This window comes from Paraburkholderia aspalathi (assembly GCF_905220735.1).
GTDB lineage: Bacteria > Pseudomonadota > Gammaproteobacteria > Burkholderiales > Burkholderiaceae > Paraburkholderia > Paraburkholderia aspalathi.
Genome location: NZ_CAJNBA010000019.1, coordinates 1 through 44,461, shown reverse-complemented (window position 1 = coordinate 44,461; position 44,461 = coordinate 1). Strand labels below are relative to the sequence as shown.

At 62.4% G+C, this 44,461-nt stretch carries 33 protein-coding genes and 1 pseudogene; 20 read left to right on the top strand and 14 right to left on the bottom strand.

Annotated features, from left to right (window positions below):
* Together KHO30_RS38585 and KHO30_RS38580 are read left to right on the top strand one after the other, a co-directional pair.
* Positions 1-277, top strand: a pseudogene (locus tag KHO30_RS38585) (hypothetical protein); the annotation flags it as partial.
* A 114-nt stretch (positions 278-391) separates the two neighbouring features.
* Positions 392-1,507 (top strand): porin, encoded by a 1,116-nt coding sequence (locus KHO30_RS38580; protein ID WP_425312944.1) that lies wholly within the window; start codon positions 392-394, stop codon positions 1,505-1,507.
* Between the two features lie 262 nt (positions 1,508-1,769).
* Here KHO30_RS38580 and KHO30_RS38575 read toward each other — a convergent pair whose 3' ends face one another.
* Positions 1,770-2,051, bottom strand: coding sequence for a DUF4148 domain-containing protein (locus KHO30_RS38575; protein ID WP_211704042.1), 282 nt, complete (start codon positions 2,049-2,051; stop codon positions 1,770-1,772).
* Positions 2,052-2,377: 326 nt separating this feature from the next.
* Between KHO30_RS38575 and KHO30_RS38570 the strand changes: the two genes are divergently transcribed.
* Entirely contained in the window at positions 2,378-3,556 is a 1,179-nt protein-coding gene (locus KHO30_RS38570; protein ID WP_211704041.1) for a porin, read from the top strand.
* A gap of 122 nt (positions 3,557-3,678) precedes the next feature.
* Here the strand turns inward: KHO30_RS38570 and KHO30_RS38565 are convergent, their stop codons facing one another.
* The 6 genes from KHO30_RS38565 to KHO30_RS38540 all read right to left on the bottom strand — a co-directional run bounded on the left by KHO30_RS38565 (position 3,679) and on the right by KHO30_RS38540 (position 12,243).
* The gene (locus KHO30_RS38565) at positions 3,679-5,163 is read right to left on the bottom strand and encodes an efflux transporter outer membrane subunit (protein WP_211704040.1); all 1,485 of its coding nucleotides are present in this window, start codon (positions 5,161-5,163) and stop codon (positions 3,679-3,681) included.
* On the bottom strand, positions 5,156-6,370 hold the full coding sequence (locus KHO30_RS38560) for an efflux RND transporter periplasmic adaptor subunit (RefSeq protein ID WP_211704039.1): 1,215 nt from the start codon (positions 6,368-6,370) through the stop codon (positions 5,156-5,158). The genes KHO30_RS38565 and KHO30_RS38560 overlap by 8 nt, the downstream gene beginning before the upstream one ends.
* The gene (locus KHO30_RS38555; RefSeq protein ID WP_211704038.1) at positions 6,360-9,641 is read right to left on the bottom strand and encodes an efflux RND transporter permease subunit; all 3,282 of its coding nucleotides are present in this window, start codon (positions 9,639-9,641) and stop codon (positions 6,360-6,362) included. Before KHO30_RS38555 ends, KHO30_RS38560 begins: the two co-directional genes overlap by 11 nt.
* Positions 9,642-9,889: 248 nt before the next feature.
* Complete coding sequence (locus tag KHO30_RS38550; protein WP_200653213.1) at positions 9,890-10,564, bottom strand: response regulator transcription factor; 675 nt, start codon at positions 10,562-10,564, stop codon at positions 9,890-9,892.
* 16 nt (positions 10,565-10,580) lie between these two features.
* A complete protein-coding gene (locus KHO30_RS38545) occupies positions 10,581-11,504 on the bottom strand; it encodes a LysR family transcriptional regulator (protein ID WP_093647019.1) in 924 nt (307 codons plus the stop codon).
* 364 nt (positions 11,505-11,868) lie between these two features.
* Positions 11,869-12,243 (bottom strand): hypothetical protein, encoded by a 375-nt coding sequence (locus tag KHO30_RS38540; RefSeq protein ID WP_093647021.1) that lies wholly within the window; start codon positions 12,241-12,243, stop codon positions 11,869-11,871.
* Positions 12,244-13,008: 765 nt separating this feature from the next.
* On the opposite strand from KHO30_RS38540, the gene KHO30_RS38535 reads away from it, so the two are divergent.
* Positions 13,009-14,004 (top strand): GlxA family transcriptional regulator, encoded by a 996-nt coding sequence (locus KHO30_RS38535; protein WP_093647069.1) that lies wholly within the window; start codon positions 13,009-13,011, stop codon positions 14,002-14,004.
* A gap of 163 nt (positions 14,005-14,167) precedes the next feature.
* Positions 14,168-14,719 carry a dTDP-4-dehydrorhamnose 3,5-epimerase gene (gene rfbC / locus KHO30_RS38530; protein ID WP_211704037.1) on the top strand — a complete coding sequence of 184 codons (552 nt, stop codon included), beginning with the start codon at positions 14,168-14,170 and terminating at the stop codon, positions 14,717-14,719.
* 55 nt (positions 14,720-14,774) lie between these two features.
* Here rfbC and KHO30_RS38525 read toward each other — a convergent pair whose 3' ends face one another.
* Positions 14,775-15,671 carry an EamA family transporter gene (locus KHO30_RS38525; RefSeq protein ID WP_211704036.1) on the bottom strand — a complete coding sequence of 299 codons (897 nt, stop codon included), beginning with the start codon at positions 15,669-15,671 and terminating at the stop codon, positions 14,775-14,777.
* Between the two features lie 102 nt (positions 15,672-15,773).
* On the opposite strand from KHO30_RS38525, the gene KHO30_RS38520 reads away from it, so the two are divergent.
* Both KHO30_RS38520 and KHO30_RS38515 read left to right on the top strand, forming a co-directional pair.
* Positions 15,774-16,676, top strand: coding sequence for a LysR substrate-binding domain-containing protein (locus KHO30_RS38520; protein WP_234487045.1), 903 nt, complete (start codon positions 15,774-15,776; stop codon positions 16,674-16,676).
* Between the two features lie 141 nt (positions 16,677-16,817).
* A complete protein-coding gene (locus tag KHO30_RS38515) occupies positions 16,818-17,447 on the top strand; it encodes a GNAT family N-acetyltransferase (RefSeq protein ID WP_093647072.1) in 630 nt (209 codons plus the stop codon).
* 130 nt (positions 17,448-17,577) lie between these two features.
* Here KHO30_RS38515 and KHO30_RS38510 read toward each other — a convergent pair whose 3' ends face one another.
* The gene (locus tag KHO30_RS38510) at positions 17,578-17,739 is read right to left on the bottom strand and encodes a DUF1328 domain-containing protein (protein ID WP_035551387.1); all 162 of its coding nucleotides are present in this window, start codon (positions 17,737-17,739) and stop codon (positions 17,578-17,580) included.
* Positions 17,740-18,732: 993 nt separating this feature from the next.
* Here KHO30_RS38510 and wecB point away from each other — a divergent pair.
* The 5 genes from wecB (at position 18,733) to KHO30_RS38485 (ending at position 28,185) form a co-directional block, all read left to right on the top strand.
* The gene (gene wecB / locus KHO30_RS38505) at positions 18,733-19,929 is read left to right on the top strand and encodes a non-hydrolyzing UDP-N-acetylglucosamine 2-epimerase (protein ID WP_211704035.1); all 1,197 of its coding nucleotides are present in this window, start codon (positions 18,733-18,735) and stop codon (positions 19,927-19,929) included.
* 101 nt (positions 19,930-20,030) lie between these two features.
* Positions 20,031-22,217 (top strand): cellulose biosynthesis cyclic di-GMP-binding regulatory protein BcsB, encoded by a 2,187-nt coding sequence (locus KHO30_RS38500; RefSeq protein ID WP_211704044.1) that lies wholly within the window; start codon positions 20,031-20,033, stop codon positions 22,215-22,217.
* Positions 22,214-24,433, top strand: coding sequence for a glycosyl transferase family protein (locus KHO30_RS38495; protein ID WP_093647032.1), 2,220 nt, complete (start codon positions 22,214-22,216; stop codon positions 24,431-24,433). Before KHO30_RS38500 ends, KHO30_RS38495 begins: the two co-directional genes overlap by 4 nt.
* A complete protein-coding gene (locus tag KHO30_RS38490; RefSeq protein WP_211704034.1) occupies positions 24,430-27,132 on the top strand; it encodes an NfrA family protein in 2,703 nt (900 codons plus the stop codon). Before KHO30_RS38495 ends, KHO30_RS38490 begins: the two co-directional genes overlap by 4 nt.
* A gap of 153 nt (positions 27,133-27,285) precedes the next feature.
* Positions 27,286-28,185 carry an alpha-amylase family protein gene (locus KHO30_RS38485; RefSeq protein ID WP_211704043.1) on the top strand — a complete coding sequence of 300 codons (900 nt, stop codon included), beginning with the start codon at positions 27,286-27,288 and terminating at the stop codon, positions 28,183-28,185.
* 15 nt (positions 28,186-28,200) lie between these two features.
* Here KHO30_RS38485 and KHO30_RS38480 read toward each other — a convergent pair whose 3' ends face one another.
* On the bottom strand, positions 28,201-28,827 hold the full coding sequence (locus KHO30_RS38480; protein ID WP_211704033.1) for a LysE/ArgO family amino acid transporter: 627 nt from the start codon (positions 28,825-28,827) through the stop codon (positions 28,201-28,203).
* A gap of 97 nt (positions 28,828-28,924) precedes the next feature.
* On the opposite strand from KHO30_RS38480, the gene KHO30_RS38475 reads away from it, so the two are divergent.
* On the top strand, positions 28,925-29,818 hold the full coding sequence (locus KHO30_RS38475) for a LysR family transcriptional regulator ArgP (RefSeq protein ID WP_093647042.1): 894 nt from the start codon (positions 28,925-28,927) through the stop codon (positions 29,816-29,818).
* Between the two features lie 65 nt (positions 29,819-29,883).
* Here the strand turns inward: KHO30_RS38475 and KHO30_RS38470 are convergent, their stop codons facing one another.
* On the bottom strand, positions 29,884-31,266 hold the full coding sequence (locus tag KHO30_RS38470) for an NAD(P)/FAD-dependent oxidoreductase (RefSeq protein ID WP_211704032.1): 1,383 nt from the start codon (positions 31,264-31,266) through the stop codon (positions 29,884-29,886).
* 155 nt (positions 31,267-31,421) lie between these two features.
* Between KHO30_RS38470 and KHO30_RS38465 the strand changes: the two genes are divergently transcribed.
* The 3 genes from KHO30_RS38465 to KHO30_RS38455 all read left to right on the top strand — a co-directional run bounded on the left by KHO30_RS38465 (position 31,422) and on the right by KHO30_RS38455 (position 35,825).
* A complete protein-coding gene (locus tag KHO30_RS38465; RefSeq protein ID WP_211704031.1) occupies positions 31,422-32,402 on the top strand; it encodes a LysR family transcriptional regulator in 981 nt (326 codons plus the stop codon).
* 267 nt (positions 32,403-32,669) lie between these two features.
* Positions 32,670-34,274, top strand: a complete 1,605-nt coding sequence (locus tag KHO30_RS38460; protein ID WP_244179596.1) for a purine-cytosine permease family protein — start codon at positions 32,670-32,672, stop codon at positions 34,272-34,274.
* Between the two features lie 159 nt (positions 34,275-34,433).
* Entirely contained in the window at positions 34,434-35,825 is a 1,392-nt protein-coding gene (locus tag KHO30_RS38455; RefSeq protein WP_093647050.1) for an NAD(P)/FAD-dependent oxidoreductase, read from the top strand.
* A gap of 116 nt (positions 35,826-35,941) precedes the next feature.
* On the opposite strand, the gene KHO30_RS38450 is transcribed toward KHO30_RS38455, so the two are convergent.
* Positions 35,942-36,313: a cupin domain-containing protein gene (locus tag KHO30_RS38450; protein ID WP_200621573.1), complete on the bottom strand. Its 372-nt coding sequence runs from the start codon at positions 36,311-36,313 to the stop codon at positions 35,942-35,944.
* A 206-nt stretch (positions 36,314-36,519) separates the two neighbouring features.
* Here KHO30_RS38450 and KHO30_RS38445 point away from each other — a divergent pair, with 206 nt between their 5' ends.
* Together KHO30_RS38445 and KHO30_RS38440 are read left to right on the top strand one after the other, a co-directional pair.
* The gene (locus tag KHO30_RS38445; RefSeq protein WP_211704030.1) at positions 36,520-37,956 is read left to right on the top strand and encodes an aldehyde dehydrogenase family protein; all 1,437 of its coding nucleotides are present in this window, start codon (positions 36,520-36,522) and stop codon (positions 37,954-37,956) included.
* Positions 37,957-38,085: 129 nt separating this feature from the next.
* Positions 38,086-38,544 (top strand): hypothetical protein, encoded by a 459-nt coding sequence (locus KHO30_RS38440; RefSeq protein WP_211704029.1) that lies wholly within the window; start codon positions 38,086-38,088, stop codon positions 38,542-38,544.
* Between the two features lie 23 nt (positions 38,545-38,567).
* Here KHO30_RS38440 and KHO30_RS38435 read toward each other — a convergent pair whose 3' ends face one another.
* Entirely contained in the window at positions 38,568-39,944 is a 1,377-nt protein-coding gene (locus tag KHO30_RS38435) for an ATP-binding protein (protein WP_211704028.1), read from the bottom strand.
* A 109-nt stretch (positions 39,945-40,053) separates the two neighbouring features.
* The gene (locus tag KHO30_RS38430) at positions 40,054-41,004 is read right to left on the bottom strand and encodes a LysR family transcriptional regulator (RefSeq protein ID WP_093647062.1); all 951 of its coding nucleotides are present in this window, start codon (positions 41,002-41,004) and stop codon (positions 40,054-40,056) included.
* 118 nt (positions 41,005-41,122) lie between these two features.
* On the opposite strand from KHO30_RS38430, the gene KHO30_RS38425 reads away from it, so the two are divergent.
* Together KHO30_RS38425 and KHO30_RS38420 are read left to right on the top strand one after the other, a co-directional pair.
* A complete protein-coding gene (locus KHO30_RS38425; protein WP_200621577.1) occupies positions 41,123-42,295 on the top strand; it encodes a M20 aminoacylase family protein in 1,173 nt (390 codons plus the stop codon).
* 164 nt (positions 42,296-42,459) lie between these two features.
* Positions 42,460-43,815 (top strand): MFS transporter, encoded by a 1,356-nt coding sequence (locus KHO30_RS38420; protein WP_211704027.1) that lies wholly within the window; start codon positions 42,460-42,462, stop codon positions 43,813-43,815.
* Positions 43,816-44,461: the final 646 nt, after the last annotated feature.

Sequence of the window (44,461 nt, the reverse complement as noted above, 5' to 3'; positions counted from 1 at the left end):
CTTATCTTTCTTTGCGGCGGCAAAGAAAGTAAGTGCCGCCCCGCACAGGGGCAACGCTAATAGACCACTAACAATGCAAGGAAAGGCACGAAAGCCAGAACAAGGAAAGGCACGAAAGCCAGAACAAGGAAAGGCCAAAGCCCTAAGAACACGGCCAAAAAGCGCCGCGCAGGCAAAAAAAACTCAAGCAAATCCCAACACCGTAGACAAACAGACAACACCCCGCTCCGCAAGTCAGGTCAACGACCCGCTCATGAAAACCCTACAAAAAAACTGAAAGTCTGCATTGCAGATGCAATGATTTCTGACCTCGATATATTCGTCCAGTGGTCACACAACATCGAAAGTCTCCACAGCTATCAGGCATCCTTAATTAAATGAAAGGTGATTCATGAATCAGAAGATGAAGCTGACCAACTTGGTCGGGGCACTACTGTGCGTCGGCGCAGTCTCCACCGCCCATGCGCAAAGCAGCGTCACCCTCTACGGGCTGCTCGACACGGGTATCGACTTCGCCAGCAACGTCAACGGCAACCATCTCTATCAAATGGCCAGCGGCGTCAGCGCTGGCAGCCGCTGGGGCCTCAGAGGCAAGGAAGATCTCGGTGCCGGGCTCTCCGCTGTGTTCGACCTGGAAAGCGGCTTCAATTCGACTAACGGCAACTTGGGAAGTGGTCTGGCTTTTTCCCGTAATGCGTACGTTGGCCTCGCCAGTCAGACGGCCGGTACGGTCACTCTCGGGCGGCAGTGGGATCCGATCGTCGATCTCATCGAGCCGTTCTCGCTCAACGATAGCTACGGCGGCTGGTATTTCTCCCACCCCAATGATATGGACAACCTCGATAACGGCTTCGCCATCAGCAATTCGGTCAAGTACACGAGCCCGACGATCGGGGGCTTTACGGGCGAAGCCCTTTATTCGTTCGGCGGCCAGGCCGGGCAGTTCTCGAATGACTCCGCCTATAGCGCGGCAGCGTCCTATACGAACGGACAGTTCTCGATGGGGGCGGGCTATCTGCGCGTCAACGATCCGGAGACGGCAATCCAGAGCTATCAGAACGGCTCGGGCTTTACCAACGCGGTGTACGGCAACTATCTGGCCAATGCCCGCAGTCAAGGCATCTTTGCCGCGGGTGCGTCCTATCAGATCGGCAAGTTCAAGGTGATGGGCAACTTCACGAACGTGAATTTCCAGCAGGGCGATGCAGGACAGGACGTCAAATTCCAGAACTATGAAATTGCCGGTACCTTCGCGGCAACTGGTCAGCTGAATCTCGCAGCAGGCTACACCTACACGGATGGCCGCGATCACGCGACCAATCAGGAACCGAAGTATCAGCAGCTCAACCTGAGCGCAGAGTACGAATTGTCGAAGCGCACGGCGGTCTATGCGCTCGCCGCACTACAGAAAGCCAGTGGCGGCGCCGTTGCGCAGATTGCCGGCTTCGATCCTTCGTCTGACGGCAAGCAGGTGGTGGGGCGCGTGGGCATTCGGCACTCGTTCTAAAGCAGCAGCATCAGGTCAAAAAGCGCGCTGCCCGAAGGGGTAGCGCGCTTTTTTGCTTCACGAGCCAAAATAGATATTGCAGTAACTCGGTGGACCGACACAGTTGTCGGCGCTGGTGGAGGGTGACGTTGTCGCGCATCCGGATAACAGGAGTCCGGCTGCAGCTGCGGCAACGGCAAACGAGGCAGTTCGTTTGATCGCGGTGCGAAGAGTCATTGATGTCAGGGCGAGAAATGCAGCGTGTTGCGTTTAACGGTAGATCTCAGTGTGCGTAGAGCGTCGAGTTCAGATAGGCGAGCTGTCCGTCCTTCTCCGCATGCACCAGCTCCTGATAAACCTGCGCACGCGTCTTCTCACCGGTCGCCTGACCGTAAGGCGGGACCCACGACCCTGCCGCGTTGACCGCGGCGGTGCTGGTCGCTGCTACCTGCATGGTCGGTGCGGCGTTCTGTTGCGCCGGCGAAGGCGCCGTGGTCGATTGAGCGAAAGCGGAGGCCGTTGCGGTTGCACCGATGAGAGCGATGGCGAGCGTCAGAGATTTCATGTTCGTAATCCTCACAAATAAAATTGGATGGAACCGATGCGCGAACCGCAATGCATTCGTGGATCGGTTGATAAGAAGGATAGTGACCTGGCGTTAGCGGATCGGCGGTGTGCGCATGAAAAGATATTTATCCGTTGGAGCGCCGGCGATCCGATGATTCTTGGGCTTGTCCGGTACATGTCATGAACATAAAAAACGTTTCATGAATCGACCGGTTTTGATCACGGGTATGTCACCACGCAAATCTACATTGCGGCTACCCGCACGGTGTGCGGGATCGGTCCGTCAATGCGCGGATCGGCGCCTTCTCTTACCCGGAATCAAACATGAACAAAGCATTGGCAACCACACTCGTCGCGCTGGCCGGCACCTTCGGCGCGGCGGCGCACGCACAAAGCAGCGTCACGCTCTACGGCACACTCGATACCGGCATCGACTACATCAGCAATCAGAAAACGGCTTCAGGCGGCAAAAGCAACTGGATGATGGAAAGCGGCAATATCAGCACCGACCGCTGGGGTCTGCGCGGTAACGAGGACCTGGGCGGGGGCTTAAGCGCGGTCTTCGATCTGGAGAACGGCTTTAATATCGACAGCGGCAAATTTTCCAACGGCGGCGATGAATTCGGCCGGCAGGCATGGGTCGGCATCGCGAGTAAGCAGTGGGGCACGGTGACCATGGGGCGGCAATACGACTTCCTGGTCGATTTCGTCGCGCCGCTTTCGGCCACAGGTTCGGGCTTCGGCGGCAATATCGCCGATCATCCGTTCGATAACGACAACCTCAACAACGATCTGCGCATGAACAACGCGCTGAAATTCCGCAGCGCGACTTATGACGGCTTCACAGTCGGCGGCGCTTATGCGTTCAGCAATGCGGCCGGTGGCTTCAGCAATAACAACGCCTATAGCCTCGGTGCGCAATGGGCGGGCGGTCCGTTCAATCTGGCGCTCGCGTACCTGCAGGTGAACCAGCCGGGCGGCGTCAATCAACCCGCCAACACCGGCGGCGCGGTGAGCAGCAGCGATGGCGACGCGACCTTCACCGGCGCGCGCCAGCGCATCCTCGGCGCGGCAGGGCGCTATACATTCGGCGCGGCGACCGTCGGTCTAGTTTTCACGCGGACCATGCTCGACGACCCGCATCAGATCACGCAGGGTGGCGCGTATGCCACGCTCAACGGCGATATGCTGACCTTCAATAACTACGAACTGAACGCGCGCTATGCCATCACCCCGGCATTCTCGCTGGGCGGCTCGTACACGTTCACAGACGGACATTTCAGCGACGACGGCAAGAGCGTCGCACCGAAGTGGAATCAGTTCATGCTGCAGGCAGATTACGCCCTGTCACGCCGAACCGATCTGTATCTGGAGGGCGTCTATCAACATGTGTCGGGGGCGGACGGTATTGCGGTGCTCGGTAATGCGTCGATCTATTCGCTAGCGGCTTCGTCGAGCGATCGGCAGGCGGTTGTGGCGGTGGGGATACGGCATAAATTCTGAGCACCGCACACGTACTGCAAAGAAATCGTAATCGCGCCTGGAAGGCAAACGTCGCTGGTGAAGAACCGGCGACGTTTTTTAACGGCATGGGTGGATTCAACTGACAGATCCAACCCGCAGTTTCAGTCAGCGGACGCGAGCACCTTCGGATGCACCGCTTGCGCACTTGCCGCCTGAACGGCAGGCGAGCCCGTAGCGCTGTCCGCCGACCAACCGCCGCCCAAGGCCTCAATCAAGCCCACCGAGGCCAGCAGACGCCGCGTATTGAGGTTCAGTGCGTCGATCTGGGTAGTGAGTTCGGTGGTCTGCGCGGTCACGACATCCAGATAGCTGACCACGCCGTCGCGATAGCGCGACATCGAAAGCGTCAACGTGCGTTGCGCGGCGACCAGCGCCTCGTTCTGCTGCGTGGCTTCGTCGCCGAGATGATGCAATTGCGCGAGGTTGTCTTCGACCTGCTGGAAGGCGAGCAATACCGCGGCCTTGTACTTCGCGCCGTTCTCGGCGAGTTTGGCGCGCGCCTGTTGCGTGATCGCCTCACGGCGGCCGCCGTCGAATAGCGTGAGCACGAGGCTCGGTCCGACCGACCAGATTTCGTTCGGCGCCATCAGCCACGGCGAAAGCGTGTCGCTCTGATAGCCACCGTCGAGGCCGAGCGAAATGTCCGGGAAGAAGGCGGCCTTGGCCACGCCGATTTGCGCATTGGCCTCGGCAACGCGCCGCTCGGCCGCCGCGATGTCGGGACGCCGTTGCAGCAGTGCTGCGGGTACGCCGGTTGGAATCGACGGCAGGTACGTCGTTTCGATCTCCGGCGCGAGTGTGAAATTCGACGCGGGCGCGCCGGTCAGGCTGGCGATCGCATGCTCGTACAGCGCGCGGCGTGCGGCGATGTCGTCGGCGGAAGCGCGCGCGGTGTCGAGTTGTGTCTGCGCGCGCGAGACGTCGAGGTCGGATGCAATGCCACCCGCGTGACGGCTTAACGTGAGTTTGAGCGCGTGCTGGTAGGTGTCGATCGTGTCGTTGAGCAGTTGCTGCTGTTCGTCCAGCCCGCGCAGATTGAAGTACGCGCTTGCCAGATTCGCCTGCAGGCTCAAACGTACCGATTGGAGATCGGCCTCGCTCGCCTGCAGCGCCGAGCGGCCCGCCGACACCTCGTTGCGGATCTTGCCCCACAGGTCGAGGTCATAGCCGATGCCGACGTCGACCGTATTCGCGCCGTACACCGCGGGCTGACCCACGCCACGCAGCGGACGGTTATCCGATTGCCTTTGGCGTTCGACTGACGCTTCGGCGCCGATGGTCGGAAACAAGCCCGAGCGAGCTTGCGACAGATAGGCGGTGGCCTCGTCGTGGCGCGCCATCGCCGCGGCCACGTCCGGGTTGGCGGCGGCCACCTGAACCTCGAGATGGTCGAGTACCGGATCGCGATACACCGTCCACCACGCGTCGCGCGGCACGCGGTCGGCGGGTCGGGCGAGCTGCCATGCGCCACCTTCCTTGAACGTCGTTGGGATGCTGGTGGCCGGCGCCTGGTAGGTCGGCGCGAACGAGCAGCCGCTCATCAGCGCCGCGGCCGCCAACGCGATGCAGATGCGGCGTTTATCCATGAGCGCTCTCCGCTGGCCGGCGTGCGGCGAGCGACGTGTCCGTCGTACTAGCCGGATTGCTTTCGAGTCGCACTTCATCGCCCGAGGCGAGCGAGTCAGGTGGATTGTCGATTACCCGGTCAGTTGAATTGAGACCTGAGGCGATCTCGACGTGCGTGCCGAGATCGGTGGCGATCGATACCGATTTGAGCACCGCGCGGTTGTCGTGGCCGACCACGGCGACCTGCAAACCGTTCTGCCGGAAGATGAGCGAGCTGGCCGGGATCGACAAGGCATGCGAGTTGGTCGGCAGCGCAAAATGCACCTCGGTGTATTCGCCGGGGATCAGCAGGCCGTTCTGATTGTCGACCGCGAGTTGCACCAGCAGCGTGCCGGAGGAGGGCGTGATCGCATCGTCGGTGTCGACGAGTTTGGCGTTGAACTTCACGCCGGGGCGTTCGGGCACGGTGAGCGTGGCGGTCATGCCGGGTTTGATGGCGGCCGCCTCGTCCTGCGGCACGCTCACGTAGACGCGCAATTGACGTGCGTCCGACACGGAAAACAGTTCGGGCCCATTGCCGCCGCCCGCATTGATGAGCGCGCCGATATCGGTGGTGCGCGCGGTGACGATGCCGTCGAATGGGGCAGTGATGCGCTTGAACGATTCGAGCGCTTCGAGACGCCGTACATTGGCTTCCGCCGCGGCTACCGTTGCCTGCTTGGCCACGAGATCGCTGGTCTTTTCGTCGGCGTCCTGTTGTGAGACTGAGTCCTGCTGCAGCATCTTTGTCCAGCGGCTTGCAGTGGAGGCGGCGAGTTTCTCGTTGGCCACCGAATTCTGTAAGTCGGCGCGTGCCTGCTGCAATTGCTGATCGAGGTCGGGCGTGTCGATCACCCCAAGCAACTGGCCGGCTTTGACGTGCGTGCCGATATCGGCGTACCACGCATGCAGATAACCCGACACGCGTGCGTAAATCGGCGCGTTGACGAAGGCGGACAGCCGTCCGGGCAACACCAGCGCCTGCGCATCGAGGTCGTGTTTGGGTGTGTATGCAACCACCGTCGGCACGGCTTGCTGGGCTGACCAGGTGGTGAGTTCCTGCTTCGCATGTACGCGGCTGGCAATGCCGCTCGTCACAATGCCCGCTGCCGCCAGCAGCGCGACGATGCCGATCAGCTTCAGATGACGCAGCCGCTTGGGCGAATTGATCTCGATCTCAGTGGACATGTTGGACTCCGGGTTCGGATGATGAGTGATCGTGCGAGGGGTCGTTGGATGAGTTGCGCGACGGGCCGTGCGATGGATCGTGACCCGCGGCATCGCGCCGATGCACGAGGCTGAACACGACCGGTACGAACAGCAGCGTGGCGAACGTCGCGCAAATCAGGCCGCCGATCACCGCGCGGCCGAGCGGCGCGTTCTGCTCGCCGCCGTCGCCGAGGCCGAGCGCCATCGGCGCCATGCCGATAATCATCGCGAGCGCTGTCATCAGCACCGGCCGAAAGCGTGTGAAGCCGGCCTCCATCGCGGCGACCAGCGCATTGCCGGTCACCGCCAGCCGTTCGCGGGCGAAGCTCACCACCAGAATGCTGTTGGCGGTCGCGACGCCCATGCAGAGAATCGCACCGGTCAGCGCGGGCACGGAGAGCGGTGTATGCGTGGTGAACAGCATCCACACGATGCCGGCTAACGCCGCGGGCAACGCCGTGACGATTACGAACGCGTCGCTCCACGAATGGAAATTCACGACAATCAGCAGATAGATCAGCAGAATCGCGCCGACTAGGCCTAGCGACAAACCGAGGAACGCGCTGTTCATCGTTTGCACCTGGCCGCGCAGCGTGACGATCGAGCCCTTCGGCACATCTTTCGCGGTTGCATGGACGATGTTCTGAATCTTCGCCGCGACGGCGCCGAGATCCTGACCTTGAGTGGTCGCGAACACGTCGTAGAGCGGTTCGATGTTGTAGTGCGACACCACCGCATTGCCGACGCCGCGCGAAATGGTCGCAATGCCGCCGAGAATCTGCGCCTGGCCGCTCTTGCCGGTCACGGGCAGGTTGTTGAGATTCGACAGGGACGTCATGCGGTATTGCGGGGTCTGCGCGACGATCGGATACGACACGCCGTTCTTCGGATTCAGCCAATACGTCGGCGATACCTGGCTCGTGCCGGAAAGACTCGCTACCACGGAGTTGGTCACGTCCTGTTCGGTAATGCCGAGTTGATCGGCGCGCGAGCGGTCTACCGACACGGTGAACTGCGGATACGTCGACGCCTGCTGGATGCGCGTATCGGCAATGCCGGGAATCATGCGCATGCGTCGCATCACTTCGCTGGCGTAGCGATGATTGGCCGCCTGGTTCGGCCCCGCCACCTGCAAATCGATTGGCGCGGGGGCACCGAAATTCAGAATCTGACTGACGATATCGGCCGGCAGGAACGCGAAGGTCGTTCCCGGGAATTGACGCGGCAGCGTTTCGCGCAGTGTGTGCACGAAGCCGGCGGTGGGGGCGTGGTTCTCGTTCAGCGAGATCAGAATGTCGCCGTCTTGCGGTCCGGTCGTGCCGCTGTTGTTATAGGTCAGGTTGATGCCGCTATTGGGCAGTCCGATGTTGTCGACGATACTGCGCAACTGGTCCGGCGGAATCGCGCGGCGCACGGCGTTCTCGATCAGATCGAATTGCGCGGCGGTATCTTCGATCCGCGTGCCGATCGGTGCGCGCACATGGATCGCAATTTCGCCGGAGTCGATATTGGGGAAGAAATTGCGTCCCAGCCACGGTGCGAGCAGGAACGACGCGCCCACGACGATCAGGAAGCCCGCGACGAAACGCTTGCGATGCGTGAGCGCAAGGCCGAGTACGATCCGGTACACGCTGCGCACGCACTCGAAACGATGCTCGAAGCCGCGTTGAAAGCGCACCAGCGGATTGCGCGACGGCGCCGGATGCAAGGGGCCGCCATGCGTGTCCATTACCGCGGCCAGTTCGCCGGAGGCGTGACCGCCCGATGCATGCGGACGCAACAGGTATTGCGCCAGCATCGGCACGAAGGTGCGCGAGAGGATGAACGACGCGATCATCGCGAAGATCACCGCTTCGGCCATCGGCACGAACAGGAAGCGCGCAATGCCGTCGAGCAGCAGCATCGGTACAAACACGATGCAGATGCAGAGCAGCGAAACGAAGGCGGGCGCAACGATTTGAGCGGCGCCGTCCATGATCGCGCTGCGTACGTCCTTGCCCTGTTCGAGATGCCAGTTGATGTTTTCGATCGTGACGGTGGCGTCGTCGACCAGAATCCCCACCGCGAGCGCGAGACCGCCGAGCGTCATCACGTTGAGCGTTTCGCCCATGGCGGCAAGGCCCGCAATCGCAGCCAGCACCGCCAGCGGAATCGACGCCGCGATGATCAGTGTCGAGCGCCAGCTGCCGAGGAACAGCAGGATCATCAGTGAAGTGAGCGCGGCGGCGATCACGCCTTCACGCGCCACGCCACTCACCGCGCCTTTCACGAAGGTCGATTGATCGCCCATCGTCACGAGCTTCAGTCCGGGCGGCAGCGTTGCCTCGATGCGCGGCAATTGCGCCTTGACGCCGGCGATGATGTCGAGCGTCGACGCCGAGCCGTTCTTTAGAATACTCATCAGCACCGCACGATGACCGTCCACGCGCACCACGTTGCCTTGCGGCGGATAGCCGTCGCGCACGTGAGCCACATCGCGGATATAGATCGTGGCGCCGTCCACCGTCTTGATCGGTAGCGCGTTCAGTTCGTCGAGCGCGAGCGGGCTGTTGTTGAGCTTGATGTTGTATTCGAAGCGGCCGATCTTTTCGGTGCCCGCCGGAATGATCTGATTCTGCTGGGCGAGGGCGGTGGCGACGTCGTTGGCCGAGAGCTTTTTTGCCTGCAAGGCTTGCGGATCGAGATCGATCTGTACTTCGCGGGTCTTGCCGCCATACGGCGTCGGAATCGCCACGCCAGGCACGCTCAGCAATTGCGGGCGAATGAAGTTGGTCGCGTAGTCGGCGAGTTTCTGCTCGTCAAGTGTATTGCTGGTCAGCGCCAGTTGCAGCACCGGCACCGTGGACGCGTTGTAGTTGAGAATCTGCGGCGGCGTGGTGCCGGGCGGCATCTGCTTGAGCACCGTCTGTGAAACCGAGGTCACCTGCGCGGTGGCGGTGCGGATATCCACAGTCGGCTGAAAGAAGATCTTGACGATGCCGTAGCCGCGAAACGATTGTGACTCGATATGCTCGATGTCGTTGACTGTCGTGCCGAGCGTGCGTTCGTAGTAGGTGACGACGCGTCCGGACATGTCGTCCGGTTGCAGGCCGGCGTAGTTCCAGACCACACTGATCACGGGAATGCGGATGTCGGGAAAGATATCCGTCGGCGTGCGCAACGCGGCAAGCGGGCCGATCAACAGGATCAGCATCGCAAGCACGATGAACGTGTAGGGCCGGGTCAAAGCCAACCGGACTATTTTTAACATCGAAGGCTGCTCCGTTCAGAGGCGCGATTGAATCTGCGCGGGCGTGTGGCGGTTAGGGCTCGCACCAATGGTGCGGCTCGGTAACGGCATTCTGGAGAGCGGGTCCTAACAGGCGCGGACTAAACAAATGAAACTAGTTTTAGGAAGCCTGGAGGGTGTGCGCGATTGCGTTGAAAGCCGCGTTGCAACGGCTTTAGCGCTGCATGCAGCGCTAAAGCTCCGTCAGAAAACCTGCGAATGGGGCGGCGTCAGCCGAACAGATAGCCTGAGCCTCGAATGGTGCGAATCAACGGACGCTCGCCGGGCGTCTCGACTTTCTTGCGCAGACGGCCTACGTGTACGTCAATCAGGTTGGTGCCGGGGTCGAACCGGCAGCCCCACACGGCTTCGAAAATCATCGTGCGCGTGAGCACCTGGCCGGCGTGGCGCATCATGAATTCGAGCACGCGGAATTCGGTGGGTTGCAGATCGAGTTCGCGCTGCCGGTAGGTGACTTTGCGGCGCACGAGATCGAGTTCCAGTGCACCGTTGCGCAGCAGCGTTTCAGCTTTGGCATGACGTGGGCGGCGGCGCAACAGCACTTCCACGCGCGCGAACATTTCCTCGGGTGAGAACGGCTTCGTCAGATAGTCGTCGCCGCCGGCGCGCAGACCTTGAATGCGTTGATCGACGTCGGACATCGCACTCATCACGAGCACTGGCGTTTCCATGCCGACGCCACGCATCGTCGCCACGATGGTCAGGCCGTCGAGATCAGGCAGCATGCGGTCGAGCGTGACGACGTCGTAGTTGCCCGCCATCACTTTCGCCATGCCTTCGCGGCCGGTGCGCGCCACGTCGACAGAGAAACCGCTTGCGCTGAGCGTGCGCACGATGTCGTGGGCGATCAACTCGTCGTCTTCGATCGTCAGTATTTTGGGCATGATGCGCGGGCCCGGTTCAGGCCACCGCCCGCAAGGCAACCGGGCGGTCCGGCGCGCGATACTGGCTGACCGCGAAGTCGATGAAACTGCGCACACGCATCGACAGGTAATTGCGGCCGGAGTAGAGGATCGACACCTGGCGCGGGCCGCCGTTGATTTCGAACTGTTCGAGCACGGGGACGAGCGAACCTTGCGCAAGATCGTCGGCGATGATCGGCAGCGGCAGCAACGCGATACCCATATGGTTGAGCGCGGCCACGCGCACCATCGCGCTGCTGGTGGCGGTGAGCGCGCTGCCGGTGTTGACGCGATAGATGCCGTCGGCGTCGGCGAACTCCCAGGCACGCGACGAACCGTCGGAGACCGTCAACAAGCCGTGGCGGTTCAACGCCGACGGATCGCGAGGGGTGCCGTGACGCGCCAGATAGGCGGGGGACGCGACCGTCATTTCATGGACGCTGGTCAGCGTGCGACTCACCAAAGATGAGTTGGCAAGTCGGCGGTCGTCGGAGAAACACACATCGAAGCCACCTTCCACGAGATCGATATGCGTATCAAACGTTGTCACATCGAAATCCACGCGTGGATGCAGCGTGCGATACGCAGCCAGCAAGGTGCCCAGGCCGGCGGTCGCGAACGTCATCGGCGTCGCGATGCGCAACGTGCCCTGCGGATCGCGTGTGGTCTCCAGCAGGTTCGATTCCATCTCGTCGAGCTTCTCGATGATCGTGCGGCAGCCGTCGAGATACTCGCGGCCCACATCGGTCAGCGAAAGACTGCGCGTGGTGCGGTTTAGCAGGCGCATGTTCAGATGCGCTTCCAATGTGCCGACGCTGCGAGTGACCGCCGCCGCCGACATGCCTAACTGTCTCGCCGCAAGATTGAAGCTGGCAAGATCGACCACCCGTGTGAAGACACGCATCGCTTGTAGCTGGTTCATGTTGGAACAGTAGAGAAGGACGATGGCTGCATCATCGGCGATCGCGGATAAAACGGCACGCCCAGGTGGATTAAGTCTTTTTTAATTTTGTGCAATGTTCATGAACTGCGCGGGTAAAGCTGCATCCCGGTGCGTTCGTGAACGATCAGCAAGACTAAGCGACGCGCAAAAAAAGAGCGCGGCCAGAGCCGCGCTTCGGAAAGAGACCTGAATGAAAGTAACCGCTATGGGGCGGCGGGGGAAGTATAGATGCGGAGCGCCGCGAGGTGCATGCGCTCTCTGAAACGCAGTGCTACGCGAAACGCAACAAGCGGTAGCCATTCGCGAACCGGCTGAATCAACTGATCCAGCCGGTTCAGCCGATTCAATTGAGCATGCCGTGTACTTCGAGCGAGGCCTCCAGCTGCTGGGTCAACGCGTGATGCAGTCTGGCAAGGCTCTCGGTGGGGAGTGCAAAACCGGCCCAGCCGAGGCCAGAATGCCGCAGGAACAGCACGGCGCCGTCGTGCAGCGGATGTTTTTCGGCGTGCCAGCACGGATCGATTTCAATCACGTACTGATGGGCGCGCAGGGGTTCCTTCGGTACTTCCGGGCGCATCGTGGCGCGCAGCGCGCTGAGGTGCTCGATCACGGCATCCAGATCGGCCGTTTCGAGCAGTACCGCACGGTCCTCGATGGCGATGCGAACCGCGTTCTGTCCGTATTCGTTGACTCTCTCGATGCTCATGGGGCGCGACATATCTCTGCTCCTTGCTGCTCTTACGGTGAGCAAATTATGGCGCCGCCTCTCTTAACCAAGTCTTAAAGAGCGCGATCAAGGGATGAAACTTTGTTTAAGGAGACCGCTTGGCACGATTTCCGCCGATGCGGATAATTGTCTGACGTTTTTCCCTGCGCGCAGGTCAATGACCGGTGCATTGGTCATATGTAAAAGAGGCCGGATGTTTCAATATAGAAACATTTTTAGTCGTGTGGGAAATTAGTGTCGAAATGCTTAATCGGGAATGTTTCGATAAGTGTGCGGTTTGCCGCATTGGCACTGCCGATAAATTCCCGATTTGCGAATAAAAGCCTGATTGAATGTTCATTATTTGCGAGGTTTCGATTTCACGTTTGAAACATTTCTGTATGTGATTTCGATGAATCGCCATCGCGAATCCGGCAAGCCGTGCTGCGTCGGCGCGCCCGAGTAGAAGCCTTGAGCGTGGCTCTGTGCAAGGTTCTTCGACCTTCTGATGGTCAGACAGGCTGCTGCGGCCCGTTGCTATGCCGACTCATATGCCGACGGTCATATGAAACACACAATAATGGGTTTCGTCGTACATCTAATTTCTCAATACGGATTTGTTTTTCAAATTTACTATAGGGCGGCATTCAGCTAACATCACGCATAATCCGTTAAGCGGCGTTGCCGGTGGTTTTCATCCGCCGTAATTCAATTCGTCCATATCGTCCGGCCGACGGGGCAGCGGGGTCCACAATGTACGACAGCTTGGGGAAGATCATGCCGCACTTGCATCTGGATACTGCGAGGATTACCTGGTTACATACGCCGACGCTAAACGTGCGTAGTGCAGCGCGGCGAATCGGCGTGTTGCTGTTCGACGGCTTCTGGCTGCTCGGGCCAGGCACGGTAGTCGAGATGTTCCAGACCGCCAACGAACTCTCGGGCTCGCGGGCTGGCGAAGAGCCGCCTTACGAAGTGCAGTTTCTGTCGATGGACGGGGGCAGCGTCGCGAGTTCCTCGTCGGCGCGGATCTGGACCGATCGTATCGACACACGTTATGGCAGCGGTTTCGACGTGCTGTTCATCGCAGGGGGCTACGGCGCGCACGAGGCCGCGCTCGACGAACGCTTGCTGGGCTGGTTGCGATCGGTGCAAACGCGCACCCGTGCGATCGAGACGATCGGCGAGGGCCGTCTCGTGCTGGAAGCAGCGGGTCCCGCGGAGCATGACGGCTTGCAGGTGAATCGCTATCTGGGCAGTGCCGCGGCCGATGCCGTGCGTAGCGCAGCCAACGATCGTAACGACTGCGCGCGCAGCGCGCTGATGTTCATCAAACGCGATCTTGGCGCGGAGCTGGCGCGCAGCGTCGCCGATCGGGTGATGCCGGGTATGGCCGCGACCTGGGTGCCACTGCCGGCTGAGGGCGGCACGCTCAGCGTCGCCGAGAAAATCCGTGCCGCCGCGCGCTGGATGGAGGCGAATTGCGATCGTCCGGTGTCAGTTGCCGACGCAGCGCAAGTGGCGGCGATGAGCGAGCGCAATTTTCTGCGGCGTTTCAAGCATGAAATGCAGGTCACGCCTTCTGATTATCTGCTGCAGGTGAGGCTGCGTATTGCCTGCAACTTCCTGACCGAAACCGAACTACCGGTCGACAAGATCGCGCGCCGCAGCGGCACCGGCAACGGCGATCGCCTCGCGAAGATATTCCGCAAGCGTATGGCGCTGTCGCCCACCGAATATCGCGCGCGCAGCCGGGTGGCGACAGAGGCGTAAGCTTGAGCAGGCGCCGTGCAGATGGTGCAACTCAGGGTGCGACCTGGAGCGGGCGGGCGCGTGTGCAACGGCGTGCGCTGCGGCGTGTGTAGCCGTGCGTGCACCGGTGCGTGCGTCGGCGGTCGTGTTTTCTGCTGGCTGGCTTCTTACGAGCATAGTGGCCATGGGCAACAAGGTAATGGCGACAGCATTGCCGGAGGTGAAACTCATCGAGCCCGAGGTGTTTTGCGACGAATTTGGCTTCTGTTTCGAGAGCTTCAGCGCGGATGAGTTTACCGACGACGTCTCGCAAGGTTTCAATTTCGTGCAAGACCGTCATTTGCGGGCAGTGCGTGGCGTGTTACGCGGCTTGCACTATCAGGTGCATCGGCCGCAAGGTCGGCTCGTGCGCGTGGTGGTGGGAGAGGTGTTCGACGTCACCGTGGACGTGCGGCTCAATTCGCCGACCTTCGGCAAATGGAGCGGCGCATATCTGAGCGCGGCCAATCATCGGCAGGTGTGGGTGCCGCCGGGCTTCGCACACGGTTTCGTCGTGCTGTCCGACGTCGCCGAATGCCTGTGGAAGACCACCGAATACTGGTTCCCCGAACTCGAGCGCTGCATCTTGTGGAGCGATCCCGACATCGGTATCGACTGGCCAATTGAAATCGAGCCGATCCTCGGCGCGAAGGACGCAGCGGGCCGGCGTCTTTACGAGGCGGAAAATATCGCCTGAGCGCTGCGCATGCACATGCTCATTGACATGCGCACGCAGCGGTTCAACGCCTTGTTCAGCGTGTCGCCACCACGGCGCCCACGCTCGCCGCAACCACCAGCAGCGTACCTGCGATCTGCAAGACCCCCATCGGTTGATGCAGCACCACGAAGCCGGCCAGCGCGCCGATCGCCGGTTCGACACTCATCAGTATCCCGAACGATGAGGCTGGCATATGCCGTAACGCCACCATTTCCAGCGCATAGGGTAACAGTGGGACCAGCAACGCTAGGCCCGCGGTTGCGGCGATCTGTCCTGCGGCGATGTGTATGCCGCTTTGCGCGAAGCCAAACGGCGTGGCAACCAGCGCCGCTGCGATCAGCGACACCGACAATCCTTCGAGTCCGGCGAACAGCGTGCCGGTCTTTTTCATCAACACGATATAGCTGCCCCAGCCGAGCGCGGCCCCGAACGCGAGCAATACGCCGAGCGGCTCGCCGATCCAGCCCGCGTGATCGCGCGAGAGCAGCAGCACGCCGGCAATCGCCAATGCAGGCCACAGTAACGCTCGCGCGCGGCGTACCGCGAAAGTCGCTACGGCGAGCGGCCCGAGAAAATCGATCGCGACGGCGAGCCCCAATGGAATCCGCTGAAGCGCCGCGAAAAAGCACAGCGTCATGCCGGCCATCGCGGCGCCCAACGCACCGGCCGCGAGCCAATGCGAGCGCGAGTAGGTGAAGAAACGCGGGCGCACCAGCAACGCAAGCACGACGGCCGCCCAGCAAAGACGCAACCAGGTGGTGCTGAGCGAGCCGTACTCGGCCATCGTCGGCGCGGAGAGCGCGGCGCCGAACTGCACGCTCGACATGGACAGCACGCACAGGAGGGCTGCGCCGGCTGCGGCACTGGCGGGCTTCACGGATGCTGATGTTGGCACAGGATTCAGCGCCGGTTTGATGGTGGTGTCCTGCATCTTGGCCTCGTTACCGCTCTTCGGATGGGGTGGCAGCTATCTTATCGGTGCAGGCGGTATTAAGATAAGTTGATATTTCTTATGACCACTTCAAGAAACGTGATGACCCGAGATCTCGACAGCAGTCTCCTGCGCGCGTTCGTCACCGTGGCGGAAGCCGGCGCCGTGGGTGTGGCGGCGGCCCGCCTGGCCCGCACCCAGGCGGCGGTGAGCATGCAATTGCGCCGGCTCGAAGAAGAGTTGGGGCAGCGTTTGCTCGACCGCTCGCCGCGTGGCGTGCAACTCACCGAAGCAGGGCATCTGCTGCTGCCGTTCGCGCATACGATCCTCGGCGCGGGCGCCGATGCGCGGCGGGCGCTGAGCGCGGGGCAGGTGTCCGGCACGGTGCGGCTCGGCATGCTGGAAGACATCGCGGTTGGTCGGCTGCCGCGCGCGTTGCGGCGCTTTTCGATCGCTTATCCGCAGGTGGCGCTGGAGATCGTGGTCGATACCAGCTCGGCGTTGTCGAGCCGGCTTGCGGACGGCGGCCTCGACGTGGTGGTGGGAGACCCCGCGCTGGTCGAGTCGGTACCGCTGCTGACGTGGACGCAGCCGCTCTTCTGGGTCGGCGCACGCGGGTTCAGCCGCGACGGTGACGCCGTGCTGCCGGTGGTTGCGTTCGGCGGCGCGTGTCTGTGGCAGCAACAGGTGTTGACGGCGCTGCGGCGCGCGGGGATTGCGTGGCGCATTGTGTGCACCAGCACCAGTTTGCCGGCGGTGCAGTCGGCCGTGGAAGCGGGACTCGGTGTGTCGGTGCTGCTCGATGGCAATATCCGCTCGGAGTCGATGCGCGTGCTCGGCCAGGCCGATGGATTGCCCGATGCGCCAACCGCCGATTTTGGACTCTTCATGCGACCGGTTTCCGGTGCGCAGGCGGCCGCTGTGCAGACATTGCAGACGTTCCTGTGCGAGGAATTGCATCTTGGCTTGCGCGAGAGCGAGCCGCTTGTGGCACCGGCGGGTTAGAGCGCGGACAAGCTGCGTCGACAACATGCTGGCACGCAGGTCGGCAGGCACATCCCATGTGAGTTTTTACGACATTTTTTCTTGAGACGCCTACGCGTGAAATCTACACTTCGCGCATCTTGACAGCGCGAGGTGCTCAACGTGAAGCGACGTGCAACGACGCAGCAATCCGTCCGTATCGATTACGTATGTCATGGCGTAGGCCGTGTCGAACTGCGCCGCTTCGATCCATCGCGCGATTCGTATGTCGCGTTGACCGCGCTGCTGCATCGCGCTTTCACCCGACTCGGTTCGATGGGGCTGAATTGCACCTGTGTGGATCAAACGGTGGAGACGACACGCTCTCGCGCGACGCGGGGCGATTGCTATGTGGCGGTCTGCGAAGGACGCATTGTCGGCACGATGACGCTGTATGCACCGGACCGTGAGTCGTTGTGCGATCTATACAGGCGCGACGATATTGCCAGCTTGCGCCAGTTCGGCGTGGAGCCGGTATGGCAGGCGCGTGGCATCGGTACGCTGTTGATCGCTTTCGCCGATCACTGGGCCGCGACGCGCGGCTACGCGGAGCTCGCGCTCGATACGCCGCAGCCGGCTGCACATCTCATTACGTTTTACAGAGGGCAGGGGTTTCGCATTGTCGATTTCGTACGCTTTGACGGCAAGCACTACGACAGCGCGATCTTGAGCAAGCCGCCGGTAGCGACGCGCACGCTCGCGAACTGGTCGCACAGATTGACCGTACCGACGAGGATCGCGCGCGCGGCATGATGAAGGTACGCTGGCGATAAAAACCCCGGTGCGGGCAGCAACTATTGCAATACCGTGTGGCAAGTATTGCAACGCGCTGCTGATCCACGCACCGGGGCGGGTGTTTCTTCTTACCTGTTCGATGCGGAGGTCAGCGTCGCATCACGCCCATCAGCAAGGTGACGAGGAAGATCACCACGAAGATGAAGAACAGGACCTTGGCGATTTCCGTCGCGCCTGCGGCAATGCCGCCGAAGCCGAATACCGCGGCGATGATCGCGATGATGAAGAAGATTACAGCGTATCGAAGCATGGGGCCTCCCACCGATGGATTGCTGGATCGAAGTTGAAAACGGCTACTCGTTGTGGGCACTGCGTGCTTTGACGGGTTGTTGCCGGCGAGCGATATACAGCAATAGGTGTGCCCAGCAGCAGGAGGAACAGGGCCGCTCCTGATCCGCGAGCTGGAACTCAATCAGCTGATGATCTTCGAACGCGTTCTGGAAACGCGCTTCGTCGTGCCGCCGCCTCATATAATTCGGAACCCTTATAAAGCGATTGATCGATGCCGATTCGTTTGGCTCGTGATTGGCTTGATCTGGGGAATTCAGCGTGCGTTGAACGGGCACGCTCCACGACGAAACCCATCCCGCCACCGGCGTCACTGTCGCGTTGCTGCAACAACGCGGCATCCGCGTATCCGCAGAGTCGCAGAGCGCCGAACTGATCACGGAAATCGAAACCCCAATCCAGCAAGGCAGACATACACAGTCAATTTGAACGGGTAGTTCATGATATTGCCCGCACCACGTCGAATCCACCGATAACGTTTGCGCGGCCTTAATCTGCGGGCTATGCCACTTGAGCGAATGAAGCAGGGAAAATGTTAATTATAATTTAACATTTACGGATTTTAAAAATGATTGGCTCAAATTTAACGCTTTCATAAACATTCGGAAAACGTTTGCGCCGGTTTAATCCCCCGGCTTGGGCGGCAACAACCCCGCTTCACGGTTGCCACGGCCGCCGCGGAGCCGCCACATAGGGGAAAATCCATTGTGAGATAAGGTGAAATACGCGTTAGAATGCGCGTCGATTCACCATCAATGGCTGCTCGCTCAAACGACGCTCACGTGAATCCAGTCGGCAGTTATTGCATCCGATCGAATCGTTCCCGGCGCATATGGGAACTGCCAGTAATTATCGGCGATGGGCAAATCGGATCTGTAAATATCGGGGTGCGATGTTAACGCGTGCTTCGCATTACCTGTCGCCAATAAAACATTCAAATAAAGATCGAGGGCATATGCCAACGAGGGTTCTGTCGATTTTCGGCACGCGGCCGGAAGCCATCAAAATGGCGCCGCTGCTCAAACAACTGGAAGCCGACGCCGGCATCGAGTCGGTGGTCTGCGTCACAGGCCAGCATCAGCAGATGCTCGATCAGGTACTCGATCTGTTCCAGATCAAACCGCATCACAACCTCGCCCTGATGACCGGCAACCAGACGCTCAACGGTCTGGCTTCGCGTCTCATCGCGTCGCTCGACGACGTGCTCGCAAGCGTTCAACCGGATCGTGTGCTGGTGCACGGTGATACGACCACCGCGTCCGCGGCGGCGCTGGCCTCGTTTCATCGGCGGATTCCGATCGGTCATGTCGAAGCGGGCCTGCGGACCGGCAACCTGATGCAGCCTTGGCCGGAAGAAATGAACCGCCGCGTGGTAGATGTCATGAGCGATCTGATGTTCGCGCCCACCGCGAGCTCGAAAGCGAACCTCGCGCACGAAGCGCTGCATGGCAAGATCATCGTAACCGGCAATACGGTGATCGACGCACTGAACCTCACCACCGCGCGCATCGACAGCGACGCGGCACTGCGCGCCGAGCTGGACGCGCGCTTGCCGTTCCTCGACGGCGCGCTGCCGGTGTTGCTCGTCACGGGCCATCGCCGCGAGAGCTTCGGTGCGGGCTTCGCGAATATCTGCGCGGCACTCGCGGATCTGGCGAAGACTAACAAGGTCCAGATCGTCTATCCGGTGCATTTGAATCCGAACGTGCGCGGGCCGGTGCAGGAAACCCTCGGCACGGCGCGCAACGTGCATCTGATCGATCCGCTCGACTATCTGGGTTTTGTGCGTCTGATGCAGCGCGCCTCGATCATTCTCACGGACTCTGGCGGCGTGCAGGAAGAAGCGCCCGCGCTCGGCAAACCGGTGCTGGTGATGCGCGACGTGACTGAGCGTCCGGAAGCGGTGGCGGCCAGCACGGTACGCCTCGTCGGCACGGAGCGCGAAGCGATCGTCCGCGCGGTGACGGGCTTACTTGACGACGCAGGCGAGCGCGGCGATTTCGCGCATCGCGTCAACCCATACGGCGACGGCCATGCATCCCAACGGATTGTGGCGGCGTTGACCGGACGTCCGTTCGACGAGTTCGTGAGTGGCGGCATCGATGGGACGGGGCAGGTTCCGCACAAACAATGCGCAAAAGCCGTGCAATAGCGCCGCGCGGGCCGCAGTTCCAGACAATCCATGCAGTGCGAATCAGCTTCACTGTTTGCGCGCTAATTAAGAGAAAAGACAACGTGACCTCCCATACGCCAATGCGCCGCCTCGCGCGCCCCCGCCTGAATGCACTTGCAGTGCTGTTGCTGCTTGCCGCGACGGCCCATGCTCAACAGTCGGCCGACGTCGCCGGCAGCTTCGCGCAACTCGGCAGCGGCCGTCTCGCCACGCGTACGGTGTCGCTGGCCGAACTGGGAATGCGTGATCCGGTCGTGTTGCGCGCGCCGGACGGCCGTCAGGAACTGTATCTGCCCGTGCCGGCCGGTGTGCCATTGAGCGACGCGGCCTTGCAGATCGACGGCAGCTATCTGCGCGGCAACGGCGGCCGCACGACCATGCTGGTATCGCTCGACGGCGCACCGGTGCTCTCGCGCAGTCCGACGCAGGACCAGGGCGACGCGTCGGCGAGTCTCGGCGTGGATGGCGCGGCGCGGCCGGGCGGCTTCGTGCGCGTGGGCCTCGACTGGTCGTCGGTGCTCAGCGATAACGTCTGTACCGATCAGACCGCGATCGGCAACGTCTGGCGCATCGCGCCGACTTCGCGGCTGACCTATCGCTACGATCCGGACGCGATCGTCGATCTGCGCAGCGCGTGGAGCGCCTTGCCGCAAAAGCCGGTGGTAATGCTCGGCGCGAACACGCTCGCGGCGCCGGCGTTCGATGCAGGCTGGCGCGTCGAAGCGCTGCTGCAACGCGAAGGCCGCACGCCGGCAACGCGGACGTGGCCGGCGGTGGGCGACACGGTCGATCTCGGTGACACCGAAGTGCCGGCGCCGCTGCGCGCGATTCCGGCTTTTGCGGCGCTGGCTGCGGGCGGTTCGCACAAGCTGGCGAACCCGGCGGAAGCGGGCGCCTTGATCGCACTCACGCCGCGCCCGGCGTTCGCGCCGGACGTGATCGTCGCCGACGACACGGTGCGCAACACGCTGAAGACTTCCCTCGATGCCTTGCGCGAACAGGTCGTCAGCGCCGCGCCGGGTGCAAGCGAGGCATTCGATGCATGGCGTGCTCGCGCGATCGATCCGATCGCCAAGCCGCTCGCCGCGGGCGAAGTGCGCCTTGCTCACCTCGGCGGCCAGACCGCGATCGTGATCGGCGATAACGACGGCGTGGCGGTCCTCGCGCGCTCGTGGCGTCCGATCGACGTGACGAGCCGTCTTGTGGTCCATCAGATCGACACCGCGCCGAACACGCGCGGCGACGAAATCGCGCTATCGCTGCTGGGCGGCCAGCCGCGCACGCTCGACGTGCAGGGCCGCGCCACCTGGGACGCGAGTTTCGATCTGGGTGCGGCGTCGGGCAACGGCAAGTTGCCGGGCACCGTGGTGCTCGACGTGGCTGCGTCGCCGACGCTGAACAACACCGCGCAAACCGCCTCGATCTATTTCAACGACGTGCTGATCGGCTCGCAATTGCTGACCGCCAACGGCAAACCGCAGCGCATCACTGCGCGCGTGCCGCATTACGCGCTCGCCCCGAACAACGTGCTGCGCGTGGAGTTCCAGCGTCAACCGGAAGGCGGCTGCCAGGCGCGCGGCCAAGGTCATCCGATTGCCGTTCTGCCGAGCAGCCATCTCACGCTCACCGATGCGAAAGTCGGCGACGACTTCACCGGCATGGTGGCGCGCTTCGCGTCGGAAGCGAATGTGATCGTGCCGGCCTCGTATCTGAACGACGCCACACGAGTGCTGCCGCGCGTCGCGCGACTGGTGAACGCGAGCGGCATCGCGCCGACCCGTGCGACCTTCAGCGTTACACGTGACGGCGAAGCGGCGAGCCCGAAGGGCGCCTTCCTCGCAGCCGACGTCACGCTCGCCGATGAGAAGAGCCTCGCCCATCTGTCGAAAGACCGTCTGTCGCTCACCGATGCATCCGGCAAGATGCTGGCGGATATTTCGGGTTTGAACCGCGTCGGCGTGATCGAAGCGGTCAAGTCGGGCAGCGTATCGGGCATCGTGTATCGCACGGTGGGCGATACGGCGGCGATTCTGCCTGCCTCGCTGCAACTGTCGCGCGGCGACGTCGCGATCGTCGACGGCAGCGGCACGTTGCGCCAGTTCGATACGCGTCATCCGGGCGAAGTGGTTGGCGCAGACGACGTTGAAGGCCCGTGGTTCATGCAGAGCTGGGTGCGTTGGGGCATCCCGGCCGGCCTCGTCGGCTTGCTGATCGTGTTGCTGCTGGTGGCCGGCGTGGCGCGTCGCAGGAATCAGGACAAGTCGTGAGCTTCGCGCTAATCAAATGGTATGCGGGCTACGCGGTAGCCCACTATTACCAGGGGCTCGAATACGTCGCGGCGCTGGTGGCGTTCGTTATCCTGCTGTCCAGCCTCGACGATCTGTTCATCGACCTCTGGTACTGGACCCGCACGCTCTATCGTCACTTCACGGTGCAGCGCGCCTACAAGCCGCTTACCAGCGCGCAGCTGTATCAGCGAGACGAGCAGCCGATCGCGATCATGGTGCCCGCGTGGCACGAGTACGACGTGGTCGCGGCAATGATCGAAGACCTGGTGCGGGTGCTGGATTACCGCAACTATGTGGTGTTTGTCGGCACCTATCAGAACGACCCGCAGACCATCGCCGAAGTCGAACGGATGCGCCGCCGCTATAAGCAGCTGCGCCGCGTGGAAGTGCCGCACGACGGTCCGACCTGCAAGGCCGACTGTCTGAACTGGGTGATCCAGGCAATCTTTAAGTACGAGGCAGAAGCGGGCGTCGAATTCGCCGGCGTGGTGCTGCACGACAGCGAGGATGTGCTGCATCCGGTCGAGCTGCGCTTTTTCAACTATCTGCTGCCGCGCAAGGACATGATCCAGTTGCCGGTGGCTTCGCTCGAGCGCAACTGGTTCGAACTCGTGGCCGGCACCTATATGGACGAGTTCGCCGAATGGCACGCGAAAGATCTGGTGGTGCGCGAGAGCCTGGTCGGCTCGGTGCCCTCAGCGGGTGTCGGCACGTGTTTTTCACGGCGCGCGCTCCTCGCGCTGAACGCTGAAACCGACAACCAGCCGTTTAACACCGAGAGCCTCACCGAGGACTACGACGTCGGTGCGCGCCTCGGCAAGATGGGCATGCAGTCGATCTTCGCGCGCTTTCCGGTGCAATTCGCCACGCGCCGCAAGGCGTGGTTCGGTCTTGGCCGCGAACGCGACATCACCGTGACGATGCCGCTCTGCGTGCGCGAATTCTTCCCGGATACGTTTCGCACCGCCTATCGGCAGCGCGCGCGCTGGACGCTCGGCATCGGCTTGCAAGGGTGGAAGCAGACCGGCTGGAGCGGCTCGTTCGCCAATCGCTATCTGCTGTTCCGTGACCGCAAAGGCATCGTTACCGCGTTCGTCGGCATCATTGCGTATGCGCTGGTGATCCAGTTTCTGCTCTTCGCCGGCGCGGATCTGCTCGGCTTGATGCCGGAGCTGATCGCTTCGCCGTTCGCCGATTCGCCATGGCTGCAAGCGCTGCTGTGGGCCAACGGTTGCGCGTTGCTGTTGCGCGTGGGGCAGCGTATCTATTTCGTGACCCGTCTCTACGGCTGGGAGCACGGGGTGCTGTCCGTGCCGCGCATGGTGGTGGGCAACTTCATCAACTTCATGGCTGTCTCGCGGGCGTGGAAGATGTTCCTCACGCACCTCGTGACCGGCAAGCGGCTGGCATGGGACAAGACCATGCATGACTTCCCGTCCGCCGACGGCTTTAACAATCGCCGTCAGCGTCTTGGGGAATTGCTGCTGTCGTGGCAGGCCATCGATCCGGACAAGCTCGAACAGGCGCTCGGTGAAAGCCATGCGCGTGAGGCGCCGCTCGGCCGCGTGCTGATGGCCAAGGGCTGGCTCGACGAGGAAACCCTCGCGGAAGCCATTGCCTTCCAGTCTGACTTGCCGCGTGGCCACGTGGCGCTCGAACGCATCAAGGACGATGCAAAGCGCTTGCCGCTCGAAGCGATCGTGCGCCATCGCGTGTTGCCGCAGGCCGACGCTGCAGGTCGCCGGACGATTCTGCTGACTGCGAGTCCGCTCGCCGAACCGGTGTTCGCGGAACTGAGCGCGCTGGTCGGTGGAACGGTCTCTCAGGAGATCGTTCGTGAGGGCGAGATCGCCGCGGGGCTGCGCGTGTTGCGCGGCGTCGAGATCGCGGCGCCGGCGGGCGAGGGCGGGCAGCTGGGTATGGGTGCCGTGGAAGGTGGGGCAGCGGGCGCATCGTCGGCCGAGGGCGCCGAACCCGTGCCGGCACGCAGCGTGCCGCTGATCGGCGATCTGCTGATCGAGCATGGCCACGTGCGCCGCGAGGCCTTCGAAGCGGCGATGCAGGACTACCGCCCGGATCGCCATGGCCGCATCGGCGACTACATGGTGGCGCGCGGTGTGATCTCGCGTGCCGCACTCGAGAACGTAATTGAGCAACAGCGCCGCCTTCAGGGCGCTCTGGCGGCATCCGAATGAGCGATTCTTTTTTCTTCCGGCGTGCGTGGATGGCGCGTGCTTCTTTGGGGGCTTCGGCTTCTGGTTCAACGGTGGCTTTCGCTTCCGCGTGCGGTGCAAGTATGGCTTCAACGGCAACTTCAACCGCGGCTCCGATTGCGGCGTCTGCATTCACGCTGCGCGGCGTCACTGCTGCGATGGTGGCCGGTGCGTTGTGCTTGAGCAGCGCAGCGGCGTTTGCGCAGAGCCCAGCGGCGGCTCCATCCGAACACAATGCGCTGCCGTTGAGCGGCGCCGCCTATCGGGTGGCGCAGGACGCGTATGCCGCCTATGGGCGCGGCGACTACAGCGGCGCGATCACGCGGGCGCGCGAGGCGATTCGCCAGCGCCCCGACGTCGTGTCGCTGCGTGTGCTGCTCGCCAACGCGCTCGCCGCGCAACGCCGTTATAGCGAAGCAAGCCGCTCGCTCGGCGACGCGATCGCGCAGATCGGCCGCGATCCGGCGCTGGTCTCGCGTCGCAAGCAGATCGACGCGTTAAACGTGTCGACCCGCGCGGCCTCACGCGCCGGCCGTCAGCAACCGGGCGACCCGGACGCGCTGACCGGTGCTGCATTGACGGCCGCACAGCAGGCCTACAAGGCGTATGCGGTGAAGGATTTTGCGGGCACGGTCCGGTACGCGAACGAGGCGATCGCATTGCGTCCCGATCTGCTGCGCCTGCGCTTGCTGCTGATCGACGCGGCGAGCGCGGCCGGTCAGGACACCGATGCATGGAACGCCGATCTCGATGCAAGCAAACGCTTCGGCGACAACGACGAGCTGCGCGTGAGGCGCAGCTTTATCGGCAGCCGTCTGGCACCGAAGTCGTCGGGTGCATCGTTCGCGGCGCGCAAGAAGGGCGACTACGTGGAAGCCGCCGCGCTCGCGCGTGAGGCGGTCGCCTATGCGCCGGACTTGGTCGGCTACCGCATCCAGCTGATCGACGCGCTGTTCGCCGCGAACGATCTGCCTGGCGTGCAAGCGGCGGCGAGTGCGGCCATTGTCGCCGACGATACGGAAATCATGCCGCTTACGCTGCGTGGTTATACGCTGGCCGCGCAGGGCAAGACGGCAGAAGCCGAGGCGGACTTCGCCAAAGCGCTGCACGCCAACGCTGCGACCCAGCGCAACAAACGCGTGGCGCGCGTGATCATCGCCGATGTATGGATCGCGGAAGGGCAGCCGCAGCGCGCGCTCGATCTGCTCGCGCCGCTGAAGACGAATGGCGATGACACTGATGCGCCGATTGCGTTGCGCCGCGCGCAGGCACGACGGTTGTTGACGCAAGCGCCGGCGGTTGGAGCGCATGCTGCGAGCGCGTCTGATGCGATCAGCGCCGCGAGCACGACGGCCGCAATGACCACTTCGCTCATTTCGCCCGTCCCCACCACACCGATTGATCCCGCACGCCGTCCCGTCTTCGACTGCGTCGTCGATCAGTTCGGCGCGAGCTGCGACGTGTACGCCGCCGATCCCGGCTTCGCGGCGGCGCGTGCAGCAGCGACGGCGGCGGCCGCGAACGACAAACCCGGCGCGGTCGGCTATGCGCGCGAAGCGGTGAAGGCCGCGCCTGACGATCCACAGCATCGCGTCGAACTGATCAATGCGCTGAGCGCCGCCGGCGACGACCGCGCCGCGGCGAGCGAAGCGCAGCAGATGGTCGATGCCGGCATGCTCGACGCGATGCCCGACATGACCGCCGCGTACATCGCGCGACGGGCCGGCAACAACCGCGTCGCGTACCAACGCTTCACCATGGCCGACAAGGCCGGCACCATGCCGGCCAGCGCCGCTGCCGACGCGGGCTATGCGGCGGTCCAGGCGCACCGCAATCGCGAAGCCGCGCAGTACTTTGAGCGCGCGATCGACGCCAGCGCCACGCCAACGGACGACAGGCCGCCGGCCACACCGGCGCAACTGAACGAGATGCGCAGCGCGCACGCCGAGGCTACACGCAACTGGGGCTTCGACACATCGCTCAACTATCGCGGCGCGGGCATGCAGCCGGGCTATGCGTCGTCGCCGACGCCGGGCACGTCGAACAACTGGCAGGCCGGCGTGGAAGCCTACTGGCGTCCGTTCGGCAGTCTCGGCGACCGGATGTTCGAACTCTACGCACGCGGCTATGAAAGCTTCGGTGTGAAGAACGGCGGCGCGAGCGGCATCGATACCTTGCAGGCCACCGTCGGCGCGCGCGCCAAGCCGTTCTCGCAGATCGACGCGATCGTCGCCTTCGAACGGATCATTCCGATCGGCTCGCGGGTCAATCCCGACTGGCTCGCGCGGCTCGCATATTCAGGCGGTTATGGCATCGAGCGCCGGGTGGACGTGCCGTCGTGGTGGACCGCGCAGGTCTACGCCGAAACGGGCGCCTATCTGAACGCGGGATCGGTCTATGCGACCACGAATCTCGAACTGGGCCGCACCTTCCGCATGGACCGTTACAGCCCGAAGTGGACCGTGTTCCCGTATGCCGTGATCGGCGCGGACTACGACTCGAGCGTCAATCACAGCATTCCGCTCGGAGCCGGTGTAGGGATTTCGACGCGTTACTGGTTCCGCGACAGCAAATACGACGCACCGCGCTCGTATGTCGATCTGTCGGTGCAGTACCGCCTGAAAATCACAGGCGACGAACGCGCGCGCGGGGTGTTCTTCGGCGCGATCTACTCGTATTGACTCAGGACGATGTCGTGCGCCTGCCGTCGTATATGATCCCGTCAGAATTGCTCGCGTGCCGGTCCTTGCCGGTATCGGTCAACGTCAAGATCGATCGCGCGCAACTTGTTCAGGATTATCGTGACGTTCATTTCAAAGCACAGCGCCAGCACAATGCGTAATCCACACGACGTTCAGACTCGAGAGGGCGAGCCGGTCTCCCCACGCCGCCGCGCGCTGCTGGCGGCGAGTGCGTGCGCCGCGCTCGTGTACGGCTGCTCGGCGCCAGGTGCAGGCGACGCCGGCGCGTTGGCGCAGGGCGTGGTGTGGCAACTCGACGATGATCATGTCGACCCGCGCGGAGACTGGAATCGCCTTGGCGTGACGGATCTGCTCGTGCAATGGACGGCGGTGGACGGCATGTCGTTTCTGCCCGGCACCGCCATGCAAACGGTTCGACGTCTGCCGGACTGGACACGGATTGCCGGCGAACCGTGGGCGCGCAATGTGATCGTCGGTCTCGCCGGACGTTTCGACGAGACCACGGCCCGTGCGCAGGTGGCGCAACTGGTCGAGCAATCGAGGCAGCTGGCGGCCGTGCGGCCTGCGGTTCACATCGATGGCTATTACTTTCCGGTGGAGGTCGACCCGACCTGGAAGGATGCCGCCGCGCTCGCGCCCTTGCTAAACAAGCTGCCACGGCCGCTGTGGATCAGTGTCTACGACAACGCGAATATCGGCGGCACGGCGCTGGCAGCGTGGCTGGACGGCTGGCTGCCGCGCGATGTCGGCGTGTTTCTGCAGGATGGCTGCGGTGTCTATGCGCGCGGCCCAGCGGCCGCGCGTGAGTATGCGGATGCGTTGGCGGCGCGGCTCGGCAAGGACCGTGTGCGAATCATCGCCGAGGCATTTCGTCCGGCCCAGGGTGGTGCATTCCGCGCGGCGACGGCTGCTGAACTGTCGCCGCAATTGCTCGCGTATCGCGGCTACCGGACCTATCTCTTCGACGGACCGCATTACGTGTCGGCGCAACTCGTGCAGGATCTGCTCGGCATGCAGCAGGTGCAGAAGTAGGGCGCCCGCCGGCAATCACCGCAACTGCGTCACCGCCAGCAGCAACACCATGCTGCCGATCGCGCCATCCAGCACGCGCCACGCCGTCGCGCGGCGAAACAGCGGCGCCAACGCGCGGGCGCCATAACCCAAACCGATAAACCACATTCCGCTCACCGCCATCGCGCCGAGCGCAAACGCCACCCGTGCGCCGTCCGGTTCACGCGCACCGGCCGTGCCGATCAGCAGGAAGGTGTCGAGATATACGTGCGGATTGAGCCACGTGAAGGCCAGCGTCATCAGGATGATCGGCAGTGCGGGTTGCACGGGTGCTGCTGCGCTCGTGCCGTCCGCATTGGCGTCCAGTACCGCATGGCCCGGGCGCACCGCACGGCGCAGCGCGTTGATGCCGAACCACGCCAGATAAGCGAGCCCGACATACAGCATCGTGTGGACGAACACCGGATAGCGCTCCACCAGAACCGATGCACCACCGACACCCGCGCCGATCAGGATGCAATCCGACAGCGCACACAGAGCGACGATCTTGCCGACGTGCGAGCGCATGATGCCCTGACGCAGCACGAACGCATTCTGGGCGCCGATCGTCACGATCAGCGACGCGCACAGGGCAGCACCGTGGGAAAAAGACAGCCAATTCATAATCGATCCAGTAGACGGGGAAAGCGAACAAGGCTAGTCTGCGGTTTTGCTACTCATAAGAGAAGCTAATTTACTTAATGCCGATTAAGGAACGCTAATGCTCGACTATGCGTTGCTCGATGCGCTAGCCGCCGTGGTGCGGCACGGCTCGTTCGACCGTGCGGCCAGCGAACTGAATGTGACGCCCTCGGCGGTCTCCCAGCGGGTCAAGTTGCTGGAGGAGCGAGTGGGGAGCGTGCTCGTGAAGCGCGGCCAGCCGTGTGTCGCGACCACCTCGGGGGCGCTGCTGTGCCGCCATACCGAACGCGTGCTATTGCTGGAAGCGGAGCTGAGCGGCCGGCTGCCGGCGCTGCCCGGCGCGCTGGTCGAACCGTGGCCGGCGCTGCGCGTGGCTGTCAACGACGACAGCGTAGGCACCTGGTTCATCGACGCGGTGGCCCAGTTCTGCGTGGAACGGGAGATGCTGCTCGATCTGGTGATCGACGATCAGGATCACACCGCAGAGCGGATTCGCGACGGCAGCGTGCAAGGCGCGGTCACCACGCAAGCCGAGCCCGTGCAGGGCTGCCGCTCGACCCGCCTCGGCCGGATGCGCTATCTGGCGGTCTGCACGCCGGCGTTTCGCGAGCGTCATTTTGCCGACGGTGTCACGCGCGAGTCGTTACGGCGCGCGCCGTGCGTCGATTTCAACCCGAAGGATCAGTTGCAGAAGCGCTTCATGCGCCGCATCACGCGGGCCGACCTGGATCCGCCCTTGCACTGGATTCCGCACGTCGCCGGTTTTTTGCGCGCCTGCGTGACGGGAATGGGCTGGGGCATGTGTCCCGAACGGATGATTGCACCGCATCTGGCCAGCGGCGAGTTAGTCGAGGTGGCGCCTGGCAAGCATCTCGATGTGGATTTGTACTGGCAGAGCTGGCGCCTGTCGATCGGCTGGCTCGACGATTTCGGCGCGATGCTGCGCAAGCGGGCGACGGAGTTTCTCGATTGAGCGTCGCGCGGGCGGTGTTTTTCTGAATCTGAGAATCTGAAAAACGCCGCCCGCGCTTGCCAATTTCAATGCAGCCGGATCACCGGATGCACGCGTCGCCGCAACCAGTGGCTCGCCGAATCGAGCGCCATGCGTGCGAAGCCCGTCAATGTCATCACGTGACGACGATAGATGAGCTTGTAGACGGCAGTGGCCAGCCAGCCGTCGACGAACACCGGCTGCGTCAGCAAGCTGTTGCTCAGGCTGCCGATCGTGCCTTCACGGCCGAAGCCGACTAACGTGCCCGCGTCGCGATAGACGAACTCCGGTAAAGGCTCGCCTTCGATTCTGCACTTCAGCGCACGCGCCAGAAACTGCGCCTGTTGGTGCGCGACCTGAGCGCGCGGCGCCAGGAACGCGTCCGCGTTTTCCGAAGAAGGGCAGGCCGCGCAGTCGCCGAGTCCAAATATGTTCGCGTCGTTCGTGCATTGCAGCGTGCGGTTCACCTGCACCTGTGCGTTACGATTCACCGCGATGCCGTCCAGCGTGCGCAACACCGGCGGCCCGGCGATGCCGGCGGTCCAGATCGCGATATCGCTGGCGAGCGGCGCGCCTTCATTCGTCAGCACGGCGTCGGCGCGCACTTCAGTGACGCGTGTGGCGTTCAACACGTCGACACCGAGACTGCCGAGCATCTTTTGCGCACGCGCCGAGATCGTTTCGGAGAGGGCAGGCAGCACGCGCTCGCTGCTTTCGATCAGACGGATGCGGAAGTCGCGCACGGGGTCGAGCGAAAACGGGCTATAGCGGTTCAGCAGGCGCACCGTATCGCGCAACGCAGCGGCGAGTTCAACGCCCGTTGCTCCAGCACCGATGATGTTGATCGACACCGGCGTGTCCGCCTGCGCGGTCTGTGCGCGTCGCGCATGATTCGCACGCAGACAGGCGTCGAGCAGCTTGCGGCGAAACGCTTCCGCATGTGCGACCGATTCGAGCGGCAACGCGTGTTCGGCCGCGCCGGGCACGCCGAAATATTGCGTGACGCTGCCCATGGCCAGCACCAGCGTATCGAATGCGAGCTGCCGTGATGGCAGGATTTCGCGGCCGTCGGCGTCGTGGAGCGCATTCAGTGTGATGTGCCGGTTCGTTCGATCGAGCGCGGCAAGTTCGCCCTGTTCGAATTCGAAGCCGTGCCGTTGTGCCTGCACGGCGTATTGCAATTGATGTGTGGCCGGGTCGAGTTGGCCCGACGCGGCTTCATGCAGCAAGGGCTTCCAGAAATGCGTCGGCCAACGATCCACCAGCACGATCTGTGCGAGACCGGCGCGTCCGAGCGTTTCCGACAGTCGTGTAGCGAGCCCAAGGCCGCCGACCCCACCGCCGACGATCACGACGCGATGCGCCGCCGCTTGCTGCCCTTGCTCCCTGCGTTGCGCGGTAGAGGCTCCCTGCTGATCGATTGCAGCCATGATCCGTATCCTCCTGAAGTTATCTTTGCCGGGCCGGCGAAGACGTCCCGGGGCTATGTCCGGTATTCGTTCGCCTCATCTGTCAGGGCCAGTATAGAATCGGCTGAAACCGCAGCACAATTTAATGTTTCTGCACAACATATAGGTTTTCACTTATGTTAAAAGCCGCCACGTTTCGTCAATTGAAAGCCTTGCATACGGTCGCGAAGCTCGGCAGCGTGTCGCGCGCAGCGGAAGAATTAAAGCTCACGCAGCCGGCGGTGTCGCTTCAGGTGCGCCTGCTCGAAGAGGCAGCGGGTGCGCCGCTATTGCAGCGTGTGGGCCGTGGCGTGCAGTTGACTGCAGCGGGCGAAATCCTCGCGCGCTATGCGCTGGAAATCCTCGATCTGTGGAACGGCGCGGCGGATGATCTCGCCGCCTTGCATGGCGAGCAGGGCGGCACACTGCGCATTGGCGCGATCACGACCGCCGAATATCTGATCCCGCCTTTTCTGGTGCGCTTCACGGAATCGCGCCCGCAAGTGAAGGTGCAATTCAAGGTTGGCAATCGCGCCGACATCATTCGCATGCTGGCCACGCACGAGATCGATCTTGCGGTGATGGGCAGCGCGCCGCGTGAATTGCGCACGGTGGCCACGGCGTTCGCCAAGCATCCGATGGCGTTCGTTGCCTCGCCCGCTCATGCGTTGATGAAGAAGAAGCGCCTTTCGCTGGACGATCTGCAAACCGCGAATCTGTTCGTGCGGGAGCGGGGCTCCGGCACGCGCTCGACGGTCGAGAATCTGTTTCGGCTCGCCGGTCACAAGCTGCATATCGGGTCTGAGCTCTCGAGCAACGAAGCGATCAAGCAACTGGTCGAGGCGGGGCTGGGCATCGCGTTTCTGTCGTTGCATGCGTGTTCGCTGGAATTTCAGGCGGGTCTGCTGGCGTTATTGCCTTTGCCCGCGAATCCAATCGAGCGCGATTGGTACGTGATGCATGTGTCCGACAAACGCCTGCCGCATGTCGCCGGCCTGTTCCGCGATTTTCTGATCGAGCACGGTATGTCAGGCGCGGTGCCGATCCCGCTGCCGACTGTCGCCGCCGCGAAACGGCGCCGCCAGGCGCGTGATGCGCGTGAAGCGAGCCCGATTTGAGGCGCGGATTCTCGCTATTCGCTTCGACGTTTGCGTTAGAGCAAGCCCGAAGGAGGTCCCCGCGCGGTCTCCAGTTGCATCCGTAGAGCCTTATAGGACGGGCATTTCAGCTTACATCGCCCGCGATCGAAGTAAAGGTTGGGCGGGCGATATTTTTGCCCGCGACGATTGTCTTTACAGTGATGTCCAGATATCCGAGAAAAGTGGACGCCGCATCCTTGTGGCGAGCCATTGTGATTGACCTGGCCGTTACAGGAGTTGGAGACAATGAGCAGCAACAGCATCACTCAAGTCGAAACATTCGGTTTTGAACGCATTCCGGATCGCTCGCGTTATGCGCGGCCGATCGATCTGTTCCGCTTGCTGTTCGGCGGTTGCAATACCTTTTCCACCTCGGTGCTCGGCAGTTTTCCCGTGCTGCTCGGTCTGTCGTTCAAGGCGGGCGTTTATTCGATCGTGCTTGGCGTGGTGATCGGTTCGTGCATTCTTGCGCCGATGGGCCTGTTCGGTCCGCGCAACGGTACGAGCGATCCGGTTTCGTCGGGGGCGCATTTCGGCATTCATGGCCGGATCGTTGGCTCCTTTCTGGCGGTGTTGACCGCCGTCGCGTTCTTCTCGCTGGCGGTGTGGAGTTCGGGCGACGCGCTCGTGGGCGGTGCGAATCATCTGCTCGGCCTACCGGTCAACTGGATGACGCTGAGCTTCGCGTACGGTCTCTTTGCGGTGCTGGTACTGACCGTTTGCGTCTACGGTTTCCGCTTCATGTTGTGGGTCAATAAGATCGCCGTGTGGGCCGCGAGTCTGCTGTTCGTGGTCGGCATCGTGGCGTTCGCCGGGCCGTTCAATAGCGCGTACGCCGGCAAGGTGGCGCTCGGCTCGGTGGGTTTCTGGCCGGCGTTCGTGAGCGCCGTGCTGGTTGCGATGAGCAATCCGGTGTCGTTCGCCTGCACGCTCGGCGACTGGGCTCGTTATATTCCGCAGAACACGCCGAAGAAGCGCACGATCCTCGCGGTGATGCTCGCGCAACTGGCCACCTTCGTGCCGTTCTTCTTCGGCCTCGCCACGGCGACAATCATTGCCAGTAAGGCGCCGGATTTTATCGCCTCGAATAACTACGTGGGCGGGTTGCTGGCGATCTCGCCGAACTGGTTCTTTCTGCCGGTGTGTCTGATTGCGATCATCGGCGGGATGTCGACGGGCACCACCGCGCTGTACGGCACCGGGCTCGATATGTCGAGCATGTTCCCCAAGTTTCTGAACCGCGTGCGCGCCACGCTGCTGATCGGCAGCCTCGCCATCGGCTTCATTTTTCTCGGCCGTTTCGCCTTCAATCTGGTCGAAAGCGTGTCGACGTTCTCGGTGCTGATCAACGTCTGCAGTTGCCCGTGGATGGTGATCATGATCATCGGCTTCGTGACGCGACGCGGTTTCTATCTGTCCGACGATCTGCAGGTATTCAATCGCGGCGGCCGTGGCGGTCACTACTGGTTCACGCACGGCTGGAACTGGCGCGCGATGGGCGCGTGGATTCCGAGCGCGGTGGTCGGCCTGTGCTTCGTCAATTTGCCGGATCAGTTCGTCGGTCCACTCGGGCAGCTCGCCGGTGGTCTCGACATCAGCATGCCGGTTTCGCTGACGCTGGCCTGCGCGTTGTATATCGCGTTGCTGCAGTGCTTTCCTGAACCGGATGGCGTGTATGGGCCGCTTGGCCGACGTTGGTTGCGTAGCGGTCCGCAGCGCAATGCGACGGTGCATCCGGTGGTGCCGGTGACCAGGCTTAAGGCCGGCGGCGCGCAAATGAAGACGCAACCGCAGCAGCACGCCGTACGACGTGAACGCGAAGAAGTGCTGGACACGCAGGACGCGGGTTGAATCGTGCGGTTCGAGGTGTTCAATGCAAGGCGCAGGGACACGGCGCCGAACGCAGCATCGAGGTGGCATTAGAAGCTGCGTTCAAGTGTCACCAAGACCGCACCGAAGCAACAGTCGCGCAGTAAATGCAATGGTATTCAAGTTGAGTAGGCAAACAAAATGAGCGAGTCAGTAAAGCGCGCGTTTGAAGGTGTAAAGCTGTTTCCGTTCTGGCTGGACAATCCGCGTGCACCGGCTGTCGAACGGGAATTGATCGGTCCGACTTCCGCGGATCTCGTGATCGTCGGCGGTGGGTTCACCGGTTTGTGGGCCGCGATTCAGGCGAAAGAAGCAGACCCGTCACTCGACGTCGTGCTGGTCGAAGCAGGGAAGGTGGCTTACGGCGCATCGGGCCGTCCGGGCGGGATCATTTCCACGTCGGTGATGCATGGTCTGCCGAATGCGACGCGCGTCTTTCCACAAGACCTCGACGTGCTGGAAAAGCTGGGCCAGGAGAATCTCGACGGCTTCAAGGAGTCGTTGACGCGTTACGGCATTGAAGCGGACGTCGAATGGAATGGCGAGATGACGGTCGCGGTCGATCCGGGCCACCTCGATCATCTGAAAGGCGATTACGAACTGCACGTAGCCCACGGGCATGATGTCGTTTTGCTCGACAGCAAAGGCGCCCGCGAACAACTCGATTCACCGCTGTTCGCAGCCGCGATGTGGTCGCGCAATCGCAGCGGCACGATTCATCCGGCGAAACTCGCGTGGGGCCTTAAGGCCGCCGCGCTGAAACTCGGTGTGCGTTTGCACGAACACTCGCCGATCACGCGCATGGAAGATCGCGGCGCAACGATGATGGTGCACACCCAGGCGGGCAGCATCGAAACGCCACGCGTGCTGCTTGGCACCGGCACGGCGGATGTGGGCGTGACCGACATCAAGCGCCGCGTGATGCAGGTGCGCGATCACATCATCGCGACTGCGCCGTTGAGCGACGAGCAGATGGCACGGATCGGCTGGAACAATCGCCAGGGCATCTACGATACGCGCACGCAGCTCAATTATTTCCGTCTCACCAAAGACAACCGGATCATTTTCGGCGGCCGTGTGAGCTATCACTTCGGCGGCGATCCAAATCCGGCCGCGGATCGTGACGAGAGCACATACTACAAGCTCGCCGAAGCGTTCTACCGTACGTTCCCGCAACTGGACGACGTGCGCTTCACCCATGCATGGGGTGGTCCGATCGACTACTGCTCGCGTGGCGCCGTGTTCGCGCGCCGCTACCACGGTGGCAAGAGCGTGTTCGTTGCGGGCTATACGGGCTTCGGCGTGGCGGGCAGCCGCTTTGGTGCGAAGATGGGGCTCGACATGCTGTGGAATCGCGAGACGTTGATTACGTCGCTGGATATTTCGCGCAAGGGGCCGTCGTACATTCCGCCGGAACCATTGCGCTGGATCGCCGCGAAGATCACCTTCAATGCATTCGACGGCGCCGACGATCGCGGCGGCTGGCGGCGTCTCTGGATCAATTCGATCAAGGCGCTGGGCTTCCCGATGTAGTTGTTTCGGTAGTTGTCGATGTGACTGGCGGTTTTTTATTGATTGCCGCCAGAATAAAAAAACCGCACCTTAAGGGGTGCGGTTCTTGTTGAAGCAACGCTGCGATGCAGTATGAATCAACCGCAGTAGACGATGCTGTACTTCTTGGTCGCCACCGGCATATGCCACGTGCCCGAGAAGCCCTTGTGCAGGATGAAGGCGTCGCCGGCGGCATAGCGTTCGCTGCGGCCGTCGTCGCTGGTGATGACGACTTCGCCTTCGATCAGCACGCAGACTTCGTGGATCGGCAGGTCGGCCAGCTTCAGCGTGCCCGCATCGCATTGCCACACGCCGGCGGACAGCATGTTGCCCGCGTCGGAAAAGGCGTTGAGGGCGTGCGGCGCCTTGGCGCCTTCGAGAATGACGTCGGCGGGATCGTGCAGGGCGGGGTTCAGGCCGGAAGCGCCGGGGCCTTTAGCGTCGATGCGGGTGAAAGTGATGGTGCTCATGTGTCTCTCCTGGTTATGTGATCGAAAAGAAGTGATTCGAAGACGGAATCGAAGCAGAACCGGAGTCTGAGCCAAAGCTGCATAGCGATGAATTTCGATTTGAAGACATTCAGATTGAGCGGCGTCGATGTAAAGCATTCGATACCGCTCCCGGGCGCTTTCTCGGCCCAAGGTCTGACCCAACCATTCATGTAAAGGACAAGCCCATGCAACACGCCAAACAGTTTTATATCGACGGACAATGGGTCGATCCGCAAAACCCGGCAGGCGCTGCCACGCTCGACGTGATCGATCCGTCCACGGCTACCGCGTTCGCGCAGATTTCGCTCGGCAGCGCGGCCGATGTCGACCGTGCCGTGGCTGCGGCGAAGCGTGCCTTTCCGGCCTACAGCGAGACCACGATCGCGCAGCGAATCGATCTGCTGCAAGCGATTCTCGACGTCTACCGCAAGCGCTACGACGACATGGTGCACGCGATCAGCCGCGAGATGGGCGCACCGCTGCAGTATGCGAACGATGCGCAGGCATGGACCGGCGTCGCGCATCTGGAAACGATGATCCGCACGCTCGATACGTTCGAATTCGAGTACGTGAAGAGCAGCATTCTGATCCGCAAGGAAGCGGTCGGTGTGTGCGGGCTGATTACGCCGTGGAACTGGCCGGCCTTGCAGATCGCCACCAAGGTCGTGCCCGCGCTCGCGGCCGGCTGCACGATGGTGCTTAAGCCTTCGGAACTGGCGCCGCTCTCCGGCATCATCTTCGCCGAGATCCTCGACGAGGCGGGTGTGCCGGCCGGCGTGTTCAACCTCGTCAACGGTGAAGGCGCAACGGTGGGCGAGGCGATGTCGCGTCATCCGGACATCGACATGATGTCGTTCACCGGCTCGACGCGTGCAGGCGTGCAAGTCGCGAAGGCCGCGGCGGATACGGTCAAGCGCGTGCACCAGGAGCTGGGCGGCAAATCGGCCAACCTGATTCTCGAAGATGCCGATCTGAAGCAGGCGGTGATGCGCGGCGCCCGTGCATGTTTCGACAACAGCGGCCAGTCGTGCGATGCGCCCACGCGCATGTTCGTGCCGCGCGCACGCCTCGCCGAGGCATTGGGCTATGCGAAAGAAGCGGCTGAAGCCCTGGTCGTCGGTCCCGCGAATGCGAAGGGCATCGATCTCGGGCCGGTCATCAGCGAGCAGCAGTTCGACAAGATCCAGCGGCTGATCGGTGTGGGCGTCGAAGAGGGCGCCACGCTGGTGGCCGGCGGCCCGGGCCGGCCTGAGGGATTGAAGGATGGTTACTTCGTGCGCCCGACGGTGTTCGGCAATGTCACGCCGACCATGACGATCGCGCGCGAAGAGATCTTCGGACCGGTGCTGTCGATCCTCGGCTACGACTCGGAAGATGAAGCGATCGCGATGGCCAACGACAGCCTCTACGGTCTCGCGGGCTATGTGCAATCCGCCTCGATCGAGCATGCGCATGCCGTGGCAAAGCGCCTGCGTACCGGCACGATCTATCTGAACTACGCGGACTACAGCCCCGATGCGCCGTTCGGCGGCTTCAAGCAATCGGGCAATGGCCGTGAGTACGGCGAGTTCGGTCTTGAGGATTTTCTGGAGATCAAGGGCGTGGTGGGTTACGCGAGCTGACACTGCGCGACGGCCGGGCGGTGAGGGCCATCACCGCGCCGGCCGTTTTTCGATGGCGGTTCCAATCTGCGAACGCTGTTGGCCGGCGTCTATAATCTTTGCCGGAATTCGCCATCGGATCTTGAACCAGTGAAAAAGACTATCGCTATTGCGCTTGCTGCGCTTGCCCTGGGCGGCTGTTCATCCACAGAAAAACAGGAAGCTCAGGCGCGCGACTTTACCCGCTCAGAGAGCCTGCTCGATAGCGCCCAGCGTAACGCCGCTGTTGGGTGCGCGGATCAGGCGCAGTGCGACAAGGCCTGGTCGCTCACGAAGGACTACGTGGCGGCGCATTCTTACACGTCGATCGTCCGCGCGGACGCGGTGGCGATCGAGACCGATGTGCCGAGCCGCTCGGGGCATGCGGTCTATTCGGCCACGCGCGTGGCCAAGGGCAGCGGGGCGACGATCACTCTGTACGCGCAGTGCCGTGGCATGTATGGCCAGGATCGCGCGATGGGCTCCGATTACGATGATTGCGTCAAGCAGATCGGTCCGACGCAAAACGGCTTCGTGCCGTATCTGCAGCAGCATCTGTCCAGCCAGTAACGGACAAACCTTCGGACGAACCTTCAGGTCGCGGAGTGGCGCGACATCATCCGTTCGAATGCATCGACGATACGCAGCACGTACGGATTCTTGTGGGCGACGGTGCCGGTTGCGCGCTCGAAGTGGGCCAGCATGGTCGCGTTCGCTTCGAAGACCAGCACCTGTCCGTCGGGCAGCACCGTGAAGTCGATTCCGCCGTAGTCGAGATCGAGCCGTCTGCCGATCGCCGCGATCGCACTCATGACGCGCTCGCCGAGTGCGACGTGCGGATTGTCGAGGAAGCGCCGCTCTTCCTCCAGCTTCCACGGATACTGTTCCATGTCGGCGGAGTAGTAATGCACCATCCAGTGTGGCGAAATCGCCAGATGGTAGGGAAACGGCTCCCGGTCGACAAAAATGATCCGGTATTTGCGGTAGAAACCGTCGGCGCTGCGATAGTCGCGGAACGCTGCGAGATAGCAAACCTCGGTTTGTGCCGAGCGCCATGATTCGAGCGCGGTGGGACTCTCGCATAGCGTCAGCCCCTCGCCGCCGTGTGTCGCGGCAGGACGCGCGAGGACCGGAAAGTCGATGCCGTCCGCCGCGAGCAGCGCGTCAAGCGCATTGCGTGAAGCCGGTGCGATTTCGCTGCGTACGCAAGGCGCCGCCTGCACGTCCGGCAATCCGTCGAACAGGCTCGCGGTACGATGCCGCTGGGTTCGGGCGATAGCGTCGGGCGGATTGAGCACGGGCCGCGCACAGCGCAAGACGAAGCGCGCGAGTCGTCCGGAGAGCGGGGCGGCGATATCCGCATCGCCAATCGCGTTGAACACGAGGTCGTAGGACGGCAACTGCTGGTCTTCTTCGTCGGCGGCGTAGTCGATCGCGTATTTGATGCGGCAGCAGGTCGTGCTGGGCAGTAGAGCATCGAACGGCACATTGCCGGCGGTGTGTGCCGCGCAGAGGATCAGCACACGGCGCTGCCCGGCGCCGCGTCCCTCGATAAAGACACGCTGGATCCGGTAGGCACGTTCCCGATATGCGGCGGCTTCGCTCGCGCGTCCGCTGCCTGCGAGGATGGCGGCCAGATTCTGGCAAGCAACGGCGACATGCGGATCAAGCTTCAGAACGAGGCGGTACCAGTATTCGGCGATCTCATGATCGCTTTTCATGAAATATCCGGTCGCGACATCGCAGAGATTCGCGGCACTGGCGTTGGGTGCCGCAGCGGTGTAGGCGTCCAGCGTGTGGGCGGCGATCAGATGCGCGACCGCGGCCAGTTCGTCGCCGTCGGCGCGTCGCGCTTCAGCGAGCACGCGGTGATGGGACGGATCGAGCGAGGCGCTGTCGTCGGCATACTCCGCTGACGTGCCCGGAGGCTGTGCCTTGCGGTCGGCTTCGTTGTCAGGATTCTGGATCACGGTCGCTCGGGATAACGGCAGGGCGACGCGCCGCTGCGCACTCGAAGCATAGCGGGCATGCATGCGATTCAGCTTACAGCGCCGCGGGTCCGCCACCCCCACCACATCACTACAGCAGCAGTTCGATCGAATGAAACAGGCGGCGCAGTTCAGGGTCTTGCGAGCGCGAGCCTTCGTCGACGACTTCGCGCAAACACTCCAGAAAACACGTGGCCGCCGGACTCGTCGGCGCGCCGCGGCGTGACGTGATACTGACGATGGTTTCATCCACCGTCTCGCGCAAGGGGAGCGCCCACAGGTTCTCCTTTGCGATGAGCACTTCGACGAGCGGCCACGGGAAAATGCTGACCATGTCCGTTCGTGCGAGCAGGCCGAGCACGACCGAGAGCGAGTGCGCAAGATGGATCGTGTGCGGCACCTTCATGCCGCGCTTGCGAAACAGATTGTCCGAGATCGACTCGCGGCTTGCCGGGTCCCAGTTCAGCACCCATTCGGCGTCTTCCAGTTCGAGCAGCGTGCGGCAACCCGCCTTGGGATGATCGCGCCGCGCGCACACCGCCGAATGCGTTGAAAACAGCGGTACGTTGTGAAACTCCGATTGCGGCGAAGCGGGCGGCGGACGGCCGATCGAGAAGTCGAGGCTGCCGTCACGCAGGCGTGGTTGCACGACGCCCAGCAGCCCCTCAAAAAATTCCAGTTGGACTTCCGGCATGTGCTGCCGGAACCGCTGCACTGTGGGCGGCAGAAAAGTCAGCGCCACCCACGGCGTGACGCCGATCGACAGTTTGCCGGCCGCCGCGCCGCGCATCGCCTCGATCTCTGCTTCCGCGCGCTGCAACTGGCCGAGCACCAGCCGCGCATGCACGACCAGCGCGCGGCCGAACTCCGTGAACGCGACCCCGCTCGCGCCGCGCACCAGCAATGGCGCTTGCAGATCGGCCTCCAGTTCGCGCATGGCCTTGGTCACGGCGGCCGGCGAAAGGTCGAGCGAACGGGCGGCAGCCCGGATACTGCCGGTATCCGCAATGGCCGCTAAGGTGCTGAGTTGATGCAGTTTCATCTGGAAAACCCGTACATGGGTGGCAACCACTGGTTGCTGGCGCAACGATTCTACGCCTGCCGCTGGAAAATCGGCGTGGTTATGCTCGGTTCACGCTTTCATCGACGGAGACAACATCGTGAACACCATGGCCATCCCGGCGGGCATCGCCGAACTCGAAGACGAAATGATCGCGCTGCGCCGCCGCATTCACGCGCAGCCCGAACTGGCTTACGAAGAGTTCGCCACTGGTGACCTTGTCGCCGAGCGCTTGCAGGAGTGGGGCTACACCGTGCATCGCGGGCTGGGTCAGACCGGTGTTGTAGGGCAACTGAATGTAGGCAGCGGCACGCGCAAACTCGGCCTGCGCGCCGACATGGACGCACTGCCGATTCACGAGACCACCGGCCTGCCGTACGCGAGCACCGTCCCCGGCAAGATGCACGCATGCGGCCATGACGGCCACACGGCGATCCTGCTGGCGGCCGCCAAGCATCTGGCGCAGGAAAAGAATTTCGACGGCACGTTGAACCTGATTTTCCAGCCCGCTGAAGAAGGTCAGGCCGGCGCGAAGAAAATGCTCGAAGACGGCCTGTTCGACAAATTCCCGTGCGACGCGGTCTTCGCGATGCACAACATGCCGGGCTTCCCTACCGGCAAGTTCGGCTTCCTGCCGGGCTCGTTCATGGCTTCGTCCGATACGGTGATCATCAAGGTGACCGGCCGCGGCGGTCATGGCGCGGTGCCGCACAAGGCGGTCGATCCCGTGGTGGTGTGCGCGCAGATCGTGCTGGCCTTGCAGTCGATCGTATCGCGCAACATTGCGCCGCTCGACATGGCGATCATCACCGTCGGCGCGATCCACGCCGGCGAAGCACCGAACGTGATTCCTGAAACCGCGGAGATGCGTCTGTCCGTGCGCGCGCTGAAGCCTGAGGTTCGCAACTATTTGCAGGAGCGCATCACGGCGGTCGCCTGCGGACAGGCGGCGGTGTTCGGCGCGCGTGCGCACGTCGACTATCAACGACGTTATCCGGTGCTCGTCAACGATGCGCAGATGACCGGTCTCGCACGGCAGGTCGCGCTCGACTGGCTCGGCGAAGACGGCTTGATCGCCGACATGCAACCGTTGACCGGCAGTGAAGACTTCGCGTTCCTGCTGGAGCGTTGCCCTGGCAGCTACCTGATCATCGGCAATGGCGACGGCGAGGGCGGTTGCATGGTCCACAACCCGGGATATGACTTCAATGACGACTGCCTCGCTACCGGCGCGGCGTATTGGGTGCGGCTTGCGCAGACGTTCCTCGTCTGAGGCAGGCGGCATCGCGTTGAACTGAGGCCATGCAAGGCTCCGAGGGTCACGAAGACCCGCGGGGCCATCAAGGCCGTGTTGGAGCCAGTCAGACCGTCCATTGCTTTCAGGCGCACAAGGCCGCAGGTCCGCGCATTGGCAGGAAGGACACCATGGAGAGACAGATGGACATTTCCGCTACACCGCAACCCGCAGGCACCGACGCTGTGAACCTCGGTGACGCATCGGCTACGCCGCCGGCCAAACGCACGAGTCACGCCAAGGCGATTGCTGCGATCACGCTTGGCAACGGCCTCGAGTTTTTCGATTTCACGATCTACAGTTTCTTCGCGACGATCATCGGCAAGCTGTATTTCCCGGTGGAAGGGCAGCTTGCGCAACTGATGCTGGCGGTCGGCACGTTCGGCGTGGGATTCATCATGCGTCCGGTGGGCGGCATTGTGCTCGGCGCCTATGCCGACCGCGCCGGCCGCAAGGCCGCGATGAGTCTCACACTGTGGCTGATGACACTCGGCTCGGCGATCATCGCGTTCGCACCGACGTACGCGGCGATCGGCATCGCCGCGCCGCTACTGGTGATCCTTGCGCGCTTGATTCAGGGCTTCGCGCTGGGCGGCGAGATTGGTGCATCGACATCGTTGTTGCTTGAATATGGCAGCGATAAGACGCGTGGATTTTACGGAAGCTGGCAGTTCGTGAGCCAGGGCTTGAACACGGTTTGTGGCTCGCTGCTGGGTGTTGCGTTGGCGGCGGCGCTGTCCACTGCCGCGTTGGAGAGCTGGGGCTGGCGTGTGCCGTTTGTGATCGGCATGGCGATGGGTCCGATTGGCATTTACATCCGGCGGCATCTGGACGAAACCTTGCCGGGCGTGGAAGACGGTACGGTTTCTGCGGCCCAGGCGCCTGATGCGCAGCCGGTTCGCAAGTTGTTCCGCGAGCATTCGCGCGTGATCACGACGGGTGTGTTGACGACGATTGGCGGCACGGCCGCGAACTACATCGTGCTGTTTTATCTGTCGACCTACGCGATTCGGATTTTGCATTTCCCGATGTCGTCGGCGTTGTGGGCCGCTTGGACTGCGGCGATTGTGACGGTGATTTGCTCGCCATTTGCGGGATCGTTATCTGATCGCGTGGGGCGCAAACGCGTTTTGTGGATTTCGCGGGTGATGTTGATTGTTGCCGTGTATCCGGCCTTCATGATTATTAATGCTTTGCCTACGGTGCCGGTTTTGTTGTCTGTTGTTGCTGTGCTGGCTGTGTTTGTCGCGTTTACCGCGGTGCCTAATATCGTCATGTTGCCGGAGATGTTTCCGCGCGAGATTCGCGCTACGGGGATGTCGATTGTTTATTGTTTAGGGGTTTCGATTTTTGGTGGGTTTGCGCAGTTTTTTGCTACCTGGTTGATTCAGGTGTCGGGGAGTAATTTGGCGCCTGCCTGGTATTTGATTGGGTGTGGGGTGGTGTCGTTGTTGCCGTTGCCGTTTATGAGGGAGACTGCAGGGAGGGCTATAGATTGATGGTTTTTTTGCCTGCGCGGCGCTTATTGTCTGTGTTCTTAGGGCTTTGGCCTTTCCTTGAATTGTTAGTGGTCTATTAGCGTTCCCCCTGTGCGGGGGGGCACCTACTTTTCTTTGCCGCCGCAAAAAAAAGTAGGCAAAAGAAAGCGGCTAGAAGCCCCTGCTAAGCGGGTCCCGCAGCTCGCTCACGGTAGTGGTGCGACTGGAATCTGTGTTCGTGCCGCTGCGTGGGCTTGTGACAAGGGCGTCATACTTCCGGCGGCGCTGCGCGCGCCGAAGAGCTGTTCATAAAACCACCTGCTACGTTTGTCATTCACGGACCTCAGCCGAAGCCCGTGGTTTCCCATGCAGACCCGTCCGCGACGCACGTAGTGCGGAGTGGGAGCTGATGAATCCTTTGTCACTAGCGCGGAACGTGCGAGAGCACGGATTCCAGTCGCACCACTACCCCAGGCAAACCACGGCGCCCACTTAGCAGGGGCTTCTGGCCGCTTTCTTTGCTTATCTTTCTTTGCGGCGGCAAAGAAAGTAAGTGTGTAGTGGTTCAATGAACCTGGACACCTCTAAAGGGGATAATTCTCCAACTGAGGTGAGAAATGAGCAGACGGAACATTCCTGAAGAATTCAAGGCAGAAGCAGTCCAGCT

Bases quoted from the DNA above. Each gene is read 5' to 3' on its own strand.
- KHO30_RS38580 (WP_425312944.1), top strand. From the start codon at position 392: ATGAATCAGAAGATGAAGCTGACCAACTTGGTCGGGGCACTACTGTGC.
- KHO30_RS38575 (WP_211704042.1), bottom strand. From the start codon at position 2,051: ATGAAATCTCTGACGCTCGCCATCGCTCTCATCGGTGCAACCGCAACG.
- KHO30_RS38570 (WP_211704041.1), top strand. From the start codon at position 2,378: ATGAACAAAGCATTGGCAACCACACTCGTCGCGCTGGCCGGCACCTTC.
- KHO30_RS38565 (WP_211704040.1), bottom strand. From the start codon at position 5,163: ATGGATAAACGCCGCATCTGCATCGCGTTGGCGGCCGCGGCGCTGATG.
- KHO30_RS38560 (WP_211704039.1), bottom strand. From the start codon at position 6,370: ATGTCCACTGAGATCGAGATCAATTCGCCCAAGCGGCTGCGTCATCTG.
- KHO30_RS38555 (WP_211704038.1), bottom strand. From the start codon at position 9,641: ATGTTAAAAATAGTCCGGTTGGCTTTGACCCGGCCCTACACGTTCATC.
- KHO30_RS38550 (WP_200653213.1), bottom strand. From the start codon at position 10,564: ATGCCCAAAATACTGACGATCGAAGACGACGAGTTGATCGCCCACGAC.
- KHO30_RS38545 (WP_093647019.1), bottom strand. From the start codon at position 11,504: ATGAACCAGCTACAAGCGATGCGTGTCTTCACACGGGTGGTCGATCTT.
- KHO30_RS38540 (WP_093647021.1), bottom strand. From the start codon at position 12,243: ATGTCGCGCCCCATGAGCATCGAGAGAGTCAACGAATACGGACAGAAC.
- KHO30_RS38535 (WP_093647069.1), top strand. From the start codon at position 13,009: ATGCCGCACTTGCATCTGGATACTGCGAGGATTACCTGGTTACATACG.
- rfbC (WP_211704037.1), top strand. From the start codon at position 14,168: ATGGGCAACAAGGTAATGGCGACAGCATTGCCGGAGGTGAAACTCATC.
- KHO30_RS38525 (WP_211704036.1), bottom strand. From the start codon at position 15,671: ATGCAGGACACCACCATCAAACCGGCGCTGAATCCTGTGCCAACATCA.
- KHO30_RS38520 (WP_234487045.1), top strand. From the start codon at position 15,774: ATGACCCGAGATCTCGACAGCAGTCTCCTGCGCGCGTTCGTCACCGTG.
- KHO30_RS38510 (WP_035551387.1), bottom strand. From the start codon at position 17,739: ATGCTTCGATACGCTGTAATCTTCTTCATCATCGCGATCATCGCCGCG.
- wecB (WP_211704035.1), top strand. From the start codon at position 18,733: ATGCCAACGAGGGTTCTGTCGATTTTCGGCACGCGGCCGGAAGCCATC.
- KHO30_RS38500 (WP_211704044.1), top strand. From the start codon at position 20,031: ATGCGCCGCCTCGCGCGCCCCCGCCTGAATGCACTTGCAGTGCTGTTG.
- KHO30_RS38490 (WP_211704034.1), top strand. From the start codon at position 24,430: ATGAGCGATTCTTTTTTCTTCCGGCGTGCGTGGATGGCGCGTGCTTCT.
- KHO30_RS38485 (WP_211704043.1), top strand. From the start codon at position 27,286: ATGCGTAATCCACACGACGTTCAGACTCGAGAGGGCGAGCCGGTCTCC.
- KHO30_RS38480 (WP_211704033.1), bottom strand. From the start codon at position 28,827: ATGAATTGGCTGTCTTTTTCCCACGGTGCTGCCCTGTGCGCGTCGCTG.
- KHO30_RS38475 (WP_093647042.1), top strand. From the start codon at position 28,925: ATGCTCGACTATGCGTTGCTCGATGCGCTAGCCGCCGTGGTGCGGCAC.
- KHO30_RS38470 (WP_211704032.1), bottom strand. From the start codon at position 31,266: ATGGCTGCAATCGATCAGCAGGGAGCCTCTACCGCGCAACGCAGGGAG.
- KHO30_RS38465 (WP_211704031.1), top strand. From the start codon at position 31,422: ATGTTAAAAGCCGCCACGTTTCGTCAATTGAAAGCCTTGCATACGGTC.
- KHO30_RS38460 (WP_244179596.1), top strand. From the start codon at position 32,670: ATGAGCAGCAACAGCATCACTCAAGTCGAAACATTCGGTTTTGAACGC.
- KHO30_RS38455 (WP_093647050.1), top strand. From the start codon at position 34,434: ATGAGCGAGTCAGTAAAGCGCGCGTTTGAAGGTGTAAAGCTGTTTCCG.
- KHO30_RS38450 (WP_200621573.1), bottom strand. From the start codon at position 36,313: ATGAGCACCATCACTTTCACCCGCATCGACGCTAAAGGCCCCGGCGCT.
- KHO30_RS38445 (WP_211704030.1), top strand. From the start codon at position 36,520: ATGCAACACGCCAAACAGTTTTATATCGACGGACAATGGGTCGATCCG.
- KHO30_RS38430 (WP_093647062.1), bottom strand. From the start codon at position 41,004: ATGAAACTGCATCAACTCAGCACCTTAGCGGCCATTGCGGATACCGGC.
- KHO30_RS38420 (WP_211704027.1), top strand. From the start codon at position 42,460: ATGGACATTTCCGCTACACCGCAACCCGCAGGCACCGACGCTGTGAAC.